The organism is Campylobacter showae (assembly GCF_963515975.1).
GTDB lineage: Bacteria > Campylobacterota > Campylobacteria > Campylobacterales > Campylobacteraceae > Campylobacter_A > Campylobacter_A showae_F.
In genome coordinates this window covers 1-54,627 of sequence record NZ_CAUPZM010000001.1, presented here as the reverse complement: position 1 = coordinate 54,627, position 54,627 = coordinate 1, and the positions used below count along the sequence as shown (strand labels likewise).

At 47.3% G+C, this 54,627-nt stretch carries 61 protein-coding genes and 2 tRNA genes (1 of these 63 only partly in view); 41 read left to right on the top strand and 22 right to left on the bottom strand.

The window, feature by feature from the left end; translation table 11 throughout:
* Window positions 1-880 carry the 5' portion of an aspartate--tRNA ligase gene (gene aspS / locus RWM02_RS00315; protein ID WP_314068240.1) on the bottom strand. The gene continues 872 nt to the left of window position 1, outside the view, so the window shows 880 of its 1,752 coding nt (coding positions 1-880); the start codon lies at window positions 878-880; its stop codon lies off the left edge, out of view.
* A 93-nt stretch (window positions 881-973) separates the two neighbouring features.
* On the opposite strand from aspS, the gene RWM02_RS00310 reads away from it, so the two are divergent.
* The 13 genes from RWM02_RS00310 to mrdA all read left to right on the top strand — a co-directional run bounded on the left by RWM02_RS00310 (window position 974) and on the right by mrdA (window position 12,676).
* Window positions 974-1,867: an NAD(+) kinase gene (locus RWM02_RS00310; protein ID WP_314068238.1), complete on the top strand. Its 894-nt coding sequence runs from the start codon at window positions 974-976 to the stop codon at window positions 1,865-1,867.
* Window positions 1,860-3,383, top strand: coding sequence for an AAA family ATPase (locus RWM02_RS00305; RefSeq protein ID WP_314068236.1), 1,524 nt, complete (start codon window positions 1,860-1,862; stop codon window positions 3,381-3,383). Before RWM02_RS00310 ends, RWM02_RS00305 begins: the two co-directional genes overlap by 8 nt.
* A gap of 71 nt (window positions 3,384-3,454) precedes the next feature.
* A complete protein-coding gene (locus RWM02_RS00300; protein ID WP_122862080.1) occupies window positions 3,455-4,708 on the top strand; it encodes a GGDEF domain-containing response regulator in 1,254 nt (417 codons plus the stop codon).
* Complete coding sequence (locus RWM02_RS00295) at window positions 4,708-5,496, top strand: TatD family hydrolase (protein WP_122862081.1); 789 nt, start codon at window positions 4,708-4,710, stop codon at window positions 5,494-5,496. Before RWM02_RS00300 ends, RWM02_RS00295 begins: the two co-directional genes overlap by 1 nt.
* A 12-nt stretch (window positions 5,497-5,508) precedes the next feature.
* A complete protein-coding gene (locus tag RWM02_RS00290; RefSeq protein WP_122862082.1) occupies window positions 5,509-6,720 on the top strand; it encodes a lytic transglycosylase domain-containing protein in 1,212 nt (403 codons plus the stop codon).
* Complete coding sequence (locus tag RWM02_RS00285; RefSeq protein ID WP_314068230.1) at window positions 6,704-7,579, top strand: septal ring lytic transglycosylase RlpA family protein; 876 nt, start codon at window positions 6,704-6,706, stop codon at window positions 7,577-7,579. Before RWM02_RS00290 ends, RWM02_RS00285 begins: the two co-directional genes overlap by 17 nt.
* Before the next feature lies 1 nt (window position 7,580).
* Window positions 7,581-8,144 (top strand): imidazoleglycerol-phosphate dehydratase HisB, encoded by a 564-nt coding sequence (hisB, locus tag RWM02_RS00280; protein WP_314068227.1) that lies wholly within the window; start codon window positions 7,581-7,583, stop codon window positions 8,142-8,144.
* The gene (locus RWM02_RS00275; protein ID WP_122862084.1) at window positions 8,141-8,629 is read left to right on the top strand and encodes a KdsC family phosphatase; all 489 of its coding nucleotides are present in this window, start codon (window positions 8,141-8,143) and stop codon (window positions 8,627-8,629) included. The genes hisB and RWM02_RS00275 overlap by 4 nt, the downstream gene beginning before the upstream one ends.
* The gene (gene lptC, locus RWM02_RS00270) at window positions 8,620-9,144 is read left to right on the top strand and encodes an LPS export ABC transporter periplasmic protein LptC (RefSeq protein ID WP_122862085.1); all 525 of its coding nucleotides are present in this window, start codon (window positions 8,620-8,622) and stop codon (window positions 9,142-9,144) included. The genes RWM02_RS00275 and lptC overlap by 10 nt, the downstream gene beginning before the upstream one ends.
* Window positions 9,120-9,593, top strand: coding sequence for a lipopolysaccharide transport periplasmic protein LptA (gene lptA / locus RWM02_RS00265; protein ID WP_314068220.1), 474 nt, complete (start codon window positions 9,120-9,122; stop codon window positions 9,591-9,593). The genes lptC and lptA overlap by 25 nt, the downstream gene beginning before the upstream one ends.
* A complete protein-coding gene (gene yihA, locus RWM02_RS00260; RefSeq protein ID WP_314068217.1) occupies window positions 9,590-10,213 on the top strand; it encodes a ribosome biogenesis GTP-binding protein YihA/YsxC in 624 nt (207 codons plus the stop codon). Before lptA ends, yihA begins: the two co-directional genes overlap by 4 nt.
* A 136-nt stretch (window positions 10,214-10,349) precedes the next feature.
* Window positions 10,350-10,835 (top strand): hypothetical protein, encoded by a 486-nt coding sequence (locus tag RWM02_RS00255; RefSeq protein ID WP_314068214.1) that lies wholly within the window; start codon window positions 10,350-10,352, stop codon window positions 10,833-10,835.
* Entirely contained in the window at window positions 10,832-12,676 is a 1,845-nt protein-coding gene (mrdA, locus tag RWM02_RS00250; protein ID WP_314068212.1) for a penicillin-binding protein 2, read from the top strand. The genes RWM02_RS00255 and mrdA overlap by 4 nt, the downstream gene beginning before the upstream one ends.
* A gap of 117 nt (window positions 12,677-12,793) precedes the next feature.
* On the opposite strand, the gene RWM02_RS00245 is transcribed toward mrdA, so the two are convergent.
* Both RWM02_RS00245 and mscL read right to left on the bottom strand, forming a co-directional pair.
* Window positions 12,794-13,432 carry a Crp/Fnr family transcriptional regulator gene (locus RWM02_RS00245; protein WP_122862090.1) on the bottom strand — a complete coding sequence of 213 codons (639 nt, stop codon included), beginning with the start codon at window positions 13,430-13,432 and terminating at the stop codon, window positions 12,794-12,796.
* An 8-nt stretch (window positions 13,433-13,440) separates the two neighbouring features.
* The gene (mscL, locus tag RWM02_RS00240; RefSeq protein ID WP_314068209.1) at window positions 13,441-13,848 is read right to left on the bottom strand and encodes a large-conductance mechanosensitive channel protein MscL; all 408 of its coding nucleotides are present in this window, start codon (window positions 13,846-13,848) and stop codon (window positions 13,441-13,443) included.
* A gap of 125 nt (window positions 13,849-13,973) precedes the next feature.
* Between mscL and gltX the strand changes: the two genes are divergently transcribed.
* The 3 genes from gltX to RWM02_RS00225 are packed head-to-tail and all read left to right on the top strand — an operon-like array spanning window position 13,974 to window position 17,180.
* Complete coding sequence (gene gltX / locus RWM02_RS00235; RefSeq protein WP_314068206.1) at window positions 13,974-15,275, top strand: glutamate--tRNA ligase; 1,302 nt, start codon at window positions 13,974-13,976, stop codon at window positions 15,273-15,275.
* A complete protein-coding gene (locus RWM02_RS00230; protein ID WP_314068203.1) occupies window positions 15,272-15,559 on the top strand; it encodes a YggT family protein in 288 nt (95 codons plus the stop codon). Before gltX ends, RWM02_RS00230 begins: the two co-directional genes overlap by 4 nt.
* A complete protein-coding gene (locus RWM02_RS00225) occupies window positions 15,543-17,180 on the top strand; it encodes a lytic transglycosylase domain-containing protein (RefSeq protein ID WP_314068200.1) in 1,638 nt (545 codons plus the stop codon). Before RWM02_RS00230 ends, RWM02_RS00225 begins: the two co-directional genes overlap by 17 nt.
* Here the strand turns inward: RWM02_RS00225 and RWM02_RS00220 are convergent.
* Complete coding sequence (locus tag RWM02_RS00220) at window positions 17,080-17,574, bottom strand: membrane lipoprotein lipid attachment site-containing protein (RefSeq protein ID WP_314068197.1); 495 nt, start codon at window positions 17,572-17,574, stop codon at window positions 17,080-17,082. The genes RWM02_RS00225 and RWM02_RS00220 overlap by 101 nt on opposite strands.
* Window positions 17,575-17,674: 100 nt before the next feature.
* On the opposite strand from RWM02_RS00220, the gene mobB reads away from it, so the two are divergent.
* The 5 genes from mobB to RWM02_RS00195 are packed head-to-tail and all read left to right on the top strand — an operon-like array spanning window position 17,675 to window position 22,165.
* The gene (gene mobB / locus RWM02_RS00215) at window positions 17,675-18,157 is read left to right on the top strand and encodes a molybdopterin-guanine dinucleotide biosynthesis protein B (RefSeq protein ID WP_122862095.1); all 483 of its coding nucleotides are present in this window, start codon (window positions 17,675-17,677) and stop codon (window positions 18,155-18,157) included.
* Window positions 18,154-19,008, top strand: a complete 855-nt coding sequence (locus tag RWM02_RS00210) for a class 1 fructose-bisphosphatase (protein ID WP_314068192.1) — start codon at window positions 18,154-18,156, stop codon at window positions 19,006-19,008. Before mobB ends, RWM02_RS00210 begins: the two co-directional genes overlap by 4 nt.
* Complete coding sequence (locus RWM02_RS00205) at window positions 19,005-19,217, top strand: hypothetical protein (RefSeq protein WP_314068189.1); 213 nt, start codon at window positions 19,005-19,007, stop codon at window positions 19,215-19,217. Before RWM02_RS00210 ends, RWM02_RS00205 begins: the two co-directional genes overlap by 4 nt.
* A 17-nt stretch (window positions 19,218-19,234) precedes the next feature.
* Window positions 19,235-21,154, top strand: coding sequence for a methionine--tRNA ligase (gene metG, locus RWM02_RS00200; RefSeq protein WP_314068188.1), 1,920 nt, complete (start codon window positions 19,235-19,237; stop codon window positions 21,152-21,154).
* Between the two features lie 6 nt (window positions 21,155-21,160).
* Window positions 21,161-22,165 (top strand): ferrochelatase, encoded by a 1,005-nt coding sequence (locus RWM02_RS00195; protein WP_314068185.1) that lies wholly within the window; start codon window positions 21,161-21,163, stop codon window positions 22,163-22,165.
* 390 nt (window positions 22,166-22,555) lie between these two features.
* On the opposite strand, the gene queC is transcribed toward RWM02_RS00195, so the two are convergent.
* On the bottom strand, window positions 22,556-23,227 hold the full coding sequence (queC, locus tag RWM02_RS00190; RefSeq protein WP_314068181.1) for a 7-cyano-7-deazaguanine synthase QueC: 672 nt from the start codon (window positions 23,225-23,227) through the stop codon (window positions 22,556-22,558).
* A gap of 431 nt (window positions 23,228-23,658) precedes the next feature.
* Between queC and ybeY the strand changes: the two genes are divergently transcribed.
* From ybeY to RWM02_RS00170, 4 genes are all read left to right on the top strand, one after another.
* The gene (gene ybeY / locus RWM02_RS00185; RefSeq protein WP_314068178.1) at window positions 23,659-24,075 is read left to right on the top strand and encodes an rRNA maturation RNase YbeY; all 417 of its coding nucleotides are present in this window, start codon (window positions 23,659-23,661) and stop codon (window positions 24,073-24,075) included.
* A 358-nt stretch (window positions 24,076-24,433) separates the two neighbouring features.
* Window positions 24,434-25,525, top strand: coding sequence for a metallophosphoesterase (locus RWM02_RS00180; RefSeq protein ID WP_314068175.1), 1,092 nt, complete (start codon window positions 24,434-24,436; stop codon window positions 25,523-25,525).
* Window positions 25,522-26,322: a phosphatidylserine decarboxylase gene (locus RWM02_RS00175; RefSeq protein WP_314068172.1), complete on the top strand. Its 801-nt coding sequence runs from the start codon at window positions 25,522-25,524 to the stop codon at window positions 26,320-26,322. The genes RWM02_RS00180 and RWM02_RS00175 overlap by 4 nt, the downstream gene beginning before the upstream one ends.
* Window positions 26,323-26,331: 9 nt before the next feature.
* Entirely contained in the window at window positions 26,332-26,694 is a 363-nt protein-coding gene (locus RWM02_RS00170) for a hypothetical protein (protein WP_314068169.1), read from the top strand.
* Between the two features lie 302 nt (window positions 26,695-26,996).
* Here the strand turns inward: RWM02_RS00170 and RWM02_RS00165 are convergent, their stop codons facing one another.
* From RWM02_RS00165 to folD, 12 genes are all read right to left on the bottom strand, one after another.
* A complete protein-coding gene (locus RWM02_RS00165) occupies window positions 26,997-27,734 on the bottom strand; it encodes a DNA alkylation repair protein (protein WP_314068167.1) in 738 nt (245 codons plus the stop codon).
* Window positions 27,735-27,961: 227 nt separating this feature from the next.
* Entirely contained in the window at window positions 27,962-28,537 is a 576-nt protein-coding gene (locus tag RWM02_RS00160; protein ID WP_314068164.1) for a hypothetical protein, read from the bottom strand.
* On the bottom strand, window positions 28,527-29,945 hold the full coding sequence (locus RWM02_RS00155) for a tetratricopeptide repeat protein (protein ID WP_314068161.1): 1,419 nt from the start codon (window positions 29,943-29,945) through the stop codon (window positions 28,527-28,529). The genes RWM02_RS00160 and RWM02_RS00155 overlap by 11 nt, the downstream gene beginning before the upstream one ends.
* A gap of 463 nt (window positions 29,946-30,408) precedes the next feature.
* A complete protein-coding gene (gene ychF, locus RWM02_RS00150; protein WP_295140733.1) occupies window positions 30,409-31,512 on the bottom strand; it encodes a redox-regulated ATPase YchF in 1,104 nt (367 codons plus the stop codon).
* Entirely contained in the window at window positions 31,512-32,963 is a 1,452-nt protein-coding gene (locus RWM02_RS00145; protein ID WP_314068158.1) for a leucyl aminopeptidase, read from the bottom strand. The genes ychF and RWM02_RS00145 overlap by 1 nt, the downstream gene beginning before the upstream one ends.
* Window positions 32,944-33,546, bottom strand: coding sequence for a DedA family protein (locus RWM02_RS00140; protein ID WP_314068155.1), 603 nt, complete (start codon window positions 33,544-33,546; stop codon window positions 32,944-32,946). The genes RWM02_RS00145 and RWM02_RS00140 overlap by 20 nt, the downstream gene beginning before the upstream one ends.
* Before the next feature lies 1 nt (window position 33,547).
* Window positions 33,548-34,096, bottom strand: coding sequence for an adenine phosphoribosyltransferase (gene apt, locus RWM02_RS00135; RefSeq protein ID WP_314068153.1), 549 nt, complete (start codon window positions 34,094-34,096; stop codon window positions 33,548-33,550).
* A gap of 20 nt (window positions 34,097-34,116) precedes the next feature.
* A complete protein-coding gene (locus RWM02_RS00130) occupies window positions 34,117-34,446 on the bottom strand; it encodes a hypothetical protein (protein WP_297968927.1) in 330 nt (109 codons plus the stop codon).
* A complete protein-coding gene (gene rpiB, locus RWM02_RS00125; RefSeq protein WP_314068149.1) occupies window positions 34,443-34,883 on the bottom strand; it encodes a ribose 5-phosphate isomerase B in 441 nt (146 codons plus the stop codon). Before rpiB ends, RWM02_RS00130 begins: the two co-directional genes overlap by 4 nt.
* A 110-nt stretch (window positions 34,884-34,993) precedes the next feature.
* Window positions 34,994-35,647 carry a site-2 protease family protein gene (locus RWM02_RS00120; RefSeq protein WP_314068147.1) on the bottom strand — a complete coding sequence of 218 codons (654 nt, stop codon included), beginning with the start codon at window positions 35,645-35,647 and terminating at the stop codon, window positions 34,994-34,996.
* A complete protein-coding gene (lepB, locus tag RWM02_RS00115) occupies window positions 35,644-36,510 on the bottom strand; it encodes a signal peptidase I (protein WP_314068146.1) in 867 nt (288 codons plus the stop codon). The genes RWM02_RS00120 and lepB overlap by 4 nt, the downstream gene beginning before the upstream one ends.
* Window positions 36,511-36,513: 3 nt before the next feature.
* Complete coding sequence (gene folD / locus RWM02_RS00110; protein ID WP_314068144.1) at window positions 36,514-37,365, bottom strand: bifunctional methylenetetrahydrofolate dehydrogenase/methenyltetrahydrofolate cyclohydrolase FolD; 852 nt, start codon at window positions 37,363-37,365, stop codon at window positions 36,514-36,516.
* 82 nt (window positions 37,366-37,447) lie between these two features.
* On the opposite strand from folD, the gene RWM02_RS00105 reads away from it, so the two are divergent.
* The 10 genes from RWM02_RS00105 (at window position 37,448) to RWM02_RS00060 (ending at window position 45,235) form a co-directional block, all read left to right on the top strand.
* Window positions 37,448-37,804, top strand: coding sequence for a c-type cytochrome (locus tag RWM02_RS00105; protein WP_314068142.1), 357 nt, complete (start codon window positions 37,448-37,450; stop codon window positions 37,802-37,804).
* Window positions 37,801-39,216 (top strand): glutamate-1-semialdehyde 2,1-aminomutase, encoded by a 1,416-nt coding sequence (hemL, locus tag RWM02_RS00100; RefSeq protein ID WP_314068140.1) that lies wholly within the window; start codon window positions 37,801-37,803, stop codon window positions 39,214-39,216. Before RWM02_RS00105 ends, hemL begins: the two co-directional genes overlap by 4 nt.
* Window positions 39,216-39,494, top strand: coding sequence for an AtpZ/AtpI family protein (locus tag RWM02_RS00095; RefSeq protein ID WP_314068137.1), 279 nt, complete (start codon window positions 39,216-39,218; stop codon window positions 39,492-39,494). The genes hemL and RWM02_RS00095 overlap by 1 nt, the downstream gene beginning before the upstream one ends.
* Window positions 39,491-40,153 carry a potassium transporter TrkA gene (locus RWM02_RS00090; protein WP_314068135.1) on the top strand — a complete coding sequence of 221 codons (663 nt, stop codon included), beginning with the start codon at window positions 39,491-39,493 and terminating at the stop codon, window positions 40,151-40,153. Before RWM02_RS00095 ends, RWM02_RS00090 begins: the two co-directional genes overlap by 4 nt.
* Window positions 40,143-41,339, top strand: coding sequence for an MFS transporter (locus RWM02_RS00085; RefSeq protein WP_314068133.1), 1,197 nt, complete (start codon window positions 40,143-40,145; stop codon window positions 41,337-41,339). The genes RWM02_RS00090 and RWM02_RS00085 overlap by 11 nt, the downstream gene beginning before the upstream one ends.
* Before the next feature lie 30 nt (window positions 41,340-41,369).
* The gene (fliK, locus tag RWM02_RS00080; protein ID WP_314068130.1) at window positions 41,370-43,067 is read left to right on the top strand and encodes a flagellar hook-length control protein FliK; all 1,698 of its coding nucleotides are present in this window, start codon (window positions 41,370-41,372) and stop codon (window positions 43,065-43,067) included.
* 2 nt (window positions 43,068-43,069) lie between these two features.
* A complete protein-coding gene (locus RWM02_RS00075) occupies window positions 43,070-43,339 on the top strand; it encodes a FlhB-like flagellar biosynthesis protein (protein ID WP_002953476.1) in 270 nt (89 codons plus the stop codon).
* Between the two features lie 74 nt (window positions 43,340-43,413).
* On the top strand, window positions 43,414-43,602 hold the full coding sequence (locus RWM02_RS00070; protein WP_314068126.1) for a hypothetical protein: 189 nt from the start codon (window positions 43,414-43,416) through the stop codon (window positions 43,600-43,602).
* 270 nt (window positions 43,603-43,872) lie between these two features.
* Window positions 43,873-44,436 carry a CheB methylesterase domain-containing protein gene (locus RWM02_RS00065; protein ID WP_122874158.1) on the top strand — a complete coding sequence of 188 codons (564 nt, stop codon included), beginning with the start codon at window positions 43,873-43,875 and terminating at the stop codon, window positions 44,434-44,436.
* Complete coding sequence (locus RWM02_RS00060; protein ID WP_185898570.1) at window positions 44,429-45,235, top strand: CheR family methyltransferase; 807 nt, start codon at window positions 44,429-44,431, stop codon at window positions 45,233-45,235. Before RWM02_RS00065 ends, RWM02_RS00060 begins: the two co-directional genes overlap by 8 nt.
* A 134-nt stretch (window positions 45,236-45,369) precedes the next feature.
* Here RWM02_RS00060 and RWM02_RS00055 read toward each other — a convergent pair whose 3' ends face one another.
* Together RWM02_RS00055 and RWM02_RS00050 are read right to left on the bottom strand one after the other, a co-directional pair.
* Window positions 45,370-46,572, bottom strand: a complete 1,203-nt coding sequence (locus RWM02_RS00055) for an MFS transporter (RefSeq protein WP_314068119.1) — start codon at window positions 46,570-46,572, stop codon at window positions 45,370-45,372.
* A 38-nt stretch (window positions 46,573-46,610) separates the two neighbouring features.
* A complete protein-coding gene (locus RWM02_RS00050) occupies window positions 46,611-47,057 on the bottom strand; it encodes a copper resistance protein NlpE N-terminal domain-containing protein (protein ID WP_314068117.1) in 447 nt (148 codons plus the stop codon).
* Window positions 47,058-47,164: 107 nt separating this feature from the next.
* Between RWM02_RS00050 and RWM02_RS00045 the strand changes: the two genes are divergently transcribed.
* The 3 genes from RWM02_RS00045 (at window position 47,165) to RWM02_RS00035 (ending at window position 49,058) form a co-directional block, all read left to right on the top strand.
* Window positions 47,165-48,085, top strand: coding sequence for an SPFH domain-containing protein (locus RWM02_RS00045; RefSeq protein ID WP_009493831.1), 921 nt, complete (start codon window positions 47,165-47,167; stop codon window positions 48,083-48,085).
* On the top strand, window positions 48,082-48,480 hold the full coding sequence (locus tag RWM02_RS00040) for an NfeD family protein (RefSeq protein WP_314068113.1): 399 nt from the start codon (window positions 48,082-48,084) through the stop codon (window positions 48,478-48,480). The genes RWM02_RS00045 and RWM02_RS00040 overlap by 4 nt, the downstream gene beginning before the upstream one ends.
* Window positions 48,481-48,551: 71 nt before the next feature.
* Entirely contained in the window at window positions 48,552-49,058 is a 507-nt protein-coding gene (locus RWM02_RS00035) for an endonuclease V (RefSeq protein WP_314068110.1), read from the top strand.
* Between the two features lie 96 nt (window positions 49,059-49,154).
* On the opposite strand, the gene RWM02_RS00030 is transcribed toward RWM02_RS00035, so the two are convergent.
* Window positions 49,155-49,526, bottom strand: coding sequence for a putative periplasmic lipoprotein (locus RWM02_RS00030; RefSeq protein ID WP_314068108.1), 372 nt, complete (start codon window positions 49,524-49,526; stop codon window positions 49,155-49,157).
* Between the two features lie 335 nt (window positions 49,527-49,861).
* On the opposite strand from RWM02_RS00030, the gene RWM02_RS00025 reads away from it, so the two are divergent.
* From RWM02_RS00025 to RWM02_RS00015, 3 genes are read left to right on the top strand one after another with little or no spacing between them, the layout of a single operon-like run.
* Window positions 49,862-50,911 (top strand): dehypoxanthine futalosine cyclase, encoded by a 1,050-nt coding sequence (locus RWM02_RS00025; protein ID WP_314068105.1) that lies wholly within the window; start codon window positions 49,862-49,864, stop codon window positions 50,909-50,911.
* Complete coding sequence (locus tag RWM02_RS00020) at window positions 50,911-52,134, top strand: M16 family metallopeptidase (RefSeq protein ID WP_314068103.1); 1,224 nt, start codon at window positions 50,911-50,913, stop codon at window positions 52,132-52,134. The genes RWM02_RS00025 and RWM02_RS00020 overlap by 1 nt, the downstream gene beginning before the upstream one ends.
* On the top strand, window positions 52,124-54,040 hold the full coding sequence (locus RWM02_RS00015) for a DEAD/DEAH box helicase (RefSeq protein ID WP_314068101.1): 1,917 nt from the start codon (window positions 52,124-52,126) through the stop codon (window positions 54,038-54,040). The genes RWM02_RS00020 and RWM02_RS00015 overlap by 11 nt, the downstream gene beginning before the upstream one ends.
* Window positions 54,041-54,399: 359 nt before the next feature.
* Here the strand turns inward: RWM02_RS00015 and RWM02_RS00010 are convergent.
* Both RWM02_RS00010 and RWM02_RS00005 read right to left on the bottom strand, forming a co-directional pair.
* Window positions 54,400-54,474 (bottom strand) — tRNA-Glu (locus RWM02_RS00010).
* Between the two features lie 20 nt (window positions 54,475-54,494).
* Window positions 54,495-54,570 (bottom strand) — tRNA-Lys (locus RWM02_RS00005).
* Window positions 54,571-54,627 lie beyond the last annotated feature (57 nt).

The following is a 54,627-nucleotide window of genomic DNA, read 5'->3' as shown; positions in this document are numbered from 1 at the left end:
TCTTTAGATCGTAGCGCAGATCGGGCTTATCGCTGCCGTAGCTCTCGGTCGCCTCTTTGTAGCTCATACGGCGGAAAGGGATTTGGATATCGTATCCGCAGGCGGCAAAGACGTCTTTTAGCATATTTTCAGCCATATTTAGGATGTCTTCTTGCTCGATGAAGCTCATCTCGATATCTATCTGCGTAAATTCAGGCTGTCTGTCCGCGCGTAAATCCTCGTCACGGAAGCATTTTGCGATCTGGAAATATTTATCAAAGCCAGAGCACATCAAAAGCTGTTTAAAAAGTTGCGGGCTTTGCGGCAGGGCGTAAAACTGGCCCGGATATACGCGGCTAGGCACTAGATAGTCTCTGGCGCCTTCCGGCGTCGCGCGAGTTAAAATTGGCGTTTCAAACTCGATAAAACCCATTTTGTCTAGGCTGTTTCTAGCTGCGATCGCCGCTTTTGAGCGCATTTTAAAGATATTTTGAAGTTTCTCGTTTCTAAGGTCCAAAAATCTGTATTTTAGTCTGATGTCCTCATTTACGCTCTCGTCGCCGATAACGAAAGGCAGCGGCTCACTCGGGTTTTCGACGATCACTTCGTCTGCGACTACTTCGATCTCGCCCGTTTTTAGGCGCGGATTTACCAGGCCTTCGCCGCGAGCGCGGACCTTGCCTTTTATCCTTAACACGTACTCGTCGCGAACGTGCGACGCGGCCTCGTGAGAGCTCTTGCTATCTGCCGGATCGCAGACGATCTGGATCAGCCCCGTGCGATCGCGCAGGTCCAAAAATATAACGCCGCCGTGGTCGCGGTAGGTGTTTACCCAGCCGCAAAGCGTAACTTCTTTGCCTATGTCGGCACTGCTTAAATCAGTGCAGTAATGGCTACGCATTTTCACTCCTTTTGCTGTTTTTAACGCGCCCATTATACTAGAAATTTGCTTTTTCCCAGCTTTTTTAAAACAAAATGTGATAAAATCCGCTCTATGAAAAAAGAGAATTTATTACTTCCGGCTAAGGTAAAAAAAGTCGGCCTAGTCGCAAAAATCAATGTAAATTTAGCTAAAAATGCGCGAATCTTGCGCGAGATTTTGGCTAGGTACGGCGTTCAAATTTTGTTTGAAAACGCGCTCGCTAAACATTTAAATTTAAAAGATGGCTCAAATTTGCAAGGATTTGAGGTGCGCGAGCTGGCTACGGAGTGCGATTTTTTGATCTCGCTCGGAGGCGACGGCACGATCATCTCGCTTTGTAGAAGCGCGGCCGAGATTTCGCCCTTTGTGCTAGGCATTCATGCGGGCAGGCTAGGGTTTTTAACAGATATCACGATGAATGAATGCGAGAAATTTTTCGCCGAGTTTTTTGCGGGTAAATTTGAGGTCGAGACCCCTTTTATGCTTGACGTTTTTTTGCACAAAAAAAGCGGGGAAATTTTACGCAAAATCGCATTTAACGACGCGGTAATCGTGGGCGAAAAGGTTGGCTCCATGACGCACGTGGAGGCTTTTTGGAACGAAAAATACTTTAACGCGTATTTTGGCGACGGAGTCATCGTCTCTACGCCCGTGGGCTCTACCGGATACAACATGAGCGCGGGCGGGGCGATAACCTATCCTTTGAGCGAGGTGTTTTTGGTTACGCCCGTTTGCTCGCACTCGCTCACGCAGCGCCCAGTCGTACTTCCGCGCGGATTTGAGATCAAATTTAAAACCGCAAGCGCGGCAGTGCTGGTTATCGACGGGCAGGATAGGTATAAGATGAGCGAGCTTGAGAGCGTGAGCATGACGCTAAGCACGAGCACGGCGCGGCTAATCCGCCACGTCGGGAGAGATTATTTTCAAATTTTAAAAGAAAAGCTGCATTGGGGTTATAATGATTGAGCGGATTTTGATAAAGCAAAATTTGAGTTTTGAAAACGTCGAGTTAAATTTCGGGCGCGGACTTAGCGTATTTACGGGCGTTAGCGGCGCGGGCAAATCGGTCTTGATGGGCTCGATAATGGCGGTTTTGGGGCTAAAAGATAGCGAAGCGAAGCTGATAGAGGCCGACGTCTCGCATAAATTTAACCTTGAGGAATTCGGCCTTGAGAGCGAGGAGATAAATACCTTTAAGCTTTTTCGCGACAAAACGACGCGCTACTTTATAAACTCTCAAGCCGTTTCCAAAAAAAATCTCGCTAGCATCGCAAAAGAGCACGTCAAATACCTGTCCGCAAAGGAAATAAACGAATTTGAAAACGAGAGGTTTTTAAATTTGCTAGATAGCTTGCAAGCGAAAAAAGACGCTAAATTTAACGAAATTTTGAGCGAATTTAGGCTCAAATTTGACGAATTTAGTCAGATCTCGCGCGAGCTAAAAAAAATAATCGACGAAGAAAAAAGAGTGGAGGAGCTAAAGGAATTTGCTTCTTTTGAAATCAACAAAATAGAAAGCGTGAGCCCGAAAATCGGGGAATTTGACGAGCTAATGGAGCTAAAAAAGCGCCTGAGTAAAAAGGATAAAATTTTAGAAGCGTGGAATAGGGCGGAGCAAATTTTTAATTTCGAGCAATCCGTAGTGGACGCGCTAAATATCAGCGACGTCGATAGCAGTTTTTTTGAGGAGGCGATGAACGAGCTACGAGTAGCGCGCGAAAATCTAGACATGGACGAGCTAGAAGACGTAGATATCGAGGGCGTGCTAGACCGCATCGAGGCGATAAACTCGCTCGTGCGTCGCTATGGCGGCGAGGAGGAGGCGCTCCAGACGCTAAAAACGCGCAAAGCCGAGCTAGCAAGATACGAAAATATAAGCTTTGAAAAGAGCGAGCTGGAGCGTAAATTTAAGCAAAACGAAGCCGCGGTAAATGCGCTGGCGGACAAAATCAGCCAAGCTCGCGTGGCAAATTTAAAGGAGCTTGAAGCGCTCATAAATTCGTTTCTAAAAGAGCTTTATATGAGCGAGATTTCATTAAAGATAAATAGTAAAACCCTAGACGCCGCCGGCAGGGACGAGGTAAATTTGAGCCTAAACGAGACGGCGCTAAAAAATCTAAGCTCGGGCGAGCTAAACCGCTTAAGGCTAGCTTTTATAGCGAGCGAAAGCAAGATCACCGGAGGCGGCGAGGGCGTCATAATCCTAGATGAAATAGACGCGAATCTAAGCGGAAAAGAGGCGATGAGTATCGCAAACGTGCTGCTAAGCTTGGCCAAATTTTATCAAATTTTCGCTATCTCGCATCAGCCGCAGTTAAGCTCTAAAGCCGATTCGCATTTTCTAGTCGAAAAGCGCGGCGAAACCTCGAACGTAAGGGAGCTAAAAAACGAGGAGCGCGTAAACGAGCTGGCCCGTATGATAAGCGGCGAACGCATAACTGAGGAAGCGATAAATTTCGCCCGTCAACTTTTGGTTGTTTAAGTTTGGCTTAAAATTTAGGTTGAAAAAAGAAAAGTAATGGTATATTTGAAAAAAATTTTGAACGAGAATAGATGGAAAAAAATAAAATTTTAATAGTAGAAGACAACAAAGCGCTGGCTAGACTGATCGCCAAAAAGATGGAAGATAAGGTCGAGATGGAGATCGATGTGGCGTACACTATGGCTGAAGCGCAAGCTTTTTTAAGCGATCCAAAAGAGTATTTTATCGCGCTGCTTGATCTAAATTTACCCGACGCTCCAAACGGCGAAATCGTGGACTACGTCATCTCAAAAGGACTGCCTAGCATCGTGCTAACGGGTAGTATGGATGATGCCACCAGAGAGAGCTTCATCCATAAAGACATCGTAGACTACGTCTATAAAGGCAATATGGACGATATAAATTATATATTTAAGATCATAAATCGCCTAAGCAAAAATAGACAATATAAGGTAATGGTTGCCGAGGACTCGGCGCCTTTTAGAAATAATCTTAAAAAAATCCTAACTAGCCTTCAGTTTCAGGTGTTTACCGCCGCTCACGGCGAGGAGGCGATGAGTTATTTTGCCGATAACCCCGACATGAAACTTGTCGTTTGCGACTATAGGATGCCCGTAAAAGACGGCCTTGAGGTGCTAAAAGAGATAAGAGCTGCGGGCGATAAAAATCAAATCGGCGTTTTAATGATGACGAGTCCGAGCGAAAACGTAAACGGCGCGATATTTTTGAAAAACGGAGCGAATGATTTTATCGCTAAGCCCTTTGTAAAAGAAGAGCTTATTTGTAGGGTAAATAATCTAATCGAAGCGATGGAAAACATAAATCAAATCGCCGATTTTGCGAACAAGGACTTCCTGACGGGCGTTTATAATAGAAGGTATTTTTACGACGATATGAACGAATACTTGGCCTATGCCGAGGAGCGTGCCGAGCCTTATGCGGTGGCGATGCTGGATATCGATCATTTTAAACAGATAAACGATACTTACGGTCACGACGGCGGCGACAGGGCGTTAAAGACGTTAGCTAAAAAGCTGATCGACGAGACCAAAAAAGGCGATTTGGTAGCGAGATTCGGCGGGGAAGAATTTTGTATCGTACTAAAAAACGTCTCAAACGAAGAGGCGGTTAAATTTTTCGTAAATTTAAGAGCTAGCATCGCAAACTGCAAAGTGCGACTAAAAAAAGAGCAGATAAAATTTACCGTCTCTATCGGAGTGGCCTTTAGTAGAAGCGATTATAGATTAGATGAGCTTTTAGAGCTTGCCGACGAGGCTCTTTATAGAGCAAAAGAAAACGGGCGAAATAGGGTAGAAATAGCCTGATGATAATAGACACTCACTGTCATTTGGACGATGAAAGCTTTGATAGCGATCTGGTAAAAGTTATAGCAAATGCCCGAGAAAACGGCGTCGGCGGGGTGCTGATACCTGGTGCTGATATTAATGATTTACCAAAAGCGGCTAAAATAACCCGCGAATTTGAAAATGTATTTTTTGCCGTCGGAGTTCATCCGTATGATAAGGATGGATTTAACAAGGACGTTCTTTATAAATTTGCAAAAGACGAAAAGTGCGTTGCCGTGGGCGAGTGCGGGCTTGATTACTTCCGCTTGCCTAAAGACGAAAATGAAAAAGAGCTTGAAAAAGCGGAACAAAAGCGCGTGTTTAGAGCGCAGCTTGATATGGCGGTAGAGTTAAATTTGCCGGTCATTTTGCATATTAGAGATGCAAACGAAGATAGTTTTAATATCTTAAAAGAGTATGCAAGCAGGCTGGTCGGAGCGGTTTTGCATTGCTATAACGCTTCGCCTTTGCTTCTAGAGCTTGCAAAGATGGGCGAGTTTTACTTTGGTATCGGCGGGGTTTTGACCTTTAAAAACGCGAAAAATTTGGTTCAAATTTTGCCCCAAATTCCGCGAGATAGGTTGCTACTTGAAACCGACGCGCCGTATCTGACGCCTGAGCCCTTTAGGGGGGGCCGTAGAAACGAGCCTGCCTTTGCGCGTCTTGTCGCGACAAAGATGGCCGAGATTTTAAATTTAAAAGAAGAAGAGGTAATGGAAATAACAACGAAAAACGCGAAGAAAATCTTTATGAAATTTAACACGTAATCAAGGAGAAAAATGAAAATCTTTAGAGTAATAATGCTGTGTCTAGCATGTACGGGGTGGCTTTTCGCGACCGCGGCTAGCAACGACGCAGAGCAAACCCAAAAGATGATATTAAAAGAATTCGACATAGACGCTAAATTTTTACAAAGCTCTCACTACGCTTCTATAAAAAATTCCATCAAGGACGGTAAGAGAAAAGAGTTTACCGATACCGTCAAAAACGGCTACAAACACATCCCGATGCTTCAAAAGATCATAAAAGACTCAGGTATACCGGAGTCGTTTTTATATCTTGCTATGACTGAGTCCGGGTTTTCAAATAATATAGTTTCCAGTAAAAAAGCTATCGGAATTTGGCAGTTTATGGAGTCTACGGCGAAGCTTTACGGCCTTAGAGTCGATAAGTACACCGACGAGCGAAAAGACCCGATGGCAGCCACCGCCGCAGCTACAAAATATCTACAAAGCCTAAAAAACGACTTTGGCAAATGGTATCTTGCGATGATGGCCTATAACTGCGGCGAAGCAAGGTTAAGAGAGGGCATCAGAAAAGCCGGAACCACTGATCTAGCTACATTGCTAGACGATAAAAAAAGCTACATCCCAAAAGAGACGAAAAGATTCGTAAAGAAAATTTTAACTATCGCGCACATAGCCAAAGAGCAGGAAAATTTACTAGCTAAAACGCAGGCTCTAAGCGGTACGAATGGCATAGAATTATCAAAAATAGACGTTCCGGGCGGCACAACGCTAATGGAGGTCGGAGACAGCATAGGGCTTAGCCTAAAAAAGATGAAAGAATACAATATGCATCTAAAATTCGTCTACACTCCGCCGACGGAAAAGCCTTATTATCTTTATATCCCATCAAACAAAAAGAAAATGTTTAGCGATAACTTCGAGGCGGCGCAAAATAGAAAATTTGAGATTTATACCGTCAAAGAAAGCGACACGTTGCTAACTATAGCTAAAAAAACTGGCGTAAATCATAAAATCATAAAAGAGTATAACGACCTTGCCTCAAATGAGATCAAGCCTAATCAAAAGCTAGTCATACCAAGCGAGCAAAACGTCAACTACCTAGCCGAGTACATGGTTAAAAGCGGCGATACGCTCGGGGAGGTTTCGCAGAAATTTGACGTAGCGCTTGAGGATTTAAAAGAAGCTAATACGCTTATGAGCTCAAACAGCTCGATCGGAGCCAAACTTGCCGCAACCGAGTAGGGCTAAATTTATATTTTTTAGTCTATTTTTCGTATTTTTTATGAGCGGCTGTTCGTTTTTGACATCGCCGTTTGGCGGCATCACCGGTAGCGGCGGTTCAAAAAAAAGCGGCAAGATAAATAGCTCAAAGGGCATGCATGAAGCAACTATGCGCCCTTACACCATAAACGGTAAAACATACTATCCAACCGTCGTAAAAGTCGGCGATAGAGCTAGCGGTATAGCTAGCTGGTACGGTCCGGATTTTCACGGTAAAAAAACGTCAAACGGCGAGACATATGATATGCATGCTATGACGGCGGCGCATAAGACTCTACCGATGAATACGATGGTGCGCGTGACGAATATAAAAAACGGTAAAAATATCATCGTACGCATCAATGACCGCGGACCTTTCGTTGCAGGGCGCGTGATAGACCTGTCAAAAACGGGCGCGGTGAAACTTGACGTATTTAACGCCGGTACGGCTCCTGTTTTGTTAGAGGTCGTCGGCTTTAACGGCAATGTCGGCGGAGCAGCGGTCGTAGCATCCTCGCAGCCTAGCTCAAAACAACCTAGCTCGCAAAAACCGAGTGCCCAGACCAAACCGCAGCCGCAACAACAGCAGCAACAAACTTTTGTTGGCGGTGTTTTCATGGTACAAATCGGTGCATTTAAAAATTTAAGCGGCGCAAATGCCTTTAAGCAGCAGCATGCGGGACAATACGGCAACGGCGCTTATGATACCGTTATAAAGTCCTACGAGCTTGACGGCGGTAAAATTTACAGAGTATTTATAAGCGGCTTTAGAAGCGAAGAGGAAGCCAAGGATTTCATAAGCGCAGGGCACATCTCTGGCGCATTTTTTGTGAGGGAATAAAATGCAAAGAAAGACAAAAGAGACGGATATTAGCCTAGAGCTTGAAATTTACGGTAGCGGTAAAGCCGAGACAAACACGGGCATAGGATTTTTCGATCATATGCTCGAGGCTTTTTGCAAACATGCGCTTTTTGATATGAAGCTTGTCTGCAAGGGCGATTTGCACGTAGATTTTCATCATAGCGTAGAGGATGTGGGTATCGTTATTGGGCAGGCTTTGCGCGAGAAAATTTATCCGCTTAGCGGAGTCGAGAGATTTGGCGAGGCGACGGTAGTTATGGACGAGGCTGCGGTAAACTGCGCGCTTGATCTTTCAAATCGCCCGTTTTTAGTCTATGAGAGTATAAACGAAGGCAAGGTTGGCGAATTTGACGTAGAGCTGGCGAATGAATTTTTCCAGGCTCTGGCTTTTAATGCCGCGATTACGCTGCATATCGCTAAAATCCGCGGACGAAACTCTCATCATATTTTGGAGGCCAGTTTTAAAGCCTGTGCCGTCGCGCTAAGAAGGGCTCTGGCCAAAAACTCCAGAGTCGGCGTACCTAGCACGAAAGGCGTGCTATGATAGAGATTATATTTTTAGACGTCGATGGTTGCCTAACCGACGGCAAGATCGTCTATAGCCCAAACGGCGACGAGCTTAAATTTTTTGACGTCAAGGACGGATATGCTATCGAGAGCTGGCTAAAGCTCGGGAAAAAAGTCGCGATCATCACGGGCAGAAGCTCGCCTATCGTCGAAAAAAGGGCGCAGGATTTAAAGATAACGCACGTCTATCAAGGCGTTAGCGATAAGCTTGAAGTCGCAAAACAGATACTAGAATTTGAAGGGCTGGAGTTTGAAAGCGCTGCAGCTATAGGCGATGATTATAACGACTACAAGCTGCTAAAAAGCGTCGGATGGAGCTTTAAGCCAAAAAACGCAATCAAAGAGCTTGAAGTAAGAACGAAACTAAACTACAAAGGCGGCAACGGCGCGGTGCGCGAGATGATAGAGATACTTATCCGTAGCGAGGGCCTAATGCAAGAGTGGGCTAAACGTTGGTTATAAGGATTTTTTACCTAGTCGTTAGCGTTTTTAGCGTGGCGATGGTTTATTTGGCGATTGAGGAGCCTTACTATAGCGATCTTTTAAGCGGCGGCGAGGTGAGCGCGAGCATGCAGATGAGCGTGGTCACGGACTACGAGATGAACGCCACTGCAGTAAACGCCAGATATGAAGCCGATACGTGCAATAGATATAAAGATAGAGACGAGTGTTTAAAATTTAAAGGCGTGGCGATAATGGGCGACAAGGAGCACAATATCAGTTCGGATGAGGCGATTTATCAAGAAGATTTATTAAAATTTAAAAATAATGTTAGATATATAAACAACGAAAACCTTAAATTTGTGTCTAATGAAGCCACTTATGATATAAAGAAAAAAATAGCCATCAGTAATACCCCGTTCGTTATGACTCAAAACGGGGATAAAATTACCGGCAATAGTTTAATTTATGATTTGAATTTAAAAACAACTAAAATAAAAGGATTTCAAGGATGGATAGAGCAAGAAAGGCGATAGGAACTCTGCTGGTATTTTGCTTTCTGCCGTTATTTGCCGAGCAGATAGAGGTTAATGCCGATAATTTTTTTGCCGACGAGAGTAAATTTATGGGCGAATTTAGCGGCAAAGTAAAAATCACCAAAGGTAAAGACGTATTGACGGCGGACAAGGTTATTATTTATTTTGATTCCAAGAAAAATCCAACCAAATACGTAGCCTCGGGCAACGCCAAATTTAGAGTATTTATCAAAAATAAAACATACGACGGTAGCGGTAGCGAGCTTATTTACGAGCCTGCGCCGAATTTATATACGATAAACGGCAACGGATTTTTACACGAGATAGAAACCGATAAAAAAGTCTACGGCGAAAAGATCACCGTCAATCAAAACAGCGGAACGTATAACGTAAACAGCGGCAAAAAAGAGCCGGTTAAATTTATATTCCAGGTCGAGGACAAAAAGTGATCCGCGTTTTAAACGCAAAATTTCTCGTTTCAGCGCCCGACATCTCGCTGGCTCCGCCTGCAAATTCTAGCGAAGTAGCGTTTTTGGGGCGCTCAAACGTCGGTAAAAGCAGCCTCATAAACGCCCTGGTTAATCAAAAAGGCCTAGCCAAAAGCAGCTCGACGCCGGGCAAAACGCGCCTCATAAATTTTTTCGAGGTCGAGTATGCGCGCGGTATCAAAAACGAGCAAGGCGAACTAAGCGAGGAGAGGGCAAATTTGACCTTCGTCGATCTGCCGGGCTTTGGATACGCCAAAGTGGCTAAAAGCATGCACGCGCAGTGGAAAAAAAATCTTGACGAATATTTAAAATTTAGAGCCAACATCAAGCTTTTCGTGCATCTCATCGACTCGCGCCAGTTTGATATGCAAATCGATAGGGACGTAAACGACTATTTGCAAAGCTTCCTGCGCCCCGATCAAAAAATTTTAAATTTTCTCACAAAATCAGACAAGCTAAATCAAAGCCAAAAAAGCGCGGTTTTAAAAGTCTATCCGGGCGCGCATTTCGTTTCGGCGCTTAAAAAAACGGGCGTAGAAAAGGCAAACGAGCTTATATATTTTAACGCGCTGGGACTGTAATGAAATCAAAAAGCCGCAGGCAAATTTTGGCATTTTTACCATCAAATTTTCTAGCCAAATTTACAAATTTAAGCGGCGCCAAGGCTAAATTTGCAAATTTAGCTAAAAACCTATAACTATGCGAACGAGTGCTGCGATGCGAAGACTTGGCGCGGAGAAGCGATTTTTAAAGCAGCTTGCTTGGGTTGCTTTTCTTGTGTTTTATCAGAGTATAACGACCGTATTTACGTATCTGCCGCCTCTTATCGGGATATTTTTTACTTATATGATCACGCTAACCTTGCAAAAACAAAAGACGCTCAAGGAGTTTGGCAAGGAGTGGTATTTTTGTCTATTTTACCTTACTTTTGCCGAGCAGGCGCACGGGTTTGCGCTGTTTTCGGCGGTGATTGCGTTTATGCTTTTTTATTATTTGATGTCTGATTGGCTCATCGTTACGCTAAAATCAAGAGAGCTTTTGACTGTCGGATTCGTCGCTAGCGGCTACGTTTGGACCTGCGCGACGAGCTCTTTTATCTCATACGCGGCAAATTTACCCATGCTAAAATTTGATTACGAATACCTGATCTACGTCGGCGTGGAGTCTGTTTTGGCGGTGATTTTATTTAGGGGGCGCTTATGAGGATGCGCATAGTGTTTGGCATCATATTTAGCGTCTGGGTGCTTTTGCTGGTGCGCGTTTATTACCTTAGCGTCAAGTCAAACGATTTTTATGAGGAGATCGCCGAGCAAAATGCGGTAAAAACGCAGTACCTAGCTCCCGTCAGGGGGCTTATTTTAGATGCCAAGGGTCGTCCTATGGCAGTAAATCGCCTCGGCTTTTCCGTCGCGCTAAAGCCGCATCTAAGCGGCAAGAGGGCGGAAATTTTAGACGCCGAGCTTGCAAATTTGCAAAATTTGTTCGAGGACTTAAACGTCACGAAACTAAAGCGCGAATACGTCAAGGCCGACTCCCCTTATAATCAAGATTTTATTCAGATTATAGATTTTATGGATTATGACAAGATGATACCGCGTATAGCCGAGCTCTCGTTGCGAGAAAATTTAGAGGTTAAGCCGGCATCCAAGCGCCACTATCCCTACAATAACCTAGCTTCACACATCATCGGCTACGTCGGCCGGGCAAACCAGCAAGACGTCGAGTCCGATCCCGTCGCAAAGCTGACCAATCACACGGGCAGAAGCGGCACGGAGCGCTTTTATAACTCCGTCTTGCAGGGGCAAGAGGGCGTGCGAAAGGTAAAAGTAAACGCGCTAAATCAGGAGGTCGAGGAGATATCCGTGAGCTACCCGCAAAGCTCGGATATATCGCTTACGATCGACCTTGAGATGCAAAAATACATCGAGGAAATTTTCGGCGATAACGCGGGCGTCATCATCGTTATGGACGTGAAAGACGGCTCGATACTGGCTGCTGGCAGCTTCCCCGAGTATGATCTAAATCCGTTTGTTACGGGGTTATCGCAGGCTAAATGGGACGAGCTTGTTAAAAGTATCGATCATCCCTTTACGAACAAGCTCGTAAACGGCCTTTATCCGCCGGGCTCGGTTATAAAAATGGGCGTGGCGATGGCGTTTTTAGACACCGGCAAGATGAGCCGCTCCGATGGGTATTTTTGCTCTGGCTCATTTGAGCTTGGAGGACGAAATTTCCGCTGCTGGAACGTCTATGGACACGGTTTTATGGATATGAACTCGGCCATCCGAGAGAGCTGCGACGATTATTTTTATAAAGGCAGCTTAAAGGTCGGTATCGACGCTATAACCCCGGTTTTAGAGCGGTTGGGTTTTGGGCAAAAAAGCGGAGTGGATCTACCTAACGAATTTGTCGGTATCGTGCCAGGACGCGAGTGGAAGATGCAAAAATACGCTCAGCCGTGGTATCAGGGCGAGACGCTAATCACCTCGATCGGACAGGGCAACTTCCTCGTGACGCCGATGCAGGTGGTGCGCTATACGGGCATCCTGGCTACGGGGAAAAATATCGTCCCGCATTTTTTACGCAGCGTAAACGGCGAGGAGGTTAAATTTGAGCCGGAGGACGATATCCTTACGCCGTTTGAGAAAAAGCAACTCCCGTACATCCAAAAGGCGATGTATGAGGTCGTAAATCATAAAAAAGGCACCGCGCATAAATATTTTAAAGAGGCAAAGATAACGCTAGCGGCAAAAACGGGTACCGCGCAGGTCGTGGGCATCTCACAGGCTGAAAAAAAGCGTATGAAAGAAGAGGATATGGAGTATCTACGCCGCTCGCACGCATGGGTCACGACTTACGGGCCATACGAGGAGCCTCGTTATGCCGTTACCGTTATCATCGAGCACGGCGGACACGGCGGTCTGGCTGCCGGACCTCTCACGGCTAAAATCTTTAATAAGCTACTAGAAATGGGCTATATCGATAAAAAATACGAAATCACCTCGCTAGCAGATACCGAGGCTGCACAAAAGAAGAAAAATTAAAATTCCGCGTTTAAATTCGGCGTTAAATGCCGTCAAATTTGATCAAATTTCTAAAATTCTAGCGGATTGGTTGCGAAGTAAAATTTGAGTTAAATTTATGAAATCGGCAAGCCGAATTTATCCCTCAAACATCTCCAAAAGTTCGCTTGTAGCGATATTTACGATTTTATTATTTGCGTCTAGTTCAATCAAATTTTGGGTTTTAAATTTCGCCAATATCCTTGAAAACGTTTCCGGAGTGATGTTGAGGATGGAAGCGATTTTGATGTGTTTTAGCTCGTTAAAAAGATCGGCGTGGTTAACGAGAAAGCTCGCGACCTTGGCCTCGGAGTTTAGCACAAGTTCTTGGTGTATCAGCTCGCTTGCGATTTTTAGCTTTTGCGAGAGCGATTTGATTATTTGTAGCGATACGCGCGGGTTTGATAAAAACTCGGCGTAAAATTTATCGTAGTCGATTTTTAGTACCTCGCCGCCGGTTAAAAATATCGCCGTCGCCGGAAATTTGATATTTTCAAAGTTGGCAAGCTCGGCTACGAAGCTAATCCCGTTAAACTGATGCATAAAAATCTCTTTGCCTTTAGGGCCGATTTTATAGAGCTTGAGAGAGCCTTTTATGAGGAGGTGGAGCCACTTTGACTCCTCGCCCTCCATAAATAAAAACTCGCCTTTTTTATATTTTTTTAGGATGCTGATATTTTCTAGTCTTTTTAGTTCAGCCTCGTTTAGCTCCTGAAAAAACGGGATTTGCTCTAGCATTTGCGTTCTTATTTATTTTTTAAAAGATCTCTGATTTCGGTTAGAAGCGCTATATCCTCAGGCACCGGCGCAGGCTCTTCGGCTTTTGGCTCCTCCGCTTTTGGTTTTTTGAGCGAATTTATAGCCTTAACGACGCAGAAAATACAAAACGCGATAATCGTAAAATCGACCATCGTTTGTATAAACGAGCCGTAGTTTACGGTTACGGCAGCCGTATCACCGACCGCGTCTTTTAGCGTAAATTTTAAATCCGTAAAATTTACGCCGCCCGTCAGTACGCCGACTATCGGCATGATCACGTCGCCCACTAGCGAGCTAACGATCTTACCGAAAGCCCCTCCGATCACGACGCCCACGGCCATGTCGATGACGTTACCGCGCATCGCGAATTCTTTAAATTCCTTAACAAAACTCATGTTTTTCCTTTGCATTTTAAAATTAGATATCAATTATATTTATTTTAGCTTCACAAAAGATAAAAAAGCCAAGTTAAATGCTTAAAATGCTATAATCGCCCCTAAAAATCAATAAGGAAACAAAAATGTATCGTTTTGCGCCGTCGCCGACAGGCGATATGCATCTGGGAAATTTAAGGGTTGCGATCCTAAACTACGTCTGTTCGCTTCAGGATAAAAGCGGCTTTATCATCCGTATCGAGGATACCGACAAGGAGCGCAATATCCCCGGAAAAGACAAGGAAATTTTAGAAATTTTAGAGCTTTTCGGTATAAAATGGGACACGCTTTATTATCAAAGTAAAAATTTGAAATTTCACCGCGAATTTGCGGCAAAGCTTTTGATAGACAAAAAGGCGTTTTCGTGCTTTTGCACCGAAAGCGAGCTAGAGGCTAAAAAAGAAGCCGCCAAGGCTAGAGGCGAAGCCTACCGCTACGACGGGACGTGCGAGCATCTAAGCGACAATGAAGTGCTAAATAACCAAAAACCTTTCGTCGTGCGCATGAAAAAGCCGTTAGACACGATGAAATTTAAAGACGCGATAAAGGGCGAGATCAGCTTCGAGCCCGAAAACGTCGATAGCTTTGTGATTATGCGGGCTGATTTTACGCCGACTTATAACTTCGCCTGCGCGGTCGATGATATGCTAGAGGGCGTTACCTTCGTCATCCGCGGCGAAGATCACGTCAGCAACACGCCAAAACAAGACCTCATCCGCGAAGGACTAGGCTATACGCAAAAGATAAACTACGCCCACCTACCTATCATCCTAAACGTCGAGGGCAAAAAAATGAGCAAACGCGAGAACGAAAGTAGCGTAAAATGGCTGCTCTCGCAAGGCTTTATGCCAGAAGCCATCGCAAACTACATCGTCTCGCTAGGCTACAAGGCGCCGGTTGAAATCTTTACGATAGAAGAAGCCGCGCAGTGGTTTGATATCTCGAAGGTTTCGGCGTCTCCGGCCAAATTTGACGTCAAGCAGCTTGAGCACATCAACCGCGAACACATCAAAAGAGCAAGCGATGCAAGGCTGGCCGTGCTAATTGGTATAAAACCGGAATTTGCCGCGCTTGCTAGATTTTACACGCAAGAAAGCAGCCTACTAACCGAGATAAAGGCTAAGGTCGATGCGATTTTTGCAACCAAATTTATACCTGATGAGTTTAAGGCGGGCTGCGAGGCTATAAAAGCCGCCGCAGCTTCGTTAAATTTGAGCGAATTTGGCGAATTTAACGAGCTAAAAAAGGCTCTCATGGATGCTACGGGGCTAAAAGGCAAAGGCTTTTTTATGCCGCTTAGGATTTTACTCACGGGGGCCGAGCACGGCCCCGAGCTTAGCGAGCTATATCCGCTCATCAAACCGTATCTAAAGGAAATTTTACGATGATATTTTCGGTATTTTTAGAAGCAGTCGGCAGTATCCTGCATATCGTTATCAGCACCTACACGTGGATCATCATAGGCGCGGCGATCATAAGCTGGGTGCGCCCCGATCCATATAACCCTATCGTGCAGCTGCTCTACCGCCTCACCGAGCCCGTTTACGGCGCTATCCGCCGCGTGATACCGACGGTTTTCGGCGGTATAGATATAGCGCCTATTATCGTGCTTTTGTCGCTTCAGTTTATAGATATATTTTTTGTAAGGCTCATGTTTGCGTACGCTGCTTAAATTTATCCTGCCTGCGATTTTTGCGGCGGCGGCGTTTGGCGGAGTTAAGAGCTTTGAGGAGATAAAAGACGAGCCTAAGGGGCTTGCTAAGGATTACTACTTTTACCGTCTTTTAACCGAAGGCGACTACACCAAGGAGCAGGCGCAAATTTTAAGCAAAGACGTCTTTCGCCGAGCGGGCGTGCTAGCAAAGAAACTGGCTGAAATTTTGCCGCCCAAAAAAGTAAAAAGCGAGTGCGACGGCGTAAGCGCGAAAAATATCCTAGACGCAAACGTAACCTGCCAAAAACAGCGCCTCAGAGTGCCTTTTATGATGAAGCTAAAAAAGGAAACGAGGCAAAAGCTGGCGGATAAATTTAAAGACTCCGATCCGCTTCTTTATCGCCGCCTTGGCTCGCTAAACGAGAAGCATCCCGAGGACGAATTTGCCAAATTTAACGATACGGACGCGTTTTTGGTTTATTTTAATCAGTCCTCGCACAAGGATAAATTTGATAAGATATTTGACGTAAATTTTATAAATTTGCTCGCGACGAAAAAGGAGTTTCACGCTCTAGCAAACGATTTGATAATCGATAAGAAATCGGCCAAATTTAGGCAAAATTTTCTCGCGATAAAAGAAACCGAGCTTACCGGCAAGGACGCCTTTATGCTCGGCGTTAATGCAGTTTTGTTAAATTCTCCAAAAGACGCGGCTAGATTTTTTACTAGAGCGCAGGCCGCCTTTGAGAGGCAAGACCGCAAGGATAATGCCCTTTTTTGGCTATATCTGCTAAGCAATGACAGAAGCTATCTTGAGAAGCTAAATCAAAGCCGCGACGTAAATATCTATACGCTCTACGCAAACGAGCTAACGGGAGCAAGTCCCGCCGTAAACATCGTCACGCCGACGCCTACGAAAGAAAAGGTGGCGGACTACGATATAAAAGATCCGTTTTTGTGGCAAAAAACCTTTAAAATGATAAAAGAGATGAGCGCGCAGGACGCCGCAAAGCACTCCGAGACTTTTAACACCAAAGAGACGCTCGGTCACTACGCATACTTGATGGAAAAAGCAAGCGGTTACAAGGATAGTTACTTCGTCATGCCGTTTGTAGATGAGCTGGATGATATAAATGCGACTAGAAAAGCGCTTCTTTACGCGATCGGCAGACAAGAGAGCCGCTTTATCCCGGCCGTCATCTCGACTTCTTATGCGCTTGGTATGATGCAGTTTATGCCGTTTTTGGCTAACCATATCGGCAAAAAAGAGCTGCAAATCCCAAATTTCGATCAGGACGATATGTTTGACCCGCGTCTTGCGTTAAAATTTGCGGATCATCATCTAAATTATTTGGAGAAATACCTCTATCACCCGCTTTTCGTCGCTTATGCGTATAACGGCGGTATCGGCTTTACTAAGAAAATGCTTCAGCGAGGCGACCTTTTTAACGAAGGCGAGTATGAGCCGTTTTTATCCATGGAGCTCGTGCCCTTTGCCGAGAGTCGCGACTATGGCAAAAAAGTACTCGCAAACTATGTTATTTACCTAGGGATTGTCCATTCCAGTACATCGATTTCGACACTTTTTGAAAGCTTAAAGACGCCTTCTTTGACGGATAAATTTCGAAATCAAGATTGATTTTATCGTCTGAGATTTCCGGGGTGCTGACCTCAAAGTACTGCGCCCACGGAACCTCAAAGCTAACTTTTTCTAAAAGCGGATCGTCTGCGGCTAGGCGTCTAACTAGGATGCCTCGCTGCGAGCCGTTTGCCGTGAAGCTTTCCTCTAAAATTTTAGCTTCTTTGGGATGTACGGCCACGACGAATTTCTCTCTTTTTTGTTCATCGATTAGCTCGCTATAGATTGGGTTTAGATAGGTCGCGACGATTAGGATATTCGTATCGGCATCTATGATCTCAGACTTGCTCGTGTAGGCTAAAAGCTCGTTTTTTAGCGGTTCGTGGATATATTTTTTATCCGCGCATCCGGCTAGCGCCAAAATAAAACTTAAAAAAAATACGCTCTTTTTCATTTTAAAACCTCGCTAAATTTGGCCTTATTTTAGATAAATTTTGCTTTTAAAAAGCCTAAATTTGCTATAATCCGCGTAAATTTCAAAAATTCGGAGAAAAATGAAGAAAGCGGCGATGGCGTTTTCAGGACCTTCAAATAGCGGCAAAACCACGCTTATTTTAAAGGTCGCCAAAAAATTTATCGATGACGGGCTAAAAGTCGTGATCATCAAGCACGACCCGGGCGACAAGGCGAGATTTGACGTCGAGGGCAAGGATAGCTATAAATTTAGCCAAATAGGCGCCGAGGTAGCGGTCATGAGTCCGACGCGTACGACCTTTTTCTCGCAAGAGAGCAAGAGCGTGGAGGACGTCGTAGCGATGGCGGGCGAATTTGACCTTCTGCTAGTAGAGGGGCTAAAGACCCTACCGCTGCCGCGCATTAGCGTATTTAAGGACGAGATAAACGAGGATTATCTTAGCTTTTCAAACGCGATCGCAAGCTATAAAAAAGACTACGAGATCGATAAGCCAAATTTCGATCTAGACGATACGCAGGCTATCTGCGAGTGGATACTAAAAAACGCAAAGGTTTTAAAATGAACGAAATTTTCGAAACGATTAAAAAGATCGCCGTAAAAATCGGCGAGGAGATAAAGTATGCCGACCTAGGCTACACGGATCACGCCAACGCCACGGGCGACACGCAGCTAAAATTAGACGTGAGAAGCGACGAGATCATCACGGCCGAGTTTGCAAATTTAGCCTGCGTAAAAGCGCTCGTTAGCGAAGAAAAAGAGGATATGCTGGCGCTAAACGAGGACGCAAAATTTATCGTCGCCTACGATCCGTTAGACGGCTCTAGCCTAGTGGACGTAAATTTTTCTATCGGCTCGATTTTCGGCATTTACGAAAACGAACTAACTCCGCAAAATCTAAAAGCCGCCGCCTACGTCGTTTACGGCCCGCGCTTAGAGCTCGTGCTTTGCGAGGGCGAGACGGCTCCCGCGCTTTACCGCCTAGGCAGGGACGGCGAGTTTAAATTTATCAAAAATCTAGCGCTCGCGCAAAAAGGCAAGCTAAACGCCACGGGCGCGACGCAAAAGGGCTGGAGCGAAACTCATGCTAAATTTATCCGCGAGCTGTTTTTGCAGGGGTATCGCCTCAGATACTCGGGCGCCATGGTGAGCGACCTGCATCAAATTTTGCTAAAAGGCGGCGGGCTTTTTAGCTATCCTGCCACGACCGACGCGCCAAACGGCAAGCTAAGAGCGCTGTTTGAGGTGCTGCCGTTTGCCTTCATCTACGAGCGTGCCGGCGGCGCTACTAGCGACGGATACTCGGCAACGCTTTTTGATATGAAAGTGGAAAAAATCCACCAAACCACGCCTTGCTTTTTCGGCTCCAAAGACGAGATAAATTTACTGCATAAATTTTACGGAAGCGCGAAATGAGCGAGCACGCAGCGCAAACGGCTCAAAAGGACGAATTTGAGCTGGAGCTTGATCGCCAAAGAGAAATTTTACAAGCTTGCCAGCGCGAAAAGGGACTAAACTCGTGCTTTGCCTGCGAGGCGATGTTTGAATGCAAAACCCGCAAAAACTACGTAGACGCCGTATACAGCTCGATGTCTAAAGGCGACGGCGGCGGATTTGATTTTTAAATTTAAAAAGGAAAGATATGAACACGACTTATATTACGACTCCGATTTATTACGTAAACGACGTGCCGCACATAGGACACGCCTACACGACCGTGATCGCCGATACGGTAGCGAGATTTGCGAGACTAAAGGGCGATGATACGTACTTTATGACCGGCACCGACGAGCACGGGCAAAAGATCGAGCAAGCCGCCGCAAAAAAGGGCTACACGCCGCAAGCCTACGCCGATGAGATAAGCGCGAAATTTAGGGAGTTGTGGGATAAATTTGAGATTAGCTACGATCATTTTATCCGCACGACCGACGACTATCACAAGCTCACGGCGCAAAACGCATTTCTTAAAATGTATCAAAAAGGCGATATCTACAAGGGCGAATACGAGGGATACTACTGCGTTAGCTGCGAGAGCTTTTTTACGCAGACGCAGCTTTTGGAGGACGAGAGGTGTCCTGACTGCGGCAGACCGACGAATTTGGTGAAAGAGGAGAGCTATTTTTTCAAGCTTTCGAAATACCAAGACGCGCTGCTAAAATGGTACGAGGAGAACGAGGACTGTATCGTGCCGCGCGGCAAGAAAAACGAGGTCGTGAGCTTCGTAAAAGGCGGCCTGCGCGACCTCTCGATCACTCGTACGAGCTTTGAGTGGGGCATCAAGCTGCCCGCGAGCCTAAACGAGCCAAGGCATGTGATGTACGTCTGGCTAGACGCGCTCATAAACTACCTAAGCACGCTTGGCTACACGCGCGGCGATGACAAGATGAACTACTGGAAGGGCGCGACGCATATCGTCGGCAAGGATATTTTGCGCTTTCACGCGGTGTACTGGCCGGCGTTTTTGATGAGCCTTGATCTGCCGCTACCTCGCTGCGTCGCAGCTCACGGCTGGTGGACGAGAGACGGCGAAAAGATGAGTAAAAGCAAGGGCAACGTCATCAATCCAAGCGAGGTCGCAGACGCGTACGGACTGGAAAATTTCCGCTACTTTATGCTACGCGAAGTGCCGTTTGGGCAGGACGGAGACTTCTCGCAAAAAGCTATGATCGAGCGCATAAACTCCGAGCTTAGCAACGATCTGGGAAATCTTTTAAGCCGCATAGTCGGCATGAGCGAAAAATACTCGGACTTTGAGATAAAGGGCGAAAATTTACGTAAATTTTACGGCGAGGTTTTAGATAGCGGCAACGAATACCTGCAAAACGCTATCAAAAATTTAGAGTGTTTTGCCACGAACCGCTACCTCGAGGAGCTCTTTAAGGTGCTAACGCTTGCAAACGCGAGTATAGCTAAATTTGAGCCGTGGAATCTAATAAAAAACGGCAAAAAAGACGAAGCAAACGCGCTCGTATCGCTATGCGCTAACCTGCTGGCTCGCGTGGCCGTCCTGTTAAGCCCCGCGATGCCGAGAACCTGCGAAAAGATCGCGCAGACGCTTGGCTTTGAGATCTCGACGGCTACTTATGAAATAATCATCTTAAACAACGAAATTTTGGACTTTAAAGCGCAAAAAACGCAGACGCTTTTCCCAAAAATAGAAAAAGAGCTGATGGCGACTGCAGTGCCAAGCGTAAGCGAACCTGCTAAAACCGCCGCCGCGCTGCAAGAAAAATCGGACGCGAAAATAAAAATCGACGACTTTAAAAAATGCGTCATAAAAGTAGGTACCGTGCTTGAGTGCTCAAATATCGAAGGCAGCGAGAAGCTGCTTAAATTTAAGATCGATCTTGGCGAAGAGCAGCCGCGTCAAATTTTATCGGGGATCGCCAAATTTTACGCTCCTGAGGGTCTCGTCGGCAAGCAAGTCTGCGTGCTAGCAAACCTAAAACCTGCTAAAATTTTCGGCCATATATCCGAGGGCATGATCCTTAGCGCAGAGGACGGATCGCTGTGTCTCATCGCGCCGATGGCTGCAGTCAAAAACGGATCAGAAATAGGCTAAAACGGCGTGAATATCGAAAACCTAAGGCGCCTCATCAACGGCGAAGCGCTAAATAAACCGAGCGTCAGCGCCGTGGAGGGCTTTGCGTTTGAGAGTAAAAACGTGCGCCAAGGCTACGCCTACATCGGGCTTGGCGCAGGCGCGGACGAGATAGCCGCAGCCGTCGCAAACGGCGCCTATGCCGTGCTCGTCGAGCAAAGATGCGAGGTTATCGACCCTGAAGTCGCTTTTATCAAGGTCGATAGCCTGAGCGCCGCGCTGATGCGGCTGATGCGCTTTGAGGCCAGCTATAAAAATCTCAAATTTTGCTCCGTTAATCCCGTGCAAAAGGCCTTGATCGCGCGCATGAGTCTGGGTAAAAATGCTGAGGGCAACGCAGCTAGCTTGCTGCCAGAGGATGCGACGCGACTTTTTATAAAGATAATGAAGGCGGGCGCGGGGGATCTGTTTTTCACCGACGATCTTAAAATTTTATCCAAGATCGCGCCGCTATACGACACCGTTTTTAGCGACGTGGACGCGGTTTGCTCGCAGGGCGGTTCGCTATTTGCCTCTAGCGTCGTTTGCGATGGCATTTACTATCCAAACTTAAATTTTCCAAAAGTTTTCACGCACTATCTTTGCGGACTTTTAAAGTATCTGATCCGCGCTGGCTTTTCTTTCAAGCTTGGTGACACGCGAAATTTGGGGCATTTCGAGCCTATTTTTATAAATAAAAATTTTCGCGTCGTGCCTTTTGGTGCGAGCTCTCAGGCTTTTATCGCAGAGAGCGACGATGAGCTTTTTGATATGGAGGTGGCGTTTTTAGCGCGAAATTTTAGCGGCGGTATCGAGATCTGCGTGCCGGAGGATTTTGCCGGAAGCGCGGCTACGATGAGATTTAAGGAGCTTGCCGAGCTAAAAAATCTTTCAAATTTTCACTACGCTCTCGTTAAATGCCAAAAAGAGGATCTTGAAGCGATGTTAAATTCGAGCTCGCCCGAGCCTGATTTGTTTGGCGAAATTTTATAATAATCTCAAATTTGGCGCGTATTATTGCCTTTATCTGCCGCAAATTTGCCGATAAATTTGACGGGAAAATGCGTAAATCGGCAGAGCTTGCCCTGCGAGTTTTTAAGTAAAGCGTCCAAATAGTGCTTCCATTGCGAGGCATGCCGCGGTCGCTTTGCTTAGGTGGTTCGCGTAGCGGTGCAGATGCGAGAGAATTTAAAGTAGGCGTTTTGTTTTCCGTCCTTAAAGCGGATATTGCCAAAAACACATTACGTCTAAAATCCTTAAAAATAGCAGCCGCGATCAAATTTGCCAAACAAAAACGGCGGTAGAACGTTCGTAGCATTTTGGCAGATAAATTTTATTTTGCGCTAAATTTTGCGGACGGGCTCATGCCGATTTTTAGAAATTTTATTTTAAATTTACGTATTTTATCCTATCTTTTTCGCCTGCAAGCTCAAATCCTCGTAGTCTTAGGCGGCAGCTGTCGCATTCGCCGCAAGCCTCGTCCTCGCGCTCGTAGCAGCTCCACGTTAGCTCCAGCGGCGAGCCCGCCTCGAGCGACTTTCGCACGATGTCAGCTTTGCTTAAATTTACTAGCGGAGTGACGATGCGCAGGCTAAAGTCCTTTGAGGTGCCGGCGTTTACGGCGCTTTCTATCTTAGCGATAAAATCCGCCGTGCAGTCGGGGTAGCCCGAGCCGTCCTCCTCGACGATGCCGATATATAGCGCCTGCGCGCATTCTTTTTCGGCTAGCGCGGCGGCGATAGAGATAAAGATGCCGTTGCGAAACGGCACGTAGGTGCTAGGGGCGTCGGGCTTGGCGCCGTCCTTGCGGATGGCTAGGCTCTCGTCCGTTAGCGCGTTGCCACCGATACTTGCTATGAAACTAGCGTCTAAATTTACCTTTTTTAGCGCGCCGATACGCTCGCAGATCTGCTCAAACGCCAGCTTTTCGCGCTTCATCGTGCGCTGTCCGTAGTCAAAATGCAGCGCGATGATCTCGTAGCCTGCGCGTTTGGCGAGGACGGCGCACAGCGTGCTGTCCATGCCGCCGCTCATTATGCAAACCGCTTTTTTCACTTTTTCTCCTTTTTTAACGGCTTGTCTCGCGAGCGCTTTTCCGAGATTTCGCAAAATTTTCGCTCCGCAGGCTATATGCCTAGCGCACGCTCAATTTTGCTTCAAAACTCGAAAAATCATCTCACGATACTTCGCCTTATCGTCTTACGTTCAAATTTATAAATTTCAACCTCAAATTTGACTCACCGAGACCCGCACCCTGAAAATGTAAATTCGTTATACTCAAATTTAACTAAAACCCGCGACGCTTTGCGCCAGCAAAGCCGTGTCGCCACCTCTCACGTCGTAGGGGCTGGGGGATTGTTAAGGGGAAAGGGAGCGACTTCGTAATTCAAGCCCCTTCCCCCTTAACAAACAAAAGCTAGTTTTATTAAAATCAACCCGAATTTTCGCTAAAATCATACTCAAATTTTACTAAAGGAAAGCCAAAAATGATACTTTGCGAGGACGATTATCCGAGGATTTTGGATCAAATTTGCGACTATTTGACCGCGGGCGAGGTGGAGCTTAGCTTTGTTGACGCCGAGGAGATGAAGGAGATAAACGTCCGCCAGCGCGGCATCTACGAGACTACGGACGTGCTTAGTTTCCCGCTTGAGATGCAGCTGCACGCGCCGCTTGGCTGTATCGTGATAAACACCGAGCTAGTCGCCGCCAAAGCCGCCGAGCTAGGGCACAGCGAGGATGACGAGACGGCGCTGCTTTTTACGCACGGGTTGCTTCACGTGCTAGGCTGCGATCACGAGAGCGACGCGGGCGAGATGAGGGCCAAAGAGTGCGAGGTGATCGAGAAATTTAACCTGCCAAAGAGCCTCATCGTGCGAACGGAGGATGCGGGCGAAGAATAGACGAAATCTCGATAGCTTCGTAAAGGCGCGGGTTGTGCCGAGCGTAAAACTAAGAGCGGCGATAAAATTTGGATTATTTCATGCCTGCTACAATGCGTTTTAAGCAGCCCGTAAAATCAAATTTGCATTTCGGCGTCGTGAATCAACGCGGAGTTACGCGCTAAATTTATCCAAACAAGCTATCAAATTTACCCTCCGTCCGCACGGATATCGCCGCGTAAAAAAGACGTTTCTAGCACACGCTTTGCTGCCGCGGTTAAATTTCCTCAAATTTGCCGCGTGCAGTGGTTAGATATTTAATAATTTTGGCTAAATTTACGAAATGTTTTATCTTTTATCGTCTTTAATCATTATTTTTATGAATTACGTTTCTTACCGCGGGCTTTTTGCGGATGCCGCGCTCAGGCCGCTTGCTGTGCATAAAAGGGCGCTTGGGCTGTTTTTCCTGACGCTTGCTATTGGCGGCGTCGCGCTTGCTTTTTCGCTGCGGTTTAACTTTTTGGGGCCTAGCCTTCGTATCGCCTGCTCGCTGATGTTGGCGCTGACGTTTATTATCTTTTTGTTCGTGCTTTTTACGAACGTCGTAGCCTTCATCGCCCGTCCCGTAACCAATCGCGCGTTTAGCGAGAGCAGGCGTAAATTTTTGCGCCTTTACCTCGACGTCACGATACTTATTTTGGCGTTTAGCTACTTTTTTAAAGGTATCTTTAACGCCGTAAAATTACCCGAAGTAAAAGCCCAAGATATCGAGCTAAAGGGGTTAAAGGGTGAGCTAAAAATCGCGGTTTTAACGGATATCCATCTGGGCGATTTTTTAGGAGCGGACTTTGCGCGGGCGGTGACTAGACGCGTAAACGAGCTGGATGCCGACGCGGTCGCGATCGTGGGCGATATCGCGGATGTGAAGCCGCACCGTTTGGCCGAGTTTATCGCGCCATTTAACGAGCTAAAGAGCAAATACGGCACCTTTTACGTGCCTGGCAACCACGAGTACTATAGCGGTATCGACGGCACGATAAAAGTTATCCGAGAGACGACGAATTTTAAAATTTTAGGCAATGAAAACGCGCGAGTGGGCGGGGTAAATTTAGCCGGCGTTTATGATATCATCGGTCTTAGATTTAAGGCGTACGAGCCCGATCTGGTCGCGGCCCTGGACGGTCGCGACGTAAATTTGCCTACCGTTTTGCTCGCTCATCAGCCTAAATTTTTAAAATACATGGACGAAAGCGCGCCCGTGGATCTAGTGGTGAGTGGACACACGCACGGCGGGCAGATTTTCCCGTTTTCGCTGCTGGTAAGGCTCGATCAAAAATACGTCGCCGGGGTATACCGCGCGAACAAAAATACGCAAATTTACGTTAGCCGCGGCGCCGGATTTTGGGGGCCGCCGGTGCGCGTGATGGCGCCTAGCGAGATTTCGTTATTAAGACTAAAAGGAGTTGTATGAGGGGACTTATTTCTAGGATATTCGGGTTTGTAGCGGCGGTTAAATTTCCGAGATTTTTTCAAACATTTATCAATGAAAAATACGTAAGCGGCTTTAAAATCGACATGAGCGAGTTTAAGCAGCCAAGTGAGTACGAGAGCTTGACGGCGCTTTTTACCCGCGAGCTACAGCGTCCGCGAAATTTTGACGTTTCGCCGCAGGCTTTCATCAGTCCTAGCGACGGCACGTGCCTGGAGCGCGGAGTTAGCAAGGAGCTAAAAGCGATCAGCGTCAAGGGCCACGAGTACGGTATAGCAGAGCTTCTGGGCGATAGTATGGACCGCAGTGAGCGAGACGCCGAGCTAGAGTACGTAAATATTTATCTGAGCCCGCGCGACTATCACCGCTATCACGCGCCTTGCGATATGAGGATTTTATCCGCGCTTTACGTGCCTGGCGAGCTATATAGCGTGGCCGTTAGCGCGCTGCTAAAGGTGCCAAATCTATACGCCAAAAACGAGCGCGTGGTGCTAAAATGCGAGCTTGCAAGCGGCAAAAAGATGTGGCTGGTCTTCGTCGGCGCGCTAAACGTGGGTAAGATGAAGTTTGGCTTTGACGCGCGCATACAGACTAACGCCTGCGCCGGTAACGTCGCGCTCTACGAATACGAAAATTTAAGTGCGAAAAAGGGCGAGCAGCTAGGGATGTTTGAGCTGGGCTCCACGATCCTAATCCTTAGCGAGCAGGGCGCGGTCAAATTTGATCTAGCGGCCGAGCAAAAGCTAAAATACGGCGACAAAATAGGAACTATCAACTAAGGAGGCGCAATGGGAACGCAGCTAGTCGAACAAAACGAGCTAAAAGAGACGCTAGAGCTAAAAGAGCGCATCGAAAACAACACCGTCGTCGAGCTCTGGGAAAACAGCGAGGACTACGAGCGCCTGGCCAACGCGACGCGCAAGACCATGCGATATATCAACGACGAGCAGATAAAGAGCTTTGCCGATGCGCTAAATCAAACGAACGAAAAGATCTTAAATTTGACCTTTGAAGGCGTAAAAAAGCATCACGAAAAGAAATTTGAGCAGATCAGAAAAAAGCAGAAAATCTACGTCGTTTCAGCCTTTGCGGGCGGCGTTTTGATCGGCGCTTTGGCGGTTTGGATAGCGTTTAGGATTTTTGCGGGATAGATTTGGTTTTAGGCTCGGCCGCTTGCGATGCCTGCGCGCCGACCCGTTTTTATGCTGCGCTAAATTTGGGCGCCTGGCTTCAAATTTAAGCGCGACCGCTTGTAAAATTTGCGTATCGTTACGTGGTTGGGTCAAATTTGATCTCTGGCGGCGTTAGTAAATTTGATCTTATATTTTGGCGCGCCGACCATTAAGCTTGCATCTACTTTTTGCGCATTACGTCAAGCGCGTTTGCTTCTTAAATTTTATAAAAACTTAAAGCCTAAATTTGCTCGCCGCTAGCTTGCGTATCTGCGCCAAGACTAAATTTTTATCTTCCTCGTCGCGTGACGGATGATTTGCTGCGTGTTTTTGTTTTGTGAGCTTTGCCAGCACACGAGCAGCTCCTTTGCGGCGGCGAAATTTACCTTTAGATAGTCCGCGACGTTGTTTGCGACCGAGCGCTGCACGAAGCGCACCTCGTCCTCTTTAAGCACCTCCAGTACCGCAAAAACAGGGCTTGGGTCACTCACGAAAAGCTCCAATTTACTAGCCCACGGCAGCTTTGGTCGCAGACCCTCGGATGCGAGCCTACGTAGGTGGAAATTTGACGAGCGCGCCCACTGCGTCATGGTTTTGAGCGAGTCTTGGGGATATTTTTTGATAAAGGCGCGCACCGCGTACTCGCCCGTGCCGCGCTTCGTGATTTCCTCGATCGCGCCCATTGAGGTTTCAAAGTCGTCTATGCCGTAGATTTCGACGTATTTTGCCAGCGGCAAAGTCCAGTAAAAGCGCTTAAACATGCCCGTTTCGTTCGGGTTTTCCTCGCCCAAAATCGCGACCAAAATATCCGCCGCGCGCTTAAAATCCGGGGGCAAAAGTTCATTTAGCGCATTTGCGTGCGCCAAAATCCTTTGCGAATAACCGAGACTCGGCGTACTCTCCGCGATTTGCCCACAGTAGCTCTGCGCGTCAAATTTAGGATAAACCGCCTTTATCTTTTGCGATAAAATTTGCGCTAAATTTTCTCCGAAATATACCGCCAGTCCGCCGTTTTCCATATTTTTCCTTTGGGTAGTTTTATCTAGCCTTTAAGCAGGCATGAATCGTGAATTTGTCGCCTAAAACCAGGCGGCGTTAAATTTGCAGCCGTTACGCTCGTCAAATTTGACCGCCTGCGCAAGCAAAGCGTCAAATTTGTTGCAGTTTATGGGCTAAATTTTAAAAATTAGTCCGTAAAAGTGGCGTTAAATTTAGCAAAAACTAAAAATAACGCCCGAAGGTAAAATTATTTGCACTCGACTTGCGGCAGTTGTGCTAAAAATATCGGCATTTTTTGCTTGATTAGCGTGTAAAATTTGCTTCTATCCGCGATATTTAGAAACTTTAGCGCGTAGTGCGTGACTCTAAGCCCGCAGTTAAGGCTCTTGACGTGGATTAGATTGATCTCGTAGTTGTCAAAATCGGGGTTGCCCGCGATCGGATAGTAGATCGTGTAAGCTTGATACTCTTTATCGTTTATAGACTTAAAATCATACTCCGCTTTGCCAAACTGCCCGCTTTTTAGCGCGGTCATAAAAGTCTTTTGGTATTCGTTGATGTCGGCGTTTTCATCGACGGTGACGCTTACTAGCTTGCTCCATTTAAAGCCTACTTTTTCATTGGGTAGATAAAATTCCGCCGTTCTTGCGTTTTTTTGCTTTAAGACGAATTTTTCGCCGTCTATGGCCACTTCGTTTGGTAGATTTACGCTATCTAGCGCGCTTTTTGGTAGCTCTATCTGCGTGGTTCTAGGCTGGGTGCAGCCGCCTAAAAATAGACAAACGGCCGCAACGGCGGCAAATGAAACTTTTTTAAAACTCATGTTTTTCTCCTTTATTAGTTGATTTTTTAAACTCCATGCACTTTTTAGCTAGCCCCGCCTCGCACTCTTTTTCGTGCAGCTTTTGCGCCTTTTGGCGTAGCACGGCGGCTTGTTTTTTGTCGCTACTTTCAAGACGGCGCGCTAGATTTAGGCACCCGCGCGCATCGCCGGCTTCGCAAGCCTCGCTAAAAAGGCTATCGGCTTCGTTTTCGTCCGCTTTTACCACTTCGCCTACGCCTCTTTCGTAGATCGCGCCTAGATTCGTGCAGGCCGGTTTTAGCCCATTGTAGCAGGCGATCCCGTAAAAACTAAAGGCTTTTGCTACATCTTGCGGCGCGTTCGTGCCCTCAAAATACGCGTCCGCTAGGCTCTCGCAGGCATCCAACCGCCAAAGCAAGCAGGCCTTTTCAAAAAGCTCTAGCGCGCGCGGAACGTCCTTTTTTGCGCCGCGTCCCTGAGATAGCATCTCGCCAAGCTCGGCGCAAGAAGCTCCAAAGCCGCCTTCGCAGGCTTTCTCGTGAAATTTGACCGCCAGCTCGCTATCTTGCCGCGCTCCGCCGAGCCCCTTTGCGTAGAGCTCTCCTAGCGCCGCGCAGCCGTTTACTACGCCTCTATCGCACGCCTCTTTGCCGAGCTCGTAGGCCGACTCAAACTGCCCGCTTTGATACTGCGTCCAGCCGCCCTGTAGCTCGTCTAGACGCTCGCTGCCGCTGCATTTGTAGGCATTTGCGGCGCAGGCCTTGTCGTAGTAGGATCTAGCGGCCTTGATATCCTGCGCAAAACCCGCCTCGCCGTCCTCGTAAAACCTGCCCAAAGCTTCGCACGCTTCGTAAATTTTACCATCGCACGCAAGCGAGTAAAATTTGAGTGCGTTTTTCGAGTTTTTCGCGGCTTCGTCGTTTGCGCCCATTGCACCGTCCGCGTATATGCCGCCTAGATAGTAGCAAACTACGGCGTATCCGCGCTCGCAGGCCTTTACGTAGAGATCTAGCGCTTTGCTTTCATCCGGCGCGACGCCGCTGCCCGCTTCGTAAATTTGAGCCAGATTATAGCAGCTTAAACCAAATCCTTTTTCGCAGGCTTGCTCAAAAATCGCGGCGGCTTTAGCATGTTCGCCGCTGTTTTGGTGTAGCAAGGCTAGGCTGTCGCAGCCTCTTAGCTCGCCCGCGTCGCAAGCTTTTTGGTAAAATTTACCGGCTTTTGCGTCATCTTGCTTTACGCCTCTGCCGCTTTGGTATAAAAATCCAAGCCTTACGCATCCGCGCGCCTCGCCTGATTCGCACGCTTTTTGCCAAATTTTTGCCGCCGTTTGTTCATCGCCCGCGTCGTAGGCGGTTTGAGCTTCGTTCGTCAAATTTGCGAGGGCGAAATTTAGAGCAAGAAGCAGTAGCAAGAGCTGTTTTATCATCGCGCTCCTTTGTTAAATTTTACTAGCTTTATTTTTCTCAAATTTAACCTATTTTGTTTCTTTGTAGAGTTTGCATACTGCTGTCGATAGGTCGGTAACATCTGGGCGCGATGCCTAAGTAGTGCGACGATGCGCTAAAACTACGCAATCTTGGTGTCCTTGAATATTATTTGTGTATGGAGTAAATTTGATACAGTTACGCAAACGGCTATGATCTTTTTCAAATTTTTCCTTAAATTTAGCGCGAGTCAAATTTGAGCTACAAAACCCGCGCCGAGCCAAATTTAACCGCATCTTTAAAGACTAAAATTTTATGGAGCGGTTATTAGAGTAGCCAAGACTCCGACGCAAAAATTTATCTTGCCTGCGCTTAGGTTTGTAAATCGCGCGTCAATAAAGAAAAGGCGGTCAAATTTAGCCAAGAACCGCTCGGCTAGCAAAGCCAAATTTGACCGATTTGCGCTTAAACGTTAAATCTAAAATGCATCACGTCGCCGTCTTGAACGACGTAGTCCTTGCCTTCTAGGCGCATTTTGCCCGCCTCTTTGGCCGGGTTTTCGCCGCCGCACGCGATGTAGTCCTCGTAGCCGATGACCTCGGCTCTGATAAATCCTCGCTCAAAGTCGTTGTGGATGACGCTGGCGGCTTTTGGCGCTTTCCAGCCTTTTACGATCGTCCATGCGCGCACCTCGACGACGCCCGCGGTAAAATAGCTTATCAAATTTAGCTTCGCAAACGCCGTTTTGATGATCTTTTCTAGGCCACTCTCGTTCGTGCCTAGCGAGCTTAAAAACTCATGCGCCTCTTCGTCGCTAAGGCCTACTAGCTCCTCTTCGATCTTGGCGCAAAGCTTGATGACCTCGTGCCCCGAGCGCGCGGCAAATTCGCGAAGCGCCTGTACGTATTTGTTATCCTCCGAGATACCGTCCTCACCCACATTTGCGCCGTAGACGACCTCTTTTGCGCTGAGTAGTCTTAGTTCTTTGTTTAAATTTATAAACGCGTCGTCGTCCTTGCCGCCGAAGCTGCTCGCACTTTTGCCGTCGTTTAGGTGAGCTAGCAGCGCGTTTGCCGTCTCTAGCGCCTCTTTCGCGCCTTTTGCGTTTGCTTTGGCTTCGCGGGTTAGGCGCTCGATTTTTTTATTTAGCTGCTCGATGTCGGCGAGGATGAGCTCGGTCTCGATGATCTCGACGTCTCGCACGGGATCGACGCCGCCCTCTACGTGCGTGATGTTTTCGTCCTCAAAGCAGCGCACGATGTGCAGTATCACCTCGGTTTCGCGGATGTTTGAGAGAAATTTATTTCCCAGCCCCTCGCCAGCGCTTGCGCCCTTTACGAGTCCCGCTATATCGACGAATTCGATCGTGGAGTATTGGATTTTGTTTGGATTTACGATTTTTGCTAGCTCGCCTAGGCGCTTATCGGGCACTGGCACGACGGCTTTATTGGGCTCGATCGTGCAGAACGGATAGTTCGCGCTCTCGGCGTTTTGCGCTTTTGTTAGCGCGTTAAATGTGGTTGATTTGCCGACGTTTGGCAAGCCTACGATACCTACTGCTAGTCCCATTACAGCTCCTTTGCCATAGCGCATAGATAATAAAGATTCATTCGCACGCCCGCTCCAGTCGCGCCTGCCTGGTTATATCCCCAAGCTTTTTCGGTGTATGCGGGGCCTGCGATATCTTGGTGTATCCACTTGTCTTTAAATTCGTCTTTTATAAATTTATCTAGGAAGATGCCCGCCGTGATCGCGCCTCCGTAGCGGCTAGACGCCGTGTTGCTGACGTCTGCGATCTGGCTTTTGATCAGCTCGCGTAGGTGCGGGTTAAACTCTAAAATCGTATTTAGTTCGCCGCTTTTTGCCGCTTTTGCTTTAAATTCCGCCTTTAGCTCCTCGTTGTTGCCCATTATGCCGCTCGTGTATTCTCCAAGTCCGACCACGCAAGCGCCCGTTAGCGTCGCCATGTCGATGAGGATATCGGGCTTAAAATCCTGCGCATAGCTAAGGCAGTCGGCTAGTACCAAACGGCCCTCGGCGTCTGTGTTTCGCACCTCGATACTAACGCCGCTGCGAGAGATCAGCACGTCGTCGGGCTTATAGGCGTTGCCGCCGATCATATTTTCGGTCGCGCCTAAAATAGCATGAATTTCAAACGGCAAATTTAGCTCCGCCGCGCCTTTAATTATACCCATCGCCGCAGCTGCGCCGCTTTTGTCGGCTTTCATAGTTAGCATATAATCAGCCGGCTTTAAGCTAAGTCCGCCGCTATCGTAGGTTAGCCCTTTGCCGACGAAGATTATGCGCTTTTTCGCCTCTTTTGGCTTATAGATAAGATGGATGAGGCGAGGCGGATGGACGCTGGCTTTGTTTACTGCTAAAAATGCGTTCATCTTTTCTTTTTCGAGGAATTTTTCGTCGTAAATTTTGCAGCTTAAATTTGGATAATTTTTAGCTAGATTTTGAGCCTCTTCCGCCATCTTTTGCGGGGTGTAGATTTCAGGTATTTCGTTTACGACGTCTTTGGTGAAATTTGTCGCCGAAGCGATTATCTCGCCGTGGGCAAAGCCGTCTTGCGCATCGTTTTCGCGCACGATCTCGCCGCTAAATTCTTCGCTGCTAAAAATAATATCTTTTAGCGCGTATTTTTCTTTTTTTTCTTTGTATTTGTTAAATTCATATGCGCCTAGCAAAAAGCCCTCGGTTAGAGCCTGAAAGCTCATTTTTTGGCAGCCTGCGACGTATGAGGCTAGTTTTAGGCTTTTGACGTTTAGCGATTTTACGGCGTTATAGGCCTTTGCCGCAGCTATGCGAAGCTCGTCGTAGCCAAGCTTATTTAGCGGTACGTAGATCCTGCCGCTTTCTAGCAAAAGCAAGACGCTCTCGCCTTTGTAGTTGGCAAATTTAAACGCCTTTTCGTCTTTTATAAATTTATGTTTCAGGTTTTTATCTACGACGAAAATCAGCTCCAAATCAGCCTTGATTTCGCTTAGTTTTTTATTAGTGAGTTGAAACTGCACTTCTGTGTCTCCTATCGTTTAAAATTTTATTTTCTATGCGCCTAAAGCCGTAGAGCAATATGCCCAAAAATAGCGCTACTACCGGCACGGCGACGTACCAGTGCTCTTTTGCCTTGTGCAGGATATCGAGTATGTGTTCGCCTAAAATCCACGCAGGAATTACCGTGATCGCAGCCCAGCACCACGCGCTTATGAGATTTATGAAGGCGTATTTTTTCGCGCTATAGCCGGTTAGGCCGATACACATCGGGATGATGACGCGAAAGCCGTACATATAGCGCTGGATAAAGATGATCGGCCAGCCGTATTTTTTCAGCATTATGTGCGCGATGGCGAATTTACGGCGCTGCGTGTGAAGCTTTTTAGCGATATATTTTTTGTTGTAGCGGCCTAGATAAAAGTAAATTTGATCTCCGACGAAGCCGCCAAGACCCGCGATAAAGATGGCCGGCACTATATGCATGTGCGTCGTGTGAGCGAGGATACCGGCCATTATGAGCGCCATTTCGCCTTCCATTATGCACCATAAAAAAAGTATTATGTAGCCGTATTCGGTGAGCAGTTTTATGAAAAATTCTTCCATCTCAGATCTCTAGTATGCTGTAAATTTTAGTTAGCGGGCGTAAATTTGCGCTACCGCCAAGATCCTTTAAATCGATTAAAAAGCAGGCCTCTACGCAAACGGCGTTTGTTTGATTGATTAGCTCTACGCTTGCTTTTGCGGTTCCGCCCGTAGCGATTAGATCGTCGATTAAAAGCACCTTTGCGCCCGCTTTTTCGCCGAATGCGTCGACGTGAATTTGCACTTCGTCTACGCCGTACTCTAGGCTGTATTTTTGCGAGATCGTGATGTAAGGCAGTTTTTTAGGCTTTCTAATCGGCACGAAAGGCAGTCTCAGTCTAGCCGCCAAAGCCGCTGCGAATATAAATCCGCGCGATTCGATACCCGCGATAAAGTCGATATTAGCGTTCTCGTAGCGAGCTGCGAGGTGATCGATTAGAAAATTAAATGCCTCTTTGTTGTTTAGCAGCGTCGTGATGTCGCGAAATACTATGCCAGGTTTTGGAAAATCGTTTATGCAACGGATAGAATTTAATAAAAATTCCTTCCCCGCTTTGTCTAGTTCTTTCATTTTTTGCCTTTAAATTTGATTTATAGTAGCGCTTCGATTTTGCCCTCTAGCTCGCGGATGCGCTGGCGGAGTTTGTCGTTTTCCAGGCGGTACTGCGAGTTTCTGGTGCGAAGAGCGTTGGCATCGTTTTTGACTTTGTTTAGTTCGTCGGTGAGTATGTCGATGTTGCCAAGGCCGCGCTGGAGCTGGATTTGTAACTTGCGAATTACGACTTCGGTATCTTGGAGATTATTTTTCATAAAATCGCGCGTCGTGCGCTCTTTTTTAAGCAAGGTTTTAAAGTAAAACACCATAACGGTGAGATAGATACAAATGCAGATCAAAACTGTAAGTACGAGCCAATCGGTCATTTCTCGCCTCCTAACTTTTTCACGCGTCTTTCGTGCCTGCCGCCTGCAAATTCGGTAGCGAAAAAGGCCTTTATCATATCTACCGCGACCGCGTCGCCGATCGTTCTAGCGCCCATAGCTAGCACGTTTGCGTCGTTATGCTCGCGCGCTAGTTTTGCCGTTGTGACGTCGTGACAAAGCGCGCAGCGAACGTGCGAATGGCGGTTGGCCGCGATACTGATGCCGATACCCGTGCCGCAGATTAGTACGCCGTATTCGTTACTGCCGCGTAAATTTTGCGCTAGAAGCTCGGCAAAATCGGGATAATCAACGCTATCTTTACTATGCGTTCCTAGGTCGCATACGTCAAAACCTTCGTTTTTTAAAAGCTCGCAAATTTGCGCCTTAAAATCAAAGCCCGCGTGGTCGCTCGCGATAAAAATTTTGTCTATTTTCATGAAATTTCCATAAGCTAAAAAATGCTTAATTATAGCAAAAAAGCATTAAAGTAAAATTTCGCCGCGAGCCTTTAGGAGCGAAATTTGGGCTAAATTTTAAAATTTGCCGTTTACAAAAACATCCTCATGATCGCCACAGCATATCGTATCGGCTCGAAAAAGTAATCTTTTAGCGGCGAGATCACGATGATAACTAGCGCGATAAAACCGTATCTTTGCATGCTGTTTAGCCAGTTTGCAGCGCCGTGAAGCCCGAAAATGCGTAAAAGATACTCAAGCGCTTTCGAGCCGTCAAGAGGCGGGATAGGGTAGAGGTTAAAGAGGGCTAGGACTAAATTTACGGCGGCGAGCATGAAAACAAACTCCGCTACCGAGCTATCAAAAAACCCTTCAAAACCGATCAATTTAAACGCGCAAAACGCTAGCGCAAAAAGAGCAAGGTTGTATGCGATACCCGCAAGCGCGACGATTATAGTAGCCTTGTAGCCGCCGTTGTAAAGCACCGTGCGTAAATTTATGGGTACGGGTTTAGCCCAGCCAAACGTCACTCCCGTGCTAAGAAACATGAGTGCGGGCACGACGATAGTGCCTAGCGGATCGACGTGTTTTATAGGATTTATGCTGAGCCGCCCCAAATTTTTAGCGGTCAAGTCGCCGTATCTATACGCTGCATATCCATGCGCGATCTCGTGCCCGACGACGGAGATAACGAGCACGGCGACCAGGATCGCTACCTGAGCGAAGTCGATGTTGTCAAGGTTCATTCGATCTTATTTCCGTCGTTTTTAGCTTCGGTTCTGGCGGCTTCTAGCAGCTCGGGCGAGTTTTGTATAAAATCCACGCTCTTGCCGACTCTGTTCCATCTGATTTTGTATTCGTCGTCCCAGCTAAAATAGACAAACCAAGGCTTGCCGACGATGTTTTTGTAGGCCACGGGCCCCCAAAATCGGCTGTCGTTTGAGTGGTCGCGGTTATCGCCGATCATGAAAAACTCGCCTTCAGGGACCTGAAAATAAAATGCGTTAAACGGATAGTTGCCTACGCTGGGTAGTTCGTTTACGATAACGGGTTGCATGGCGAATTTGCTCGCGTTTAGGTAGTTTACGGCTAGTTCAAATAAATTTACCTTCTCGTCGTAGTGGATGCCGCCGAATTTATAAGGCTCTTTGACGAAAAGTTTGCCTCCTAGTTTAACGATATCTTTTTCGTCAAAATTTGCCTTTATAAACTCCTCGCCCTCGTGCGGATGCAAAAATAGCGCCTTTTCCGTAAATATCACTTCATCGCCGCCGACTGCGAAATTTCGCTTGACGTAGTGGATCTTTTCATCGTGCGGATAGCGAAAAACCACGATATCGCCGCGCTGCGGTTTGGCTCCCTCGATGAGGTGGCCGTTGCCGTTAAAATCGGGCAAAACCTTGACCTCTATCCACGGAATGCGCGGTGTCGAGATGCCGTAGCTAAATTTTTTAACGAAAAGATGATCGCCGACTAAAAGCGTGTCCTTCATCGAACCAGACGGTATCACGAAGGCCTGCGCGACAAAGAAAATCACGAGCAGGACGATGACGACCGTGCCCGTCCAGCTGTTTGAAAAATCTAAAAATTTATTAAACGCTTTTTTCAAAATTTATGCCTTTTTCACGCGGTTTTTGGCTGATTTTATGGTGTTTGACAGCAGCATCGCGATAGTCATCGGGCCTACGCCTCCCGGAACCGGAGTTATAAACGAGCATTTTGGAGCTACCTCATCAAATTTGACGTCGCCTTTTAGCTTGCCGTCGTCCATGCGGTTTATGCCTACGTCGATCACGACTGCGCCCTCTTTTACCATATCAGCCGTTACGAAATCAGCCCTACCGATAGCAGCTACGAGGATATCGGCACCCGCGCAAATTTCCTTTAAATTTCGCGTTTTGCTATGCGTCACGGTTACGGTCGCGTTGGAGTTTAGCAGTAGATTTGCCATAGGTTTGCCCACGATGTTGCTGCGTCCGATCACGACGGCGTTTTTGCCCTCTAAATTTATATCGTATGCTTTAAAAATTTCCATTATGCCTAGCGGCGTGCACGGTACGAAGCCGTCAAGTCCGCTAGCTAGCTTGCCGACGTTTATCGCGGCAAAGCCGTCCACGTCTTTTGCGGGGCTAATGGTTTCTAAAATTTTATTCGTATCTATATGCTTTGGTAGCGGCAGCTGAACTAGGATGCCGTCGATGCCGTCGTCTAAATTTAGCACGTCTATTAGCGCGATTAGCTCGCTTTGCGTCGTGGATTCGCTCAGGCGGTGCATCACGCTTTTTATCTCGCAGGCTATGCAGGCTTTTTCTTTTGCCGCGACGTAGGTTTGGCTGGCTTTATCCTCGCCCACTAGTATCACCGCAAGCGCAGGCTCTATGCCTTGATTTTTCAAATTTAGCGCCTCGTTTTTTACTCTTTCTTTCACCTGCGCGCTTACGTTTTTGCCGTCTAATATCGTCATTTTCGTCCTTTATTACTTTTTAATCGCAAAGATTGTATGATAGCTAATTTTAGATTAAATTTACGAAAAAGCGAAAGATTTTATGAAAATTTGGCTGATTTCAGGGCTACTTTGCGGTGCGGTGTTTGCGAGCGATTTTATCACAAAAAACGAATACGCAAAGATGCTCTATCAAAACCCGCGCGGCATCGGCTGCGACAAGTGTCACGGCAAGGGCGGCGAGGGCTCGCTCATATCAAAATATAGACATTTCGATAAAAAAACCAAGCAGGTCATCGACGACGAGCTAAGAGCGCCCAGGATAAATAATCTTGATTTTGAAACGTTTAAAGAGGGCGTGCTAAGCGCTAGAAGCGTGATGCCTAGTTACTTTCTAACCGACGAAGAGATAAATTTGCTTTACGAATACGTTATAAATTTCAACAAGGATAAAAAATGACTAACAAAGAAGCTTTCGGGCTGGCTAAAAAATATATCCCGGGCGGCGTAGATTCGCCCGTTCGCGCGTTTGGCAGCGTAGGCGGCGAGCCGTTTGTGGTGGACCGCGGCGAGGGCGCGTATCTAGTCGATATCGAGGGAAATCGCTATCTAGACTTTATCCAGAGCTGGGGGCCGCTCATTTTCGGGCATTGCGACCCTGATATCGAGAGCGCGGTGATAGCGACGGCTAAAAAGGGACTAAGCTTTGGCGCTCCGTCAAATTTGGAAACGAAGCTAGCCAAACTAATCTGCGACGAGTTTAAAAACGTAGAAAAGGTGCGCTTCGTAAGCTCGGGCACCGAAGCCACGATGAGCGCGATACGCGTAGCGCGGGGCTTTAGCGGCAAGGACGGACTGATAAAATTTGAAGGCTGCTACCACGGACACAGCGACGCGCTTTTGGTAAAAGCAGGTAGCGGCGCGACGACGTACGGCAATGCTTCAAGCGGCGGAGTACCCGCGGACGTTGTGAAAAACACGTATCTGGCGCGTTATAACGATATAGAAAGCGTGAGGGCGATATTTGAGGCAAATAGAGGCAAAATCGGCGCGCTGATAATCGAGCCGATCGCTGGAAATATGGGTCTAGTGCCTGCCGATAACGAGTTTTTGAGCGAGCTTAGACGTCTTTGCGACGAAAACGGCGCGGTGCTGATATTTGACGAAGTTATGAGCGGATTTCGAGCGAGCAGACACGGATCGTTCGAATTTAACGGTATCGAGGCCGATCTAGTGACGTTTGGTAAAGTTATCGGCGGCGGTTGCCCGGCGGCTGCGTTTGGCGGTAAGGCTGCTATCATGGACTGCCTAAGTCCCGAAGGCGCCGTATATCAGGCCGGTACGCTAAGCGGCAATCCCGTAGCTATGGCTGCAGGCATCGCAAGCCTAAGTAAAATTTTTGCCGACAACGAGCTTTATGACCGCCTAAATAAGCTAGCCGTGCTATTTGCTCACGGACTAAAAAGCGTCGCCGTTAAGCACGGCATCGCGCTGCAAACGACGGTGAGAGGCTCGATGTTTGGATTTTTCTTTACGGCAAACGAGGTCAAAAACTACGACGACGCGCTAAAAAGCGACGTTAAGCTTTACGCTAAATTTCACGCCAAAATGCTTAAAAAAGGCGTTTATCTAGCGCCTAGCCAGTTTGAGACGGGCTTTATCTGCGACACGATGAGCGAGGACGATATCAAATTTGCCGTTAAGGCCGCAGACGAGAGCTTTGCCGAGATAGCTGCGGAGAGCGCTAGCGAGAACGAGGAGATGCGCGAGGTAAAAGCAAGGATCGCCGATCTGGAAGAGCGTCTAAAAGAGGCTAGAAAAGAGCGCGAAGCGATACAAGAGCGCATGAAAAATAGCTGGGGATTTGCCTAATGGCAAAGATAAATTTGGGCGACGTCGTAAAGGGCGCCGAGCAGCTAAGCCTGGGCATATCTATCGTCGTAGCGCTTGCTATCGGGGCCGGGTTTGGCTACTGGGCGATGAGGGAAACGGGCTGGACGTGGACGCTTTTTGCGGGCGTCGCCGTCGGTATCGCTGCAGCCGCGCTAAACGTCAAAAAGGCCTACGACGCGCAGATAAAAAGCCTTGACGAGCTAAAAGACAAAGGTAAATTTAAACTCGCGAAAGACGACGACGAGGACGATGAGTGAATTTCAAGCTCCTTGCCGTTTACGGTGCGTTTGAGGCTTTGCTATTGCTGGGCTCGGCGGTATTCGGCCGCGCGTGGTTTTACAGCTCGCAGGTCGCGTTTGCGGGCTCGCTTTTGGTGCTGGCCGCGACATTTAGAGCATACAAAAAACGCGTAGAAAACGGAGTGCGAGACTATGACGCCTCCGCAGAGGACGACATAGACGAATGGGGCGAAAATCACGAGGAGTTTCCCGATCGTCCTGCGGAGGCTAAATTTTACAGGCATGACCCGCACCGCGAAGATGCTAAGCGTCTGGATGGGTTAAATTTAAACGACGAAAACGAGCGGGCTAAATTTGACGAGCAAAATTTAAACGACGCAGGCCAAAGCGGTGGGTCAAATTTAAGCCGGGCAAACGAGTCAAATTTAAACGAATCAAATCAAAATAACGAAACTAAGCCCTCAAAAAAGCAAAATTTCGCGCGTAATTTAAAGCAAAATTCGCCCAACTATTTTACCGCATTCGTGCCTTTTCGGCTGATCGCGTATGCGGTTTTGGTCGTCGGATTTTTAGTGCTAAAAAGGCACGACAACCTCGATATCGCCGCGTTTTTGATCGCGCTTGCGGCGATGCCTGCGGGCGCTTTGATATATGGAGTAAAAAGCAATGAGAAATAGCTCGATACTAACGATCAGATCGATGTTTGCACTATTTGTGGGGATGGCGTTTTTGTTTGTGGGAAACGGCCTCATCATCAGCTCTGCGGGCGTCGAGCTAAAAAAAATGGGCGCGGACGAGCTAGAAACGGGATTTGTCATCGCGGTATTTTTCGTTGGAGCTATGATAGCTACGATATTTTCACATAAAATCGTCTCAAAAGTCGGCCACATAAGAAGCTTTGGGATATTTGCGTCGCTTTTTGGTATCGCGGCGATGTTTCACGACCTTAGCCAAAATCTCTACTTTTGGGCCTTTTTGCGCGGGTGTTTGGGTTTTTGCTACTACTCGATTTTAATGATAATCGAAAGCTGGCTCAACGCGCGCGCTAGAAACGAAGTGCGCTCGCGAGTACTGGCATTTTACGAGATCACGTTTTACGTATGTTTTGGGCTGGGCATCCTCGTGCTATCGCTAAATTTATCCACTTCGCACGTGCTTTTGCTTAGTGCGGCGTTTATTTTGTTTTCGAGTATTCCTTTAAATTTAATCCGCATCAAAGAGCCGCCTATCCCCGAAAAAAAGAGCGTCTCGATCCCGAGGGTCTTTGCGCTCGTGCCTTTGGCGCTCATTACCAGCATCGTAGCGGGCATCCTCATAAACGGCTTTTTTACGATGGCTAGCGTTTATATCCTGCTGCAAGGATACGGCGCGAGGGAGGTTTCGTTTTTTATGACCGTCGCGATGGCGGGCGGCTTTATCGCCCACTCTCTCATCGGCGGTTTTTCGGATAAATTCGGTCGCCGCCCCGCGATAATGTGCTGCGCGGGCGTGTCGCTATTTGCGGCTATTTGTTTTTTGGCGCTTAAGCCCTCTATCTACGCACAGTACGTTTTGTCGTTTTTTTTGGGTTCTGGCGCTTTTTGCCTCTACGCGTTATCGCTTGCTCGCGCCAACGACGTTTTAAAGCACAAAAATCAAGGCATCGAAGTAGGGCGCGCCGTACTTTTTAGCTACTCTTTCGGCTCGCTTCTTTCGTCCGTGATAATGGGCGCTAGCATGCAAATTTTAGGCTTTGACGGCTTTATGTGGGTTTACGTGGCGCTGCTTGCGTTTCTCATTGCGTTTTGCTTCACGCAAAAAACCGTTCCGCTTGAAAGCAGAAGCGACTTTGAACATAGTCCCGGCACGATGGCAAATAGCTAATGAAAATCTCAAATTTGACGATATAGCCGTATGGAATCAGTAAGCAACTCAGTAAGTTCGCAAATCGCAACCCAGGCCGCAGTCAGCGGCGCTCTGCCTAAAACGGGCGGACCCGGCGGCCCAGGCGCCGGACAGACGGGTCAGGCGGGCGAAACCAAAAATCTTTTTAAAAATCAGCCCGCGCCTGCGCAAAATTTGGACTCCGAGGCCGCAGATAACGCCGTAAAGGATCTAGATAAGCTCGTAAATAAGCTTTTAAACGAGCTAAAATCAAGTCCGGCGCAGGCCAAAGAGCTAGCCGCTCAGGCAAAAAATCTGCAACTTTCGCCAAATCTCGCAAAAGACATGAAAAGCCTCGTCGCGCTTGCCGAAAACGAGCCCGATCTAAAGGAATTTGCACTCAAGCTAAAGGAGTTTTTAAAACCGGTCGCCGATCTAAAAAACGCGCCTCTAAACGAACAGATAAAAAGCTCGGGCATCATGCTAGAGGCAAATTTAAAAGAGGCGCTAAACGGCAAATTTAACCTACCCAGCGCGATAAATAAGCTGTTTGGCGATATAAAAAATCTCTCGAATCAGCAGCTTTTGGAGCAAATTTCAACACTTACTAAGGATGACAGCCTAAGTACGAACGAAAGCTTTGCTAAGCTTGATCAAATTTTACAAAACGCTAAAACCGCAGCCAAGGATACGCTAGCCGGCTCGCCTTTTAAACAGCTTTTTGAGATCGCGGATAAACTCGAAAACGCAGCTAAATTTATGGATAAACAGGCAAACGCGATGAGTAGCAGCGGACTAAGCCTAAACGAAAAAACGCTAAACAACGAGCTAAATAAAATCTCGCAGCTGCTGGCAAGCGCGGGCGAAAAAATGCAAAATTTAAACAGCGAAAAGCTAAGTCAAAACAGGGGCTTTGCTCTAAATTTGGCCGAGCTAAAAAGCGCGGTAAAAGAGCTAACGGACGAGCTTAGCGCGCTTGCAGGCTCGCAGGATAAATTTAACGATTTCGCGCAAAAAATCGTCCGAGACGGCGCGGATGGAAGCGAAGGTACGACTTTGCAAGACAAGCTGCAAAATGCGGCTAGAAAGCTAAATTTTGCCCTGCAAATCGCCGATAAAGCGGGCTTTGAAGCAAAAAATAGCTTAGATGAAGTCAGCAAGCTGATAAAACAGCAAAACATCGCTCGCGCCGAGCTTGGCGCCGTGACGCCAAAAAGTGCCGAAGAGACGGCAAAGCTGCTGCAAAACGACGTAAAAAGCGCGCTTTTAAACATACAGTCAAAGTCTCCCGACGCTAGCCCTGTAAAAGACGCCGCCTCAAAGCTGCTAGCCCAAATCGAGATGCACCAGCTAGCCTCCGCAGTAGCAGGCGGCGTGCAGACCTATCTGCCGTACGTCTGGGAGGGCGTTGAGGGCGGAAATATCAGGTTTAAACAGGGCAAAAAGCAAAAACACTACGCGCAAATCGATCTAAATTTTCAAAATTTCGGGCAAATCAATATCATGGTAGCGCTTAGCGAAAACAAATACATCGACCTTGCGATCGCGACGCAAAAAGAGGAGTTTAAGGAGCTCATCTTAAGCGGCGCGAAGGAGCTAAAAAGGGCTATCGGCGAACAGGGCTTGATAGTGTCGAATTTTAGTCTAAAAACTATGCCTAAACTGCGCCTTGGCGGCGTTTACGGCGGTCTGGATAAGCTTGATATGGGCTTTGATAAAAAGGCGTAAATTTGGCAAAAGTGCAAAAAACTAAAAAAGCCGTGGCTCTTGGCTACAACCGCCAAAAAGATAATGCCCCAAAAGTGCTGGCGACGGGTTCGGGCGAAGTGGCGAAAAATATCATAAACCTAGCCAAATCTCACGATATCCCGATCAAAGAGGACGCCGATCTGGTCGAGGTTCTAAGTAAGGTCGATCTAAACGAGGAAGTCCCGCCAAATCTCTATAAAGCAGTCGCCGAAATCTTTAGCTTTTTGTATCAAATGACGAATAAAAAGTAGGGCGCCTGCGGCAAAATAGAAGCGAGAGCAGGCTGATTGCAAGCGTAAATTTGAGCGCGAACTAGGAAATTTAAATGAAAAAGACGGTCGGGATAATAGCGATTTTAGCCTTGCCTTTGTTGATCTTATTTTCGGCTCTAGTTTTTGCTAGCGGTAACGGCTCAAAAGGCGCAAACTATCCGAAACACGCGCTAGAAAAAGCGGTAACGCACCATAAAAAAGAGCCTCATCTAAAGAAGATAAAACCGCCTGCTATCAAGTAAAATTTGGCGGAAATCTCGTAGCAAAAAGCCGTAAATTTGAAGATAAATACAATAAAACGCATAAAATTTAGATATAAACGCCGAGTTTAAAGTAAAATTTGACGACTATTCCGCCGCCGCCGCAGGCATTAAAATATCATCCAAAATTTACCGCAGCATCCAGTTATCATAAAATTATTTGCACTATTTTATGTATTTTGCCTTATAGCTAAATTTAATATAAATAAAGATAAAATAGCCGTAAAATTAACTCAAAAAACGGAATAAATTTTGAAACAAAAACTGGTCTTAGTCGGCGCCTCGACGGGCGGTCCGGGACATTTAAAAAGGCTTTTTAAAGGGCTTGAGCTAAACGGAGCTAGCGTCGTTATCGCGCAGCATATGAGCCTGGCTTTTATCCCCAGTTTTATCTCGCAGTTTGACAAGGAGTGCGCGGCGGAGGTGTTGATGCTTGGCGCGCCCACGCAGCTAAAAAGCGCGATATATATCTGCGAAAAAAACTCGGAGATAATCTCTGCTAGCCCCCTCATGGCCGGCATGTGCTCGCCGGCAAAGGAGACCACGTACAACCCCAACGTAGACGTGCTTTTTCACTCCGGCGTGCAGGCTTGTAAGTTTGCCGACGTCATGGCGATCCTGCTAACTGGCATCGGCGACGACGGCGCGCGCGGACTAAACGAGCTATACAAAGCGGGCGCTAAATGCGTCGCCGAAAACGAGGAGAGCGCGATCGTCTACGGCATGCCAAAGCGCGCGAAAGAAATCAACGCAAATTTAAGGTCGCTACCCATCGGCGGTATAAGAGCGGAACTAGAAAGGTTTTTACATGCTTGAAAATGCAAATTTGACGCCCGCTCCTAGCGATGCGGCGGGGCTGAATAAATTCGTCGAAGTCATCAAAAATATGTGCGGCGTGGACCTGGAGTCCAAAAAGGACATGATAAAGCAGCGCCTAATAAATTTCTGCCAAGCAAACCGAATTTCAAGCTTTGAAGCCCTAAGTTCAAAAGTCGTCGTAGACCGCTTTATGAGGCAAGAAATCGTAAATTTGATCACCACGAACGAGACTTATTTTTATAGAGAGTTGCCGCAGCTACAAGCCGCGATCTACTACGCCAGAGAGGAGCTTGATAGCGTGCGGATACTGTGCGCGCCGTGCTCGACGGGCGATGAGGCGTACTCGCTAGGTATGCTCGCGCACTCAAATTTGCTTGACGTAAACCGCGTGAGCATCGTGGGTATCGACATAAACTCAGAGGCTATCGATAGCTGTAAAAAGGGCGTTTATAACGAGCGCTCCTTGCACCGCTTAAACGACAATCAAAAAAATATCTACTTCACAAAACGCGACGGCAAGTACGAAATCAAGCGCGAGATGCTGCCTAGATGCGAGTTTAGCGTGGCAAATATCTTTGACGACGCGATCTTTAAGCTCGGCAAATTCGACATCATTTTCTCGCGAAATATGATGATTTATTTTAACGAGGAATTTAAGCTAAAAACGGTCGAGCGCTTTCATAAAATTTTGAGCGATCACGGCAGGCTCTACGTCGGACACGCCGATTTGGTGCCGTTTACGACGCTTTATAAAAAGCATATTTCAAACGGAACGACTTATTACGCTAAGGCCTGAGCGAGATAAATTTGAGATCAAATTCGGCTCAAATTTGCTTAAATTTGACGCGAGCGGACGGCTATGTTTTTGACCGCGGACGGTAAATTTGTGCGTTTAAATTTGCCTTGCCAAACCCGCGCCGTAGAGTAAAATTACGCTAGTTCGTCTTTATAAATTTTACGCACGAATATCCAATAAATCGCTCCGGCAAAAAATATACAGCCTATCAGCGCCGTGATCAGCGAGAGGCTAAGCCCAAGCTCAAAAAGCAAACCTATACCGCTAGAAATCACCGCCGCGACGCCCAGATAAACCATATCGTTATAGGCGATGATGCGGCCGTAAAATGCAGGATCGCACTTTTGCTGGATGAGCGTGTAGGTGTAGCTCCAAAGCGTCGAGGTAAAAAATCCCGCGCAGAAAATCCCGATAAATCCGATATAGAAGTTGAACTGAAGCGCGCTCCACGCGATGACGCCAAGCCCGTGGCCGACGTAGATATAGACTAGGTTGGAGTTTGAGACGAATTTGCTAAGCACGAGCGGGCCTATGATAAGGGCGACGGCGCGGCAGGCGTTTATATAGCCGATGATGAGCGATGCCGAGAGCAGACCCGCGTACGGATAGTCGGCTAGCAGAGCCACGAGCGCGTCGTAACTAGTCGCGCCCACCACCGCGTGTAGCATGATGAGATGCGCGATGAGGGGACTTTGTTTTACGTATTTTAGGCCGTTTTTTAGCATCTCGCGGACTTTTTCGCCGCCTTTTTTGGCACGCACAGCGATATCCGTTTTAAGCAGGACGATAAGCGCTACTGCGTAAAGAGCGCAGTCAAGCAAAAAGGCACTTTTGATCCCGAAAAAATGGATATAAATGCCAGCTAGCCCCATGCCTGCGGTGTATGAAAAGGCCCAGATGAGCGAGTGGATCTCGTTTGCGGTTTTTATCTCGTCTTTGTTTAAAATTTTGGGAAACAGGCTCATCTCGACCTGAAAATACGTTCCACCGGCCCCGACTCTGATAAATATTATCGCAAATAGCAGCCACATCAAGGAGAGTTTGTCGATAAAAACGAGCATAAAAACCGTCACCATCTCTACGACCGTGAGCGCTATTAGCATAGGTTTGGGGCTAAATTTATCCACCACGATACCGCTAAAAGGCGATAGCAGCACGCCCGGCACGAAAGCTAACGCAGCCGCCGCCGTGATAGCCCAAACGGGCGCGTCAAGCTCGATAAGTAGCGTAAAAATGCCCGTGTGCGAGAACCAAACGCCGAAATAGCAAATCAGTTGTATGAGCGAGAGGCGCGCGAAAACGGGCTGCGTTTTTAGCAGATCGATAAATTTATTCATTTTAGCTTCGGGTCAAATTTGAGCGCTAAATTCGCCGCTTAGTTGGCTTCTAGCTTTTTGTAGATGCGCTCCTGGGCGAAATTTTCTTTGATAAAGCTGTTTTGGTTGCTTATCTGGCGCAGCGTATCGCCGTTAATCTCGAAATTTAGCTTTTCGCGGTATTGATTTGTCACGCTTAGAGTGTTGCCTTCTATCTCGTATTTGCCATTTTGCAGCTCTCTTTGCGCGATCTTTTTTTGATAAACGGTGTCGATTTTAAACGTCCCGTCCGTGTTGAGCGTTAGCGTGCTTTTTGAGTTTTCGCTACATCCGTCGCAAAGTATCTTGGCCTCGTAAACTCCGATCAAATTTTCCTTATCTATTTCAGCACCACACGTTTCAAAAACCTCCGTGCCGCCGCATTTTTTGTTATTTACGGCGCTTCCGCCTGTCACACAGCCCGCAAATATCATCGCAGCCGCGGCTAAAAATAAAATATTTTTCATGATTTATCCTTAAAATTTTGGCTAATTATACTAAAAAATTTCCGCTAAAATGGCGAAATTTTAGCAAAAAGCGGCTAAAATTATGAAAAATATTTTAAGGAGTAGTTATGGAAGAGAGCATCCCGTTTATCGTATTTGCCGTGGTCGTGCTGGCCTTTGCGGTCTTGTTTTTAAAAGCCGGTATCAAGATTATCTCGCAGTCGGATATTTACATCGTCGAGCGTTTGGGTAAATTTCACAAGGTGCTTGACGGCGGATTTCACATCATCATCCCTTTTGTCGATCAGATCCGCGCCGTGATCACCGTGAGAGAGCAGCTAGTAGATATCACGAAACAGCAAGTCATCACCAAAGATAACGTAAATATCAGCGTCGACGGCATCGTGTTTTTAAAGGTCGTCGACGGCAAAATGGCTCTGTATAACGTCGATAGCTATAAGCGCGCGATCGCAAATTTGGCCATGACCACGCTAAGGGGCGAGATCGGCGCGATGAATCTCGATGACACGCTTAGCTCGCGCGACCGCCTAAACTCCGCACTACAAAGAGCGCTCGGAGACGCCGCCGATAACTGGGGCGTAAAGATCATGCGCGTCGAAATTTCCGAGATCTCCGTCCCGCACGGCATCGAAGAGGCGATGAATCTACAAATGAAAGCCGAACGCGAAAAACGCGCGATCGAGCTAAAGGCTCAGGCTGAAAAAGAGGCGCTCATCCGCAACGCCGAGGCGTTAAAACAAGAAAAAGTATTGCAAGCCGAAGCCATCGAGCGTATGGCCGATGCGAAAAAATACGAGCAAATCGCGCTAGCGACGGCTCAAAAAGAGGCGATGGATATGATAAACGAAAGCATGGCGCAAAACGCCAAAGCAGCCGAGTTCCTGCTCGCGCGCGACCGCGTAGGAGCCTTTAACGAGCTAGCTAAAAACGGCTCGAAAGATAAAATTTTAGTCCCTTACGAAGCGACCGAGCTCATCGGCTCTCTAAGCGTCTTGAAGGACTTTTTGGGCGCTAGGGCGGCGAAATGATACCCGCGTACTTGATGCTGGCTGCGGGCGTGGGGTTAATCATGCTCGAGTTTATGCTGGGCAGCTTTTTCGTGCTATTTTTCGGGCTTGGATTTTTGGCGGTCGGATTTTTGGGATTTTTCGTCGATATTGCTTGGGAGTATCAAATTTTACTTATCGCTATCATCTCGCTAGTCCTGCTTTTTGCGCTCAGAAAGCCGCTAAAGGCTAAATTTAACCAGCATGAAAGCGAAGTTAAGGATGATTTTTTAAACGAGAGCGGCGAGGGCGAGATCAGAGAGGGCATGGTTTATTTTAAAGGTACTTTGTGGCGCTACGACGGAAATTTAGCCGAAGGCGCAAAGGTGCGCGTGCTTGGCACCAAAGGCAATAAAGTCGTTTTGGAGAGGGATTAAATTTAAGCTTTTGAGGCGGCCGAGTGTTTTAAATCTAAGCCGCCTTTTGCCGCTCAAATTTAAAGATAACGATGAAACTTGCCGTAGATGCGTACTATACTGGAAACAAGGCTAAAGTCGTAGGGGTTTTGTTTGAAAACTTTAGCGACGAAAAGCCGCTCAAAATCATCTCAAAAGTAGTGGACGGCGTAGCGCCCTATGAGAGCGGAAGCTTTTATAAAAGGGAGCTACCGTGCATCGTCTCGCTTTTGCAAGACTTGGATGTGCGGGATATCTCGCTCATCGTGATCGACGGTTTCGTTTACCTTGACGACGAGGGCGGATACGGTCTGGGCGGGCATTTATACGAGTGCTTGGAGCGCAGAGTGCAGATCGTGGGCGTAGCCAAATCGCCTTTTAAAGGTAGCTGCAAATTTGTAAGAGAAATTTGCAGAGGCGGTAGCAAAAGGCCGCTTTTTGTTAGCGCGATCGGTATGGATGTAGACGAAGCGGCGCGGCTAGTAAAGGGGATGAGCGGCGAGTTTAGGATGCCTAGCTTGCTTAAAATTTTAGACGACGAGACTAAAACCGAAATTTAACTACTTTGCAGCGAAATTTAACTTGATTTTGATGCTGCCGGCAGGCGTAAATTTGAGCGAAAATGCGATCAAATTTGACCTTGACCGCATTAAATTTTAGTGTTTGTGATGAGGACAGGTGTGTGCTTCGTCGCTTGCGCAGCTTTTGTCGTGATGGGCACACTCCTTATGTTGCGCGCAGCCTTGCGCTTTTGCGTCGCATTTTGGGCACGGCTTTGATTTGGCGCAGTCGCCGCTACAGCCGAGATTTTTGTCCGCTCCGTGATTTCTGTGATGAGGACACTCTTTCATTGCACCGTGAGACTGGGCGCAGCTAGCGTTTGCCATGCCGTGATGCGGGCAGCTTGCGTCTTTTGTCTGCGTAGCGTGGCGGTACTCATGCGCGTTTTGCTCGGCGGGAGCGGGTTTGTTTGCTGCGCAGCCTGCAAAAACTAGCGCCAAAATCGCAGCTAAAACTAAATTTTTCATCTTTTCTCCTTTGGTAAAATGTCTCGCGATTTTATCAAATTTAAGCTTTATAAATCGGGTTAAATTTGAGCGGGCGACAAAATGGGTTAAATTTAAAGGTTGCGGCAAATTTGACTCTAGGTTTTATGCGATCGACTATCTGTGACAGTGCGGAGCGTCGCAGCTAGCGCCAAAAGGCTAAATTTTAGCTTGAAAGCGTCTTTTGCGGATTTTAAAATTATTTCTTTTCCTTTTTTGAGGCGCGAAACGATATCCGCAAGACGTTAAAAAACGTGAATTTATCAAAGATAAAAGCGTTTTTCGCTAAACTCGCGTAAAAAATTTAAAGGAAAAACTTGAATAGACTAAGCGTGGACGAGGCGGTAAATTTGATAGAGAACGCCGAGCTAAACGAGCTTGGAGCGATGGCTCTAACGCGCAAACGCGAGCTGCATCCACAGGGCGTCACGACATTTATCGTGGATAGAAACATCAACTACACGAATGCGTGCTGGGTGGACTGTAAATTTTGCGCGTTTTACCGCGATCATAAAGACGAGGATGCCTACGTTCTTAGCTTTGAGGAGATCGGGCAAAAGATCGAGGAGCTCATCGTTATCGGTGGGACGCAAATTTTATTTCAAGGCGGCGTACATCCGAAACTAAAAATCGAGTGGTACGAGGATCTCGTGGAGTTTATCGCGAAAAAATACCCAAGCATCACGATTCACGGATTTTCAGCGGTCGAGATTGACTATATCGCGAGGATCTCGCGCATCAGCACCAGGGAGGCGCTACGCCGTCTGCGAGAAAAAGGGCTCTACTCTATGCCAGGAGCCGGAGCCGAGATACTTAGCGACCGCGTCCGCGACATGATCGCGCCTAAAAAATGCGACGTAGAGACTTGGCTGCGCATCCACCGCGAGGCGCACGAGGAGGGGCTAAAGACGACGGCTACGATGATGTTTGGTACCGTCGAAACCACGCGCGAGATCGTGGAGCACTGGGATCATATCAGGAGCTTGCAGGATGAGACAGGCGGCTTTAGAGCGTTTATCTTGTGGAGTTTTCAGGGGCTAAACACGCGCCTAGCCGCCGAATGTCCCGAGATCAAAAAGCAAAGCTCGAATCGCTATCTGCGCCTGCTTGCGGTTTCTAGGCTGTTTTTAGACAACGTACCGAACATCCAAAGCAGCTGGGTCACGCAGGGCAGCTACATCGGGCAGTTGGCGTTGCTGTTTGGCGCAAACGACCTAGGCAGCACGATGATGGAGGAAAACGTCGTCAAGGCCGCGGGCGCTAGCTACCGTATGAATCAAGACGAGATGATACGCCTCATCAAAGACATCGGGGAAAAACCCGCCAAACGCAATACCAATTATGACATTTTAGAAAGGTTTTATTGATGAAAATCATAAATTTAAAAGCCGCAAATTTACAAATCCCTACCGTTTACGAGGCTAGCAAAACCCTGCCAGCGGTGAGCCTAAAGCTTATTTTCAAGGTTGCCGGAGCTTGTGCGGAGGAAAAAGCGGGGCTTGCTAAATTCGTCGCTAAAATTTTTGACGAAGGAACGCTAAGCAAGGGCGCGGCGGGCTTTGCCAAAGAGCTTGAAACGCGAGCGATTAGCCTTTACGCGAGCGCTGGATTTGAGACCTTTGCGTTTGAGCTAAACTGCCTAAAGGAGCACTTTTCTTTTGCGCTCGCCAAGCTAAAAGAGCTTTTAGAGGAGCCGAATTTAAGCCAAAAAAGCTTTGAGAAGGTGCGAACTCTGACTCTGGGCGAGATATCTAGCAACGAGAGCGACTACGACTATCTAGCTAGGGTCGCGCTAAACGGGCTGCTATATCCCGGTACGAATCTAGCGCGCCCAAGTATCGGCACGAAGCAAAGCGTGGAGAGTATCACGCTAGAGGACGTTAAAAATTTTATCGCTAGCAAGCTTGATCTGGCAAATTTATTCTTAGTGCTGGGCGGCGAAGTGACGCCTGGGGAGCTAAATTTAGACGAGATTTTAAGCTCGCTAAAGGCTGGCGAGCCGCGCGAGCTAAGGCTTTTAAAAACCGATGAAAAATGCGGCGAAAAAGCCATCATCAAACCTAGCGAGCAAGCCTATATCTACTTTGGCGCGCCTTTTGACGTTTCCAGCAAAGAGCGATATAAGGCCAAGGTCGCGACGTTTATTTTGGGCGAAGGCGGCTTTGGCAGTAGGCTGATGGAGGAGATCCGCGTGAAGCGAGGGCTGGCGTATTCGGCATATGCTAGGAGTGAATTTGCGCTCAGCCACTCGCAAATTTGGGGCTACCTACAAACCAAAAACGAAAGCAGGAGCGAGGCGGTCGCGGTCGTGAAAGACGAATTTGCAAAATTCGTCAAAAACGGCGTAAAGGCAGGCGAGCTAGCGCAGGCTAAAAGATTTTTGCTAGGCTCGCAGCCGCTACGTCAAGAGACGCTTTTTAACCGCTTAAACATCGCTCAGAGCGAGTTTTATAACGGCTTTAAACTAGGAAATTTTAAAGACGAGCTAGAAAAAATCTCGAAGCTAAAGCTTGCCGAGCTAAACGCGTTTATCGCGGAGCACGCAGAGATAGAAAAGCTCAGTTTTGCCGTGCTTTACAATGAAATTTGATGAAAAAGACAGAATAAATCTAAAAAAAATCGGCGTAACCACTCTGCTCGATCTAGCGTTAAAGCTTCCTAAAAGTTTCGAGGATACAAGCCTGGCCGCCGCGCCAAAAGACGGACACGTGAGCGTCGCCGTAGAGATAAAAAGCGCGTATCGCCAAGGCGGAATGCTGCATGCCGTATGCTGGTGTGAGGCGTGGGAGCAAAACGTCAAAATCGTGATTTTTAACGCCAAGCCTTGGCATCACGGCGCATTTAAGGTCGGCAAAAGCGTGTTTGTGAGCGGCAAATGCGCCTACGCCTACGGCTCGTGGCAGCTAACCAATCCCAAAATCGTCACGAAAATAAACGAAATCATACCCAAATACAAGCTCTCTCTCAGAGACGATTCGTTTAAAAATTTGGTCCAAAAATACGTAAATTTGCCCAATTTACTTGAGGCGGGACTCGCGCCTAAGGAGGCTGAGTTTTTGCTAGGCCTACACCGAGGAGACGAAAAAAGCGTGGCGATGCTGGACGCACTCGTGCGAGAAAAAGCGGGCGAAGAGGTGCTAAAATTCGTAGAAATTTACAACTACCTAAAAAAGCTAAACGCCAAAAAAACTCACTTTAAAGCGCCTAAAATCAATCTTTTTGATATCTCGGAGTGGCTTAAAAATTTGCCGTTTGCGCCGACTTCCGACCAGCTAAACGCTATCGCCGATTTGCGCGCGGACTTTAGCGGCGAGGAGGCGGTGCGGCGCGTCGTGATGGGTGATGTCGGCAGCGGCAAGACTCTTGTGATGCTAGCCGCCGCGCTTAGCGTCTATCCCGGCCCTGCGCTTATCATGGTGCCGACATCGATACTAGCCGAGCAAATTTACGCCGAGGCAGAGCGTTTGCTACCTGATTTTATGCGTGTTTTGCTTGTTAAAAGCGGCGACAAGCCCGAATTTGACGGCGTAAATCTCATTATCGGTACGCATGTTTTGCTATATCAAAGCTTGCCATCTGCTCCTTTGGTGATGATAGACGAGCAGCACCGTTTCGGCTCGAATCAACGTGAGAAAATCAATGCTCTAGCTAGCGGAGGACTTGGGCGAGACCCGCAGCTTGACGAAGCAGACGGTGAATTTGAGGTTAAATTTGATGGCGGCGAGCATGCAAATTTGACTGTAAAAGTGCCAAAAAACCGGCAAGCAAAAATAGCGGATGAGACCAAGGCTCACGTCGTGCAGTTTTCGGCGACGCCGATCCCGCGCACGCTAAGCATGATACAAAGCAGCTTCGCGGAGTTTAGTTTCCTGCGGCAAATGCCTTTTGAAAAGCACATCCATACGCAAATTTTACAAAGTGCGGATTTTGGCGAGTTACTGGCACATATCAAATCGCAAATCGCTAAAGGCAAGCAAGTCGCCGTGATATATCCACTCGTGGAGGTCAGCGAAAGCTCGAACTATCAGGGGCTAGAGGAAGCACAGGGGTTTTGGCGGGCAAATTTTGCCAACGTCTACGTAACGCACGGCAAGGACAAAGAAAAAGAGCAAGTACTGCGCGAATTTCGCGAGTGCGGCGACGTGCTACTGTCGACTACGGTGGTCGAGGTCGGTATCTCGCTGCCAAGGCTTAGCACGATCGTGATAGTGGGCGCGGAAAGGCTAGGACTAGCGAGCCTGCATCAGCTGCGCGGACGAGTAGGGCGAAACGGCGGGAGCGGATTTTGCTTTTTATTTACAAAGCTCAAAAATCCGCCGTCGCGCCTGAGGGAGTTTTGCGAGACGCTGGACGGCTTTAAGATCGCTGAGATAGACCTCAAAAATCGCCAAAGCGGCGACATCCTAAACGGCGCGTTTCAGCACGGCGCGACGTTTGAATACTACGACTACGAAGAGGAGATCACGCAAGCGGCGAAGGATAGGCTTGGGATTTAGCTAAATTTGCCGTTGAGTCGGCAAAATTTGGCTGCTTGCTTGAGTATTTCTCTGTTTATTTTTAAATTTGAAATAAAATCGGTAAAAAATTGCGTTCAGAATTTTATGATTTTTAAAATTTACTTGAAACAAATTTACAGATAGTTTTTTGGAGTGTTTTTAACCCAATTAAAGCTCCCGTGATTGCATGGTTTATTATTGCTTTTTTGCGGATTATTAAAAAGAGAATTGGCATGAAATTAAATGCTTGCGGTTGTGACTTTTTATAAAAGCTAGAGATTACTAATTTGCGCTCATATTGAAATATGGTTTTTATGCAAGGCAACTTAAAAAGCGAAGTAGTAAATTTAAAAGCGGATTGGTGACCCTTACGAGAATCGAACTCGTGTTACCAACGTGAGAGGCTGGTGTCCTAACCGCTAGACGAAAGGGCCAACAATGATAAAATAAATCGTGGTGCCCCGTGTAGGGCTCGAACCTACGACCCCATCATTAAGAGTGATATGCTCTACCAACTGAGCTAACGAGGCAAATGGCGCAGCGGACGGGGCTCGAACCCGCGACCTCCGCCGTGACAGGGCGGCATT

Excerpts from the sequence above, each read along its gene's own strand:
- RWM02_RS00055 (WP_314068119.1), bottom strand. The coding sequence starts at position 46,572 with ATGAATAAATTTATCGATCTGCTAAAAACGCAGCCCGTTTTCGCGCGC.
- RWM02_RS00300 (WP_122862080.1), top strand. The coding sequence starts at position 3,455 with ATGGAAAAAAATAAAATTTTAATAGTAGAAGACAACAAAGCGCTGGCT.
- RWM02_RS00165 (WP_314068167.1), bottom strand. The coding sequence starts at position 27,734 with ATGGAAAACGGCGGACTGGCGGTATATTTCGGAGAAAATTTAGCGCAA.
- RWM02_RS00290 (WP_122862082.1), top strand. The coding sequence starts at position 5,509 with ATGAAAATCTTTAGAGTAATAATGCTGTGTCTAGCATGTACGGGGTGG.
- gltX (WP_314068206.1), top strand. The coding sequence starts at position 13,974 with ATGTATCGTTTTGCGCCGTCGCCGACAGGCGATATGCATCTGGGAAAT.
- RWM02_RS00155 (WP_314068161.1), bottom strand. The coding sequence starts at position 29,945 with ATGATAAAACAGCTCTTGCTACTGCTTCTTGCTCTAAATTTCGCCCTC.
- RWM02_RS00020 (WP_314068103.1), top strand. The coding sequence starts at position 50,911 with ATGAAAATCATAAATTTAAAAGCCGCAAATTTACAAATCCCTACCGTT.
- rpiB (WP_314068149.1), bottom strand. The coding sequence starts at position 34,883 with ATGAAAATAGACAAAATTTTTATCGCGAGCGACCACGCGGGCTTTGAT.
- hisB (WP_314068227.1), top strand. The coding sequence starts at position 7,581 with ATGCAAAGAAAGACAAAAGAGACGGATATTAGCCTAGAGCTTGAAATT.
- RWM02_RS00310 (WP_314068238.1), top strand. The coding sequence starts at position 974 with ATGAAAAAAGAGAATTTATTACTTCCGGCTAAGGTAAAAAAAGTCGGC.
- RWM02_RS00120 (WP_314068147.1), bottom strand. The coding sequence starts at position 35,647 with ATGAACCTTGACAACATCGACTTCGCTCAGGTAGCGATCCTGGTCGCC.
- RWM02_RS00295 (WP_122862081.1), top strand. The coding sequence starts at position 4,708 with ATGATAATAGACACTCACTGTCATTTGGACGATGAAAGCTTTGATAGC.
- RWM02_RS00255 (WP_314068214.1), top strand. The coding sequence starts at position 10,350 with ATGCGAAGACTTGGCGCGGAGAAGCGATTTTTAAAGCAGCTTGCTTGG.
- RWM02_RS00035 (WP_314068110.1), top strand. The coding sequence starts at position 48,552 with ATGAAACTTGCCGTAGATGCGTACTATACTGGAAACAAGGCTAAAGTC.
- RWM02_RS00230 (WP_314068203.1), top strand. The coding sequence starts at position 15,272 with ATGATATTTTCGGTATTTTTAGAAGCAGTCGGCAGTATCCTGCATATC.
- RWM02_RS00045 (WP_009493831.1), top strand. The coding sequence starts at position 47,165 with ATGGAAGAGAGCATCCCGTTTATCGTATTTGCCGTGGTCGTGCTGGCC.
- metG (WP_314068188.1), top strand. The coding sequence starts at position 19,235 with ATGAACACGACTTATATTACGACTCCGATTTATTACGTAAACGACGTG.
- mrdA (WP_314068212.1), top strand. The coding sequence starts at position 10,832 with ATGAGGATGCGCATAGTGTTTGGCATCATATTTAGCGTCTGGGTGCTT.
- RWM02_RS00210 (WP_314068192.1), top strand. The coding sequence starts at position 18,154 with ATGAACGAAATTTTCGAAACGATTAAAAAGATCGCCGTAAAAATCGGC.
- mobB (WP_122862095.1), top strand. The coding sequence starts at position 17,675 with ATGAAGAAAGCGGCGATGGCGTTTTCAGGACCTTCAAATAGCGGCAAA.
- RWM02_RS00180 (WP_314068175.1), top strand. The coding sequence starts at position 24,434 with ATGAATTACGTTTCTTACCGCGGGCTTTTTGCGGATGCCGCGCTCAGG.
- RWM02_RS00220 (WP_314068197.1), bottom strand. The coding sequence starts at position 17,574 with ATGAAAAAGAGCGTATTTTTTTTAAGTTTTATTTTGGCGCTAGCCGGA.
- RWM02_RS00015 (WP_314068101.1), top strand. The coding sequence starts at position 52,124 with ATGAAATTTGATGAAAAAGACAGAATAAATCTAAAAAAAATCGGCGTA.
- ybeY (WP_314068178.1), top strand. The coding sequence starts at position 23,659 with ATGATACTTTGCGAGGACGATTATCCGAGGATTTTGGATCAAATTTGC.
- RWM02_RS00205 (WP_314068189.1), top strand. The coding sequence starts at position 19,005 with ATGAGCGAGCACGCAGCGCAAACGGCTCAAAAGGACGAATTTGAGCTG.
- RWM02_RS00030 (WP_314068108.1), bottom strand. The coding sequence starts at position 49,526 with ATGAAAAATTTAGTTTTAGCTGCGATTTTGGCGCTAGTTTTTGCAGGC.
- RWM02_RS00305 (WP_314068236.1), top strand. The coding sequence starts at position 1,860 with ATGATTGAGCGGATTTTGATAAAGCAAAATTTGAGTTTTGAAAACGTC.
- RWM02_RS00040 (WP_314068113.1), top strand. The coding sequence starts at position 48,082 with ATGATACCCGCGTACTTGATGCTGGCTGCGGGCGTGGGGTTAATCATG.
- mscL (WP_314068209.1), bottom strand. The coding sequence starts at position 13,848 with ATGAGTTTTGTTAAGGAATTTAAAGAATTCGCGATGCGCGGTAACGTC.
- RWM02_RS00140 (WP_314068155.1), bottom strand. The coding sequence starts at position 33,546 with ATGGAAGAATTTTTCATAAAACTGCTCACCGAATACGGCTACATAATA.
- RWM02_RS00050 (WP_314068117.1), bottom strand. The coding sequence starts at position 47,057 with ATGAAAAATATTTTATTTTTAGCCGCGGCTGCGATGATATTTGCGGGC.
- RWM02_RS00160 (WP_314068164.1), bottom strand. The coding sequence starts at position 28,537 with ATGAGTTTTAAAAAAGTTTCATTTGCCGCCGTTGCGGCCGTTTGTCTA.
- RWM02_RS00130 (WP_297968927.1), bottom strand. The coding sequence starts at position 34,446 with ATGACCGATTGGCTCGTACTTACAGTTTTGATCTGCATTTGTATCTAT.
- RWM02_RS00095 (WP_314068137.1), top strand. The coding sequence starts at position 39,216 with ATGGCAAAGATAAATTTGGGCGACGTCGTAAAGGGCGCCGAGCAGCTA.
- lptA (WP_314068220.1), top strand. The coding sequence starts at position 9,120 with ATGGATAGAGCAAGAAAGGCGATAGGAACTCTGCTGGTATTTTGCTTT.
- RWM02_RS00060 (WP_185898570.1), top strand. The coding sequence starts at position 44,429 with ATGCTTGAAAATGCAAATTTGACGCCCGCTCCTAGCGATGCGGCGGGG.
- RWM02_RS00245 (WP_122862090.1), bottom strand. The coding sequence starts at position 13,432 with ATGCTAGAGCAAATCCCGTTTTTTCAGGAGCTAAACGAGGCTGAACTA.
- apt (WP_314068153.1), bottom strand. The coding sequence starts at position 34,096 with ATGAAAGAACTAGACAAAGCGGGGAAGGAATTTTTATTAAATTCTATC.
- fliK (WP_314068130.1), top strand. The coding sequence starts at position 41,370 with ATGGAATCAGTAAGCAACTCAGTAAGTTCGCAAATCGCAACCCAGGCC.
- hemL (WP_314068140.1), top strand. The coding sequence starts at position 37,801 with ATGACTAACAAAGAAGCTTTCGGGCTGGCTAAAAAATATATCCCGGGC.
- RWM02_RS00070 (WP_314068126.1), top strand. The coding sequence starts at position 43,414 with ATGAAAAAGACGGTCGGGATAATAGCGATTTTAGCCTTGCCTTTGTTG.
- RWM02_RS00085 (WP_314068133.1), top strand. The coding sequence starts at position 40,143 with ATGAGAAATAGCTCGATACTAACGATCAGATCGATGTTTGCACTATTT.
- ychF (WP_295140733.1), bottom strand. The coding sequence starts at position 31,512 with ATGGGACTAGCAGTAGGTATCGTAGGCTTGCCAAACGTCGGCAAATCA.
- RWM02_RS00170 (WP_314068169.1), top strand. The coding sequence starts at position 26,332 with ATGGGAACGCAGCTAGTCGAACAAAACGAGCTAAAAGAGACGCTAGAG.
- RWM02_RS00275 (WP_122862084.1), top strand. The coding sequence starts at position 8,141 with ATGATAGAGATTATATTTTTAGACGTCGATGGTTGCCTAACCGACGGC.
- folD (WP_314068144.1), bottom strand. The coding sequence starts at position 37,365 with ATGACGATATTAGACGGCAAAAACGTAAGCGCGCAGGTGAAAGAAAGA.
- RWM02_RS00175 (WP_314068172.1), top strand. The coding sequence starts at position 25,522 with ATGAGGGGACTTATTTCTAGGATATTCGGGTTTGTAGCGGCGGTTAAA.
- RWM02_RS00105 (WP_314068142.1), top strand. The coding sequence starts at position 37,448 with ATGAAAATTTGGCTGATTTCAGGGCTACTTTGCGGTGCGGTGTTTGCG.